This is a genomic window from Catenulispora sp. GAS73, from assembly GCF_041262085.1.
Classification (GTDB): domain Bacteria; phylum Actinomycetota; class Actinomycetes; order Streptomycetales; family Catenulisporaceae; genus Catenulispora.
In genome coordinates this window covers 112,614-170,284 of the sequence record NZ_JBGCCM010000002.1, presented here as the reverse complement: position 1 = coordinate 170,284, position 57,671 = coordinate 112,614, and the positions used below count along the sequence as shown (strand labels likewise).

Here is a 57,671-nt window from a genome sequence, read left to right as displayed (position 1 = left end):
GGTTGAGCTGTGGTTGACCCAACAGCCATGCGGCAGCGCGTCGGATGGCCATTCCTTCATCCCGAACCTGTCCGTCGCCGCGCTGGACAAGGATGATGCGAACCAGGTCGGAGGGGCCGGGACGATACGCGCGCAGCGCCAGGGCCTCCTCGGGGTGAAGTCCGCCGTAGTAGTTGAGCGCGAACATCACCTTCAGGTGCCGACCGCGGGCACGCTGGTAGCTGCCGATGTAGGTGACGGTGGTCAGCACTTGCTGGAGCTGGTCTGGGCTGCACGCGAGGTCCTGGTTGAGAGGAGCCCGCCTGGGGAGGGCTTCTCGTTCAGCTTGGGCAGTAATGGCGTGGCCAATCAGATTGGTGAGGACTTCCCGTCGGCGCCTGAACCTCTCAGGCGCGTCGAGTCGTTCCGGTTGACCTTCAAGGTGTCCAAGGCTCGGCGCGCGGTGCGTCCCCGTTCGAGATCCTGCGACGGCTGCGATGCCTTGGCGATCCACAGGCGAGCAGCCTTCTGATCAGCTGGCACTTTCGGCGGATCCTGACGTGTACGGATCCGCCTGGGTCGCTCATCGTCAGGCCAGAGCGGCGGTACGAACGCGTGGGTGTACGGCGACTTCCACAGCACTTCGTCGTCGGGGCGACGCGAGGCAGCTGGCGATGAACCCGAGCCGGCCTGCTTCTGCGGCGGCTACCACTGAGGGACTGTCAAGCACGCCAGGTCAGCCGGTACCATGTCCGCGCCGTGTGTCACGGCCTTCCAGCTATTCAGGGGGACGTCGTGTCGCGCTCACGGGAATCCACATCGGCCTGCGGCACGACCTTCGCTGGCTCCGCGCCGGCCATCGCGGCGGCGTCGGTGGGAATGGCCGAACAGGCACAGGCGCAGGCGGTCGCGACGTTCTGCGGCGGGCGTCCGGCGGCCTCGCCGTTGACGCCGGTCAATGCCGCGCCGGGCGCGGTCATGTCGAAGGACTTCCAGGAGTCGACCGACAGCTGGCTTCGCCTCGGCCGCGACGCGGTAGTCGACGGGCTGCGTCGGCGGGCCGTCGGCGTCGAAGTTCTGCACCGCGAGGACGTCCTGCTCCGGCGCCGGGGTGAGCAGGCCGAGCTTGGCGCGGCCCTGCGGGTCGGCGTTGCGGAGTCCGGCGCGACGCCGTTGCGCGTGTAGGAGAACCACAGCAGTCCGCTTGTTGATTCGGTGAGGCGCGCCATGAGCGCGTTTTTTGTCAGCTTCCTTAGTAGGAGATCGCCAATGCGCGCTCGCTCTCTCGCCATCGCCGCTGTCACGAGCCTAGCCTCGGTAGGCGGGCTGATCCCAGGCATCGCGAATGCGGACACAAACACGCTGCTCGTCGACAACACGGACGCGGCGTGCTCCGACGCGGTGGGAAGCGGGACCTCCGCGGTTCCGTACTGCCACATAGCCGATGCCGTCGCGGTGGCGCGGCCGGGCCAGACCGTGGTCGTGAACGACGGGACTTACGCGGAAGGCGTTGCCTTCCCGAACTCGGGGACACCGGGTATGCCGATCACGCTGCGGGCGGCGCACCAGGGGCGGGCCGTCGTCCGGTACTCGGAACCTTCGATCCGGATCGAGGGCGTGCACGACATCGTCGTCGACGGCATCGACGTGGCTCAGGCGGACTCCGTGGACCAAGGTGTCATCGTCACGGACTCCAGCGGTGTGACGCTGTCGCACATCGACTCCCAGGGCCTCACGATCAGTGGAGCCAGCGCCACCGGCGATGCGGTCGTCGCCAGCCGGGTGTACTCGGCGGCCTTCGCGAAGGGTGCGCACGGGAACGTCCTGACGACATCGATCGTCGGTCACGTCGTGGCTACGGATGCGCCCGGCAACACGGTGGTCAGCGACACCGTCTACGGCGATGACGGCACCGCGGCCATCGACATCTCCGGGGCCTCCCCAGGGACGACGATCGCGAACGACATCGTGGTCGGCCAGTTTGGAAGTTCGGGAACCGCACTCTCGGTCTCCAGCGGATCGACCGCCCAGACCGCCGTCCACCACAACCTCATCAACCCGGCGCCATATCCGACCGCCCCTTACAACTGGGCCGGCAAGGCGTATCCGAGCCCTGCGGCGTTCCAGGCGGGCACCGGGCTGGGCGCGGCGGAGATCTTCGCGAATCCGCAGCTCGATCTGAACACGTACGTGCCGCGGCGGACCTCTCCGGCGATCGACTCTGCTGACTCCGGCGTCCCCGGCGAACAGGCCACCGACGTCAACGGCGCTCCGCGGGTGGACGACCCGGCCGTTGGGAACTCGGGTGCCGGACTGCGGGGCTACGACGACCGCGGGGCTGTCGAGTTCCAGGGTCTTCCGGTGGCCGCCCTGACCCTGGGCGTCACCCGTCACGGGAACACCGCCACCTCGACCACGGTGCAGGCGGACGCGTCCGGTTCCGACTGGGGCTTCACCCCGATCGCCTCCTACACCTTCACGTTCAGCGACGGTACGGTCGTCACCCAACCGGGCCCTGTGCTCACCCGCACCTTCCCGCGTCCCACGGACGGCAGTGCCCCGTACGAGGGTGTGCACGTCACGGTGACGGACCAGGACGGACTCTCCGCGCCCAGCGGGGTATGGGGCTACGAGGTCATGCCGCAGGGCTGCGGCCCCGACCCGACGGTGACGTCGGTGCCAAGCGTCCTGCCGCTCACCGTGACGATCGACGGCAGCGGGACCAAGGCCGGCACCTCCTCAATGTGCTCTTTCAACAAGCCAGAGTGGTACCACTTCGACTTCGGGGACGGCACGCCCGAGGTGGCGCAGCAGGGAAACCCGGTCATCCGCCACACGTTCCCGGGCCCCGGAACCTACACCGTCACCCTCACCGCGGGACAGGGTGTGAACCCATCGGGCGACGGCGACGGTACCTCGGTCTCGACAAAGGTGACCGTCGGCGATGCCGCCGGGGTCACCCGGATCGCCGGTACGGACCGGTTCGCCACCGCCGTCGCCACGTCGCAGGCCCAGTGGGCAGGAGGCTCGGCACAGGCCGTCGTCCTCGCGCGCGGCGACGCCTTCCCGGACGCGCTGGCCGGCGTCCCGCTGGCCGCGCACGTTCACGGGCCGCTGCTGCTCACCGACCCGTCCGTGCTGACGTCCGCGACCGAGAACGAGATCAATCGGGTCCTCGGCGCCAGCTCGGGCAAGACCGTGTACATCCTCGGCGGGACCAGCGCGGTCAGCCCCGCCGTCGCGAACGCTCTGACGCACCGCGGGTTCCACGTCGTTCGTTATGGCGGCACCGACCGGTACGCCACCGCGGTCCAGATCGCGGACCGCGGGCTCGACCATCCCGCCAAGGTGGTGGTCGCCACCGGCCGCGACTTCGCCGACGCGCTGTCGGCAGGCCCACTGGCCACCCTTGAGGGCGCAGCCGTCCTGCTCTCCGACGACGCACACCTCGACCCCACGACGCACGCATATCTCCGGACGGCGACGCAGCTCACGTCGGTCGGTCACCAGGCGGACGGGGCCCTGGTCTCAGCCTGGGGGCAGAACCACGACATCCCCGCACACGAAGCGCTAGAGGGCGCAGATCGCTATGCGACATCCGCACAGGTGGCCCAGCGGGTCATCGACCTCGCGGGGCGCACCATCCGATTCGGGATCGCGACCGGCGCCGACTACCCGGACGCACTGTCCGGCGGCGCCTTCATGGCCACGCTCGGCCAGCCTCTGATTCTGACCGACCCGGCTGGCCTCCCACCGGGCCTGGTCTCGCTCCTGACCGGGGATGCGCACTTGCTGCAGGGCGTGACATTGTTCGGCGGCACGAAGGCAATCCCGGCAGCCGTCGAGAAGAGCATCTCGGACCTGGCTTCGAAGCGGGCTTACTGACCAAGATTCGGATAAAGGCGCCCGGCGGCTTCGACTGCCGGGCGCTGTTGCATCTTCGTAGCCCTCGTTCCGAGACTCAGCCGCCGTGATTTAGCTGGCTGACGTGTCCGATATCGGTTACATGCTCTGGGCTGAAGCTGCCCCGCGAGGCAGTCGCGGGGCGGCCCTTGCGGCGGCGCCGGGCTTTCGGGTAGCCGACGCCCCTGCGGCGTCAGACTGAGATCTCGTCCGTCTTCATTGGCTTGGTCGGAGGACGTGTCCGTCGACGGCGCTGACTACCGAGGCGAGCGGCGAGCTGCCCACTGCGGACGTCCCGCCGAAGATCTCGACAGCGGTCAGCTGCGCCCGCCACCCGTTGAGCACGGCCTGGGTCGGGGTCGACAGCGATGCTGGGTTGGTGAGCAGCAGTGCTCCGCCGGCGTTGGCGATGAAGGCGTCGCCGGTGAGCGCGTCCGGGAATGTGGTTCCGGACGCGACGCCGACTGTGGCCGGGGCGTGTCCGAGGACCTGCGCGATTCGGGTGGCCACGTCGGCGCTGGTGAGGTAGCGGTCGGCACCGGCCAACGTCATGTTGACGGTCTTGCCGGTGGTGTTCAGTGTCGCGACGGCCTTCTGCGCCTGCCCGCCGACCGGGTCGATCCCCGAGTGCTGGGATATGAACGCGGCGGTGGCCGCGTCGAGGGTGGCGTCGTCCGATAGCACAATCGGGGCGTTCTCGGCTGCGCCCAGCGGGCCGGCTGATAGTGCGTCCGGGAAATTGTGGCCGGTAGCGACGATGACATGGCTCGTGGGCCCGAACGCGCCGGCGATCTGGAGCGCGGTGTTGTATCGGCTGTCGCCGCCGTAGCGGATGACGGTGTAGCCGGCGCTGCGCAGTTCGCTTTCGATCGTCGGCGACACGGCGTTCTTGCCGCCGAGAATGTAGATCTTCTTGTGGGTCAGCGGACCACCGAGCACCCGGTCGATCTCGCCGCGCGTCGCGGTGTCGAGCGCTGCCGGGTTCGTTAGCAGCAACGGTCCGTGGACGTGCGCGGCGAAGGGAACGCCCGCCAGCGCGTCCGGAGCCGCGTCGCCGCGCGCCAGTACCACGGCGTTCGCCTGGCCCGCCTGCCACTGCGCGCTTGAAACCAGCTTGCTGGTGTCGTAGCGGGTGTCGCCGCCGATGCGGTGGACGGTGGGCTGGCGGGGGGTCGGCGTGGGGGTGGGAGTCGGGGTCGGGGTTGGGGTTGGGGTAGGAGGGGGCGTGGGTGTCGGTTGGAGTGCGATCCACGAGAACTCGCCGGCCCTGACTCCGGCCGGGATGCTGATAGCGGTGTCCGGTCCCGTCCCGGTCATGTTGTGGACGTAGTACCCGCCGTTCTGCGGATACAGAAGTTCGGCGCTGTCCGGCGACCACGCGGGGACCTCAGGGACCGACTGGTAGGTGGTGATGGTCTGCAGCCCTGTGCCGTCGATGTTGTAGACGTCGATCGCCTGCATGCCGTTCTTCGGCTCGATCACCGCGATCCGCCTCCCGTCCGGGGAGAGCGTGAACGGCAGGAACCCGGTCAGCTTCGTGGGCAGGGTGGTGCTGGTCTTGGTCTTCGGGTCGAAGATGACGGCGTCGTTACTGCTGCCCTCGCTATAAGCAAGCCGGCCGTCGGCCAGGACCTCGGGCTGGACTTGCTCGAAGTTCGGTGTCAGGCCGGGAACCGGCTCCGGTTGCTGGCCGGTACCGTCCACCCCGATCTGCCACAGTTGGATCTGCTCGTTGTTGGCGTCCTGCAGGAGGCCCAGATACAGGGTGCTGTTATCGGCAGACCACACCACCGAGCTGATGCCGTGCCACTGGTCGGGTGATTTCGCGACCACGATGTGGCTGTCGCTGCCGTCGGCGTTCGCCACGTACACGGCCAGGTCGTTGGTGGCGGAGTTCGTGCCGATGAACGCGACCTGCTTGCCGTCGTGCGAGAACATGGGCGAACGCGGGTCGACCGGGACCACTCCGGACAGCTTGATCGGGGCGTAGCCGGTGCCCGTGTCGTCCATGGTCGCCAGCGAATACGGCAGGCCGTTCGCCGACGTCGTCTGGAACGCCAACTGGCCGTGCATCGGCCCGGACACGGGTGCGGTCACGGCGGTCGCTGACGTTACCGTACCGAGGCCAGCCGCCCCGACGAGTGCGGACAAGGCGATCGTCGTTACACGACTGGATCGATTCATCAGTGATCCCCCAGGGATGATTTGGCAGCAGCGGCTGGCATCTTCCCACCGGGTGGGTTTCTCAGGGATCATCAAATCTGCGCATTCGATCTTGTTCAGCTGCGAGCTGGTCTGCTGCGTTCCCCTCCGGGGGCACGTGTGATGATCGGAAGATTTGAATGAACGCGCCCGATGGGTGCCCCGTCGGGCGCTGCTTCGCGGTGGTGCGCTGTCGGTGCAATGACGGTGTGTGACGGTAGGGATCTCTTCGGACGACATCCTTGAACCGTCCTTAGCGGAGTCTTAGCATTCGGGCCGGTGTACTTGCGGTCATGAGTAGCTCTGGCCACCGTGAAGCGCTCCGGGATTCACAACTTAAACGGCTGTCCACCTTGACCTGGCGCTCTGCGCAGGTGGCGATGGCCACCACGTTCGTGCTCACCACCGTCATCTCGCGGACGGCGCATTCGGTGGATTCCTCGACCTCGGACGCTGGCTCGTCCGGGATGCCGCAGGGTGCGTCATCCTCTGGTACCTCGCCAGGTGTGCCGGTCAGCTCGTCTGGTGTGGTCGCTGGGAAGCCTGCGCCGTCGGGGTCGGCTTCGGCTTCGGGTCCTGGCGTCGGTACGACGAAGCCGGGGGCTCCGTCCTCTTCCGTCAGGTCCTCTTCCCGCTCGACGGTGACGGCTCCCGGTGTGCTGCGTTCCAGCGCGGCCCCGACATCGCGCTCCGCGTCGGTTCCGGCCCCGCAGCCGACCAGCGCGCCGGTGCAGCCGCCGGCTACTCAGCCGCAGACGACCAGTGCGCCGCCGGTCACCTCGTCGCACACTTCCAAGCACACATGACCGTCTCGACCGTCTCGACCGTCTGGGTCGGCGCCCGGCCGATCGGCAAGGCCGCTTTTCCGATCTGGGGCGGTACGGCCGAGCTCCTGCTCACCGAGGCCGCCGCGATCGACGGTGGTGAGCGGTTGCTGGCCGCGGAATTGGCGGCGGTCGGTGCGGCGTGCTCCCGGTTTCGGGGCGACTCGGAACTGTCGGCGGTCAACGCCGGCGGCGGCGCGCCGGTCGTGGTGAGTTCGCTGTTCCTGGAGTTCCTGGACGTGGCGCTGGCAGCGGCCGTGAACACTGGCGGCGCCGTCGACCCGACGTGTGGCTCGGCGCTGGTGGCGTTGGGCTACGACTGTGACTATTCGCTGGTGCGTGAGCGCGATGCACGGCGCGTTCCCGGCTCCGGCCGCCACCGCGCGCCGGATCCGTCAGCGGCTGCTTCCGTCACCGCGTCCTTGTTGTCCGCCGTCGAGCTTGACCCGGCTCCGGCCGCGTTTCGTCCGGTCGCGGGGTGGCGCGCCGTCGAAGTGGACGCCGAGCGCGGTAGCGTCCGGGTCCCGGACGGGGTCGTCCTCGACTTCGGTGCGACAGCGAAGGCGCATGCGGCGGACCGGGCCGCGAGGCTGATCGCCGCCGAACTCGGCTGTGGTGCGTTGGTCAACCTCTCCGGTGACATCTCGATCGCGGGTCCGGCGCCGGAGGGAGGTTGGTCGGTGCGCGTTGCGGACGGCGAGGCGATCGGGCCCGAGGATCCGGGTCAGACCATCGCGGTGTACGACGGCGGCCTCGCCACTTCCGGGACCACGGTACGTACCTGGCAGCACGGTTCCCGCACTGTGCACCACATCATCGACCCCGAGACCGGCGACGCGGCGTCGATCCACTGGCAGACCGTGTCGGCGCTCGCTGCCACCTGCGTCGCGGCCAACACCCTCACGACTGCCGCGATCGTGCGCGGCGCCGATCTGGTGCCGTGGCTGTCCGAGACCGGCTGCCCCGTGCGGATGGTCGGCATTGACGGCACGATCACGCTGCTCGGAGGCTGGCCAGAAGAGGAGACGGCACGGTGAACTTGTCGCTGAACGGCCCTGGCCTTTGGTACGTGACCCGTGCCACTGGCATCGTCACGCTGCTGATGCTGACCCTGTCCGTCTTCCTCGGCGTGGTCACCCGGTCGCGGCGCTCGACCCGCCGGCTGCCGCGCTTCGTGGTCGTCGGACTGCACCGCAACGTATCTCTCATGGTTCTGATATTCCTGGCCTTACACGTGGCGACCACCGTGATCGACAGCTACACCTCGATCTCACTGCTCGACGCGTTCGTGCCGTTCCTGTCCCAGTACCGCACCGAGTGGCTCGGCTTGGGGACGATCGCCTCCGACGTACTCGTGGTCCTGGTACTGACATCGCTGATGCGCGAACGGATCGGCTACCGCACCTGGAAGGTCTTGCACTGGCTCTCCTACGCGTGCTGGCCGGTCGCGGTGCTGCACGCGTGGGGGACCGGCACGGACCCGGGAGTCGCGTGGGGACGCTGGATCGGATACGGCTGCGTGGCGGCGATCGGCACGACCGTGCTCTGGCGGCTCGTCATCGCCGCGCGTCCGGACCCCGCCGACACGTTGGCGCCGTAGAGCCGTAGAGCCGTAGAGCCGTAGAGCCGTAGAGCCGTAGAGCCGTAGAGCCGTAGAGCCGTAGAGCCGTAGAGAGGACGACCCGATGACCAGCCTTGAAGTGCGGCGGACGCTCCCGGCATCCGGCCTCCCGCGCCTGTTGGACGGCGCTTGGTCGGACTCGTCGGCGGACCTGGAGGCGCACCTGCGCAAACACGGCCCACCTCCGTTGCGCCTGCGCCCGGCCGACCTCATCGAGACCGTGGAGCGTTCCGGCCTGACCGGCCGCGGCGGCGCCGGTTTCCCGGTCGGCCGAAAGCTGCGCTCGGTCGTCGAGGCCGGGCGCGGGCCGGCGGTCGTGGTGGCCAACGGTATGGAGGGCGAACCCGCCAGCAGCAAGGACCGGTTGTTGCTCACCCGGCTGCCGCATCTGGTGCTGGACGGGATTTCGCTGGCCGCGCACGCCGTCGGCGCGGACCGTGCGTTCGTGTGCATCCACCGAGGCGACCCCGAGTATGCCGACTGGCTGCGCGAATGTGTCGCCGCCCGCCGGGCTGCCGGGATCGACCGGGTCGCGATCGAGGTGGCGGAACTTCCGCGTCGCTACGTCGCCAGCGAACAATCCTCACTCGTCCGCTTCCTGGACGGCGGCCCGGCCGTGCCGACCTTCGGGCCGCGACCGCACGAGCGCGGGGTCGGCGGGCGCCCGACCCTGGTGCACAACGTGGAGACCCTGGCGCACCTGGCCCTGATCGTGCGCCGCGGCGACAACTGGTTCCGTGCCGTCGGAGCCCCGCGCGCCCCCGGCAGCATGCTGGTGACCGTCGGCGGGGCGGTGAACCGGCCCGGCGTCTACGAGGTGCCGATGGGCCTGTCCGTCGGCAACGCGATGATGGTGGCCGGGGGACCGGCCGAACCTGTCAAAGCCGTGTTGTGCGGCGGCTATTTCGGGACCTGGATGGCAGCCGAGGTCGCCTGGAACGTGCCGCTGACGCACTCGGACATGCGCCGGGCCGGAGCGTTTCTGGGCGCCGGGATCCTTGTCGCGCTGCCGGAATCAGCGTGCGTACTCGGCGAGACGGCGCGCGTGGTCCGCTACATGTCGGAGGAGACCGCGGGCCAGTGCGGGCCCTGTGTCTTCGGTCTGCCGGCGCTGGCCGAGGTTCTGTCCGAGTTGGCGTTCACCGGTGGCCGGGCGCGCGCGATCCAGCAAGTCCGACGACAGATCGAGCTCGTGGACCGGCGCGGCGCGTGCCGGCATCCCGACGGAGTGGCTGCGCTTGCCCGCAGCGCCCTCGACGCGTTCGCCGACGACGCGCTCGAACACGACCGGTTCGGGCCGTGTATCGGTTTGCGTCGTCGGCCCGTCCTGCCGCTGCCGGCCCGTTCCGAACGCGAGGAGGTCCGTAGGTGAGCCACGTCATGCGCGTCAACCCGATCGGCTGTCGTGCCCACGGCATGTGCGCGGAGTTGCTGCCGGAGATGATCGATCTGGACCCCTGGGGGTACCCGATCCTGTCCGAGCAGCCTGTGCCGCCCGAACTGGTCGCCCATGCCCGCCGCGCAGCCGCGGCCTGCCCGACCCTCGCCTTGCTGGTCGAGGACGGGGACCGGCCGCGGCGGCGGTAGCGCGGCACGTCGGCCGGCTCAGTGGTCGAAACCGCCGTCGTCGTCGCCGACTAGAGCCGGGGTGCCGGCCGGACACGCGACGCGGACTTCCATCCGGTTGGCGGCACCGACGAATACGACCGTCGCGAACCGTGCGGGGCCGCGTTGCACCCCATCGGCCAGGTAGCCCTGTGCGGGGCTCCAGGACACCAGGTAAGCCGCCGAACCCTGACACTGTGCCAGGACCGAACCGCCGTCGACGGACAATCGGCGCTCGACGGTGTGCGCGGCGGTCGAACCGGTCGAACCGGTCGGGGCGAGCCAGGGATGGGAACCCGCCGTCGACGACGGGGCCGTGTTCGAGGCGGCCGGGCCGGTCGAGGGAAGGCCGGAAGGGGTGCCGGAAGAGGTGCCGGACGCGCTGTCGGAAGGGGTCGGCCGGACCGGCGACGTGCCGGCCGGGCCGGGTGGAGCGGAGTCGGCGCTGCTGCCGTCCGGGGTCGCCGTCGCTGAGGCCAGCGCGCGATTCACCTCGCTGACGCTCAGCGTGTCGCCTTGCGGATTGTGGGGAGCGTCGCCGAGATAGGACACCGCGAACAGGGACAAACCGGTGGCGGTCGTCGCCCCCACGATCCAGGCGCCCACCCCGACGCTGACCTTCGCTCGCACACTCGGCATTGTCTGGCGGTCTTCCTTAAGGCAGGGCTAACGCGAAGGTAATGGCAGGTCCAGGAAACCTCCGCGCACTCCCGCGCCCTGTGCGGCGCGGGGTAGGTTTGCGCGGTGGCCCAGCTGCTCCTGGTCGAAGACGACCCCACGATACGCCGCTCTCTCATCCGTGCTCTCGGCGAGCGGGGGCACGCGGTGGGCAGCGTCGGTACTGCTGCGGAGGCGCTGCGCGCCGTGGTGGAGGCCCGCCCTGATCTCGTGATCCTGGACCTGGGTCTGCCGGACATCGATGGCTATGAAGCGTTACGGATGATGCGCGCCGTGTGCCCCGTCCCGGTGGTCGTCGCGACCGCGCAGGACGATGAGCAGCAGATCATCCGTGTGCTGGACGCCGGGGCCGACGACTATGTGGTCAAACCGTTCAGTCCCGGGCATCTCGACGCCAGGATCCGGGCCGTGCTGCGCCGCGTCGTCGCCGAAGCCGCGGCGGGCTCGGCGATGGTGGAGGTCGGCGGGCTGCGGCTGGATCCGCGGGGGCGCCAAGCGTGGCTCGACGGAGCGGTGCTGGACCTGTCTCCGCGTGAGTTCGACCTGCTGCACCACCTCGCCGCGCGTACCGGCGAGGTGGTGACCAAGCGGGATCTGCTGACCCATGTCTGGCGCCAGCCTTATGGCGGTGCGGACAAGACGGTGGACGTTCACCTGTCCTGGTTGCGCCGCAAACTCGGCGAGACGGCGTCGCAGCCTCGTTACCTCTACACCGTGCGTGGAGTGGGTGTGCGTTTGGCGCCGCCGCTATGAGGAGCCGGCTGCTCCTGCTCGCTTTGGCCACCGGGTCGCTGCTGCTGGTGGCCTTCCTCATTCCGCTGGCGCTGTTGCTGCGCTCGGTCGCCGCCGAGCATGCCTCCGACGAGGCCGCCACCCAAGCCCAGGCCGTGGCCTCACTGGTGGCGACCCTCGATGAGCAGAAGCTGCCGCTGGTCGTCGACGGGAGCAGCCGGCCGATGACGGTGTTCCTGCCCGATGGCACCGTGGTCGGCCGCTCCGCGCCCCGCGACCCGGCAGTCCGTCTGGCAGCGACCGGCCGTTCCCTGACCGCCCAGGCGCCGGGTGGTCGCGAAATCCTTGTCGCGGTCGCCGGATTGCCGGGAGGGACCGCGGTGGTCCGGGTTTTCGTCTCCAACGCGGACCTGCAGCGGGGTGTGACGCGCTCCTGGCTCATGCTGGGCGCCGTCGCGGTCGGACTGCTCGCGGTCAGCGCGGCGGTGGCGGCTTTGCTGGCCAAGTCGATCACCCGCCCGCTGTCGGCGCTGGTCGCCGCGGCCGACGCGATGGCATCCGGCGATCTCCAAGTGCGTGCTGCCGCCGACGGTCCCCGCGAGGTCCGGCGCGTGGGCCGCGCTCTGGACCGGCTGGCCTGGCGCATCACCGAACTGCTGCACCGGGAGCGCGAGTCGGTCGCCGACCTGTCCCATCGGCTGCGCACGCCGCTCACCGCGCTGCGCATCGACGCCGAGTCGTTGGCCGACCCGGCGGACGCGCACCGGATCGGCCGCGACCTGGATGATCTGGAGCGCGTCGTCACCGACGTCATCCGCGCCGCCCGCCGTACCGGTGCCGACAATGGATCAGCATACTGCGACGCTGCGTCGGTGGTCCGCGACCGCGCCGCCTTCTGGGCCGCGCTGGCCGAGGATCAGGACCGGCTGATGCGCGTCGACGTCCCGTCCCGGGCCCTGCCGGTGGCCGCGACCGCCGACGACCTGACGGTCTGCCTGGACACCCTGCTGGACAACGTCTTCACCCACACCTCGGACGGCACTCCGTTCACCGTGACGCTGACGCCGTCCTCCTCCGGCGGCGGCGTGCTGACGGTGGCGGACGCCGGCCCCGGCTTCCCCGCCACTCAGGCCCCGGGCCGCGGCATCGGTACCGGCCCGCACTCGACCGGACTCGGTCTGGACATCGCCCGCCGTGTGGCCGCAGCCTCCGGGGGCACGCTCACCCTCGCCGACTCGCTGTCGGGCGGAGCTGCGGTGGTCGTCGAGCTGGGGCCGCCGAATGACGGATCCGCGCAGGGAGACCCTGCGACGGGTCGTCGTGGGCTGCGACGTTCGGTCCGACGGTAGCCGGGAGGCTTTTTGACGTCCTCTCCCCGACCGCAGCCGCCGGCTGCGGTCGGGGAGAGGACTCAGACCACGGGCTCGTGGTCAGCCGTCCGGGTTCGTCAGCGCCGGTGCGCCGACTTCGCGCGGCGTCGGCGCGTCATCAGGACACTGCCGGCGGCGATGGCGACGAGGCTGCCGATCATGCCGTACGTGACGACGCTGCCGGCCCCGGTGAAGGCCAGCAGACCGCTGCTGCTGGGAGCCTGCGCGCCGTCGGCGGCCGCGCTGCTCGATCCGCTGGAAGCTGGTGCGCCCGCCACGCGGCCGCTGGAGTTCGAGCCGGGAGCGGCGGGGGTTGTCGAGCCGTGCGGAGACTGGGACGGCCGGTGCCCGGCTGGCCCCGCGCCCGCCGAAGAAGGCGTCAGGGTCTGGGCGGGGGACGTCCCGGTGGCGGTAGTCGTCGGAGCGCTGACCGGTCCGGTGGACTTCAGTTGAAGGGTCGTGATCGAGTACGGCGGCAGCGTCTGCGCGGCCGCGGTGCCCGCCGACGCGGTCGTCAGCCCGGTGCCGCCCTTGAGATACGAGACGGTAGTGACCGCCCCCGGCGCGGGCGTGAATCCGGCGTACGACAGCGACACCGTCACCGGGTTCGCCGGGTCCTTGTTGATCAGCATGACGTTCAGCCCGCCTTTGCTGGTGCGGACCGCGTGCACGGCCAAAGAGGTGCTGCCCGAGGACGCCTTCACCATGGTGTCGCCGGGTGCGGCCAGCGCCGTCAGCGAGCGGATGCCCCAGTACGTCGGGAACGGTGTCTCCAGTGCCGGCTCGCACGCGCCGTTGTTGCAGCCGCCGCTGGAGAGGACACCGCCGTCCTGGTAATCGGTCTGGCCGTCGACGGTGTCGATCTTTCCGGGGCCGTTGTGCAGATCCCACCAGTCGACGTTGACGGCGCCGTGCTCGAACCAGGTCATGTACGCGTCCGGGGCGAACAGTGCCGCGGCCTGGCTGGTTTGGGCCACTGAGCCGCCGGCGCTGGTCTCGGTGATGGCGAGCTGGATGGAGGAGGCGCGCGATCCGGCGTAGGCGGCGATCAGCGAGCGCACCGTGGCGGTCATGGACGCGACCTGGCTGCCGGGCGTCTTCAACAAGTCGGCCGCGGCGCCACCGCTGCCGGCGCCGCTGCCGACCCCGGCGCCGGCGCCGGGGTACCAGTGGACGATGACGAAGTCGATCGAGTTCGCCGCGATGGACAGGACCGTGTGGTTCCAGTCGGCCTGGTCGCCGGGTCCGGTGAGGCCGTCCGGCCAACCTCCCGGGGTGGTGAGCACCGCGCCGATCTTCACCGTGGGGTCCACGGCCTTCATCGCCTTGGCGTAGGCGACGAGGTTGTCGGCGTAGGCGGTCGGGCTCTTGTCGGCGTGCTGATCCATCTCCCAGGCGCTGCCGTAGTGCCCGTTGCCGGGGATCTCGTTGCCGATTTCCCAGTACTTCGCGCCGTAGCCCTTGTCGACGTTGGCGTACTTGACCCAGGCGGCGGCTTCCTGGGGAGAGCCCGAGCCGTAGTTCGCGATCAGGATCGGCTGGGCTCCCACGGAGTTGGCCATGGCCATGAAATGGTCGAAGTCGGTGTTCGGAGCGACCCAGCTGGCGGCCCCCGGGGTGAGGCTGCTGGTCTGCCAGTGGTAGGCGTCCCCGACTGATCCGCCGGGATAGCGCAACTGCTGGATCCCGGCCGCCTTCAGCAGCGCCGCCGCCGCCGGGTCGGTCATGTGTTGGTCATAGACGGCGGTGTTGAGGCCGACCCCGGTAGCGGGGACGGTACCCAGCGAGGTGCCGGCGTCCACGGACACTGCGACGGCAGGCGCCGCCTGCGCCGAAGTGGTCACCACGCCGACGGCGCCTGCCACGACGAGGGCCGCGGCCGCTCCGGATATCGCGCGGCGGCGCATACGGCCGCGCCGGGCCGGTGGTCGGACGGTGATCGGGTCGGTGGGTGACACGGAGAGCATCCCTTCAGCAGTACGCGGACTGTGCGCTCCCTCAGTGGTCTGGCCGATGCGGAAAGGTTGCCGCTCCGGTCGAGAAATCTTCGACAGACCACCGGCTCGCGACTCCCTTCCACTCGCCGGTCGCTCACCTTCGCCTGATCACATGAGCTGATCCTTTGTCGCAGCGCATACACGTGTTGGAAACACGGGAGCACTACGTTCTCGTCATGGCGGACGTTTTCGACGCGTATACGCTCTCTCATGCCTGGGATGAGATGTTCGAGGCGCCGGGCACACCCCGGCGCGCCTATGAGCGGGTGTTCGCGGCGCTGGAACATCTCGATCCCGATGAGGTGCGTTTCAGAGCCGAGCAAGTGGCGCGGGCGTTCACCGACGGCGGTGTGACGTTCGCCTTCGGGGGCGAGGAACGACCCTTCCCGCTCGACCTGGTGCCGCGGGTGATCGCCGCGGCGGAATGGGACGAGATCGACCGCGGCGTACGGCAGCGGGTGCGGGCGCTGGAGGCGTTCCTGGCCGACGTGTACGGGCGGCAGTCGATCCTGGCCGACGGGATCGTCCCACGCTCCGTCGTGCTCACCGGCAGCGGATTCCACCGCGCCGCGCACGGCATCGATCCGGCCAACGGCGTGCGCGTGCACGTCGCGGGCATCGACCTGGTCCGTGACGTGGACGGCAGGTTCCGGGTGCTGGAGGACAACGCCCGTGTGCCCTCCGGGGTCAGCTATGTCATCGAGAACCGGCGGATCACGGCCCGCACCTTCCCGGGGCTGTTCGCCGAGCACCGGGTGCGCCCCGTGGACGACTACCCGGCCCGGTTGCTGGCCGCGTTGCGCGCGGCCGCGCCGGCCGGGGTCCACGACCCCGTGGTGGTGGTGCTCACGCCCGGCGTGGCCAACTCGGCCTACTTCGAGCACGCGCTGCTGGCCCGCCAGATGGGGGTGGAACTGGTCGAGGGACGAGACCTGAGCTGTTCGGGGAATCGGGTCCGGATGCGCACGACGGCCGGGGAGCAGCCCGTGCACGTGGTCTACCGGCGCATCGACGACGAGTACCTGGACCCCCTGCACTTCCGCCCGGATTCGGTGATCGGGTGCCCGGGCATCCTCAACGCCGCGCGGGCCGGCCGCGTCACGATCGCCAACGGGGTCGGCTGCGGGGCGGCCGACGACAAGCTGACCTACACCTACGTGCCCGATTTCATCCGGTACTACCTCAACGAGGAGCCGGTGCTGGACAACGTGCAGACCTACCGGCTGGACGATCCCGAGCGCCTGGCCTGGGTCCTGGACTCGCTGGCCGAACTGGTGCTCAAGCCGGTGGACGGCGCCGGCGGCAAGGGCATCGTCATCGGTCCGCAGGCTGATGAACGAACCCTGATCCGGCTGCGCGCCACCGTGGCGGCCGACCCGCGCGGCTGGATAGCCCAGCAGCCGGTAGCCCTGTCCACCTCGCCGACCTTCGTGTCCGACCGGTTCGCGCCCCGGCACATCGACCTGCGCCCGTTCGCGGTGAACAGCGGCGACGACGTCTGGGTGCTTCCCGGTGGCCTGACCAGGGTGGCCCTGCCCGAAGGCGCGCTGGTGGTGAACTCCAGCCAGGGCGGCGGCTCCAAGGACACCTGGGTCCTGGCCGACGCGCGCCGCCGGCTGCCGCGTGAGGCGGCCGCCGCCGAACAGGGCCGAGCCGCCCTGCCGCCGTCGGTGGTACGGGAGGGGGTCGCCGACCGGCAGGCCGGACCGGGCCCTGCCGAGTCCGCGCAGCAACAGCAGCAGTGAGACGAGAGGGGACGGCATTGCTCAGCCGTATCGCGGAATCGCTGTTCTGGCTCGGCCGGTACGTCGAACGCGCCGACGACACCGCACGGGTCCTCGACGCCTTCATGCATCGCCTGCTCGACGATCCCGGAACCGATGAGGAGGCGGCCTGCCGCACCTTGTTCGCCGTGCTCGGCGTGGCGGTGCCGGCGACCGAGTCCGGGGTCTGCGACGCCCAGACGGTATTGGACGTACTGGCCTTCGACGCCCGGGAGGCCAGCTCGGTGGTCGGCGCCTGGCAGGCCGCGCACGACAACGCGCGCGGGGTCCGCGAAGTCATCTCCACCGAGTCCTGGGAGTGCCTGAACGCGACGAGGCTCGCTCTGCCGGCGCAGCGTCGCGCCGCCGGACGCCTGGGCCCGTACGCCTATCTGCGTTATGTCCGCGAGCGCGCCGCGCTGTTCTCCGGCCTCGCCGATTCGACCATGAGCCGCGATGACAGCTGGCTGTTCCTGACGTTGGGACGAAGCCTGGAGCGGGTCGACATGACCGCGCGGCTGCTGTCCGTCAAGGTTCTGGCATCGCCGTACGCGCCGGACTGGGTGACGCTGCTGCGGGCGGCGGGCGCCGACGAGCCCTACCGGATCACGGAGAGCTGGGGCGGCGATCCGCAGTCGGCGGCGCGGTTCCTCGTGCTGGATCCCGGTTTCCCGCGCTCGATCGTGCACGCGCTGGCCACCGCGGAGCGCTGCCTGGCCGACGTGGCCGATGCCACGACGGGCCGATCGTCGCAGGGGCGCGTGCCCCGCCGCTCGCGCGGCCAGGCCCTGGCCCCGTCCGCGACGCGGATCGTCGGCCGTATGCGCACCGTTCTGGAGTACCTGGACGCCGACACCCTGGTCGAGCGGCTGCCGACGGTGCTCAAGGAATTGCAGGAGGCCTGCCTGGCGGCCAGCCGGCAGATCGCCGATCAGTACTTCCAGTACGGCACACCGGTCGTCTGGCTTCAGGGAAAGGACTCCTGAGATGGTCTGGAGGCTGGCGATCAGCCACGAGACGGTGGTCGAGTACGACGGAGCTGCGCGGGCGTCGTACAACGAGCTGCGCATGACGCCGCTGACCACCGGGCGGCAGATGACGCTGACCTCGCAGGTCGAGTTGCATCCGCGCGCCGCGATGTGGCAGTACACCGACTACTGGGGCACCCGGGTCACGTGCTTCGACCTGCAACAGCCGCACGAGAACCTGACCATCCGCGCTTCAAGCACCGTCGAGACGAGCACCGCGGACGTCCCCGGACCGGACGCCGCCCGGACCGCGATGTCCTGGGCCGGCCTGGCCGAACGTACCGCCACCGGCGACTTCGCCGAATACCTCGGCCGCACCGGCCGCACGGCCATCACGCCGGAACTGGCCGCCGCGGTGCGCGAGCGTGTCGCCGGCGCCGACCCCCATGAGGCCGCCGACGAGATCGGCGCCCTGGTCAACGATTCCATGGTCTACATGCCGGGCGCGACAGGGGTGCAGACCGGCGCTCAGGAGTCGTGGGAACAGAAGTCAGGCGTCTGTCAGGATTTCTCCCACCTGGCCATCGCCATGATGCGGGCGGTCGGACTGCCCGCGCGCTACGTCTCCGGATACCTGTTTCCCGACCCGGACGCCGAGCCCGGCGTCAGCGCCGAGGGCCAGAGCCACGCCTGGACCGAGTACTGGGCCGGGTCCTGGATCGGGATCGACGCCACCAACCGCGACGTGCCCGGCGCGCGCCACATCGTGGTCGGGCACGGCCGGGACTACGGGGATGTCCTTCCGCACAAAGGGATCTATCACGGCGCGCCGGGGCGGGATCTGAAGGTGATGGTGCGCTTCAACCGGCTGGCATAGCGCGGTACGGACAGCTGTCAGCGTGCGGTACGGACAGCTGTCCGTCATCGCGAACTGGGCCGCGCCCGTCGCCGGCGGTGCCTGCCGAGCCACACTGCGGCGGGCGCTAGAGGAAGCAGCAACAGTGCCCACCACAGCGACGGTGAGCGCGAGGAACGCGATTCGGCGACACCGACTTGCGCCAGGGCGGTGGACGCCGGGGTCGTCGGAGTGTTGGGCGAATCGGTGCTCACGCCGCCGGTCGGGACGGCTGAGGGGGTGCTCGGCTGGGTGGTCGGCCCGGTGGTCGTTGGCGCTCGGGTGGGAGACTGAACGCTCGATGGCGTCCGGGCGGGCGAAGCGGCACTTGAAGGTGACCGGACCGGCGAGCCGGCGCTCGGCGGCGTCCCGGCGGGAGGCGGGGCCACCGGGGCCGCCGTCGTCCCGACGGGCGTCGGCGGGACGGGGGAGCCGCCGAGGGCTATGTCGGAGTTGCCGCTGCTTTGGTATCCCTCGGTGGCCAGGATCATGTAGTTGAAGGTGCCGAGGCTCATTCCGTGGCCGGCCCAGGCGTCGAAGAAGTTGCCGGTGGTGATGGTGCCGCCGGTTCGCCGGGATTGCCGGACGGCCCAGTATTGGTTGAACGTCGCGGTGCCCTGGATCGACGGTGCGTTGGTCCGTGTCGTTTCGTAGATGTCGTAGGTGCCGCCGTCGCTGGTGACGGAGCCCTTGTACGTCCCGGTGGGCCGGTAGCTGCCGTAGTTGTCGACGATGTAGTACTCGACCAGCGGGTTGGTGGTCCAGCCGTAGACGGACAGGTAGGCGTTGCCGGACGGGTTGAAACTGCCCGAGTAGGTCACGCTTTTGCGGCCGCCGGTGTTCCAGCCGGTGCCCGCGACGAAGTTCCCGGCATCGCTCCACGTGGTGCGGTACGCGCCGCCCGCTGCGAGGGTCATGGTCACCGACCCGGCGCCGGCGGTCCAGAACGAGTAGAAGTAGCCGTTGCTGGTGCCTTCCTGGCTGGTGGTGATGGTCGTGTCCGCATGAGCGATGCTGAACAAGGACGTGATCATCACAGCTGCGGCGCATGCACGCGCGAGAAGCGGCCCGATGCGGCGTCTGCGGCGGCCCGGATGGGCGGGAGCGTCGTTCATGGCTTCTCCTGTCGCCGTTGCGCGGGTCACGGGTGCTGCAGGGTCAGCAGGCCGGGCCGCCAGGGCAGCTGGTCGTAGGGACCGGCGGCGCCGGGGGACTTGCCCTGGTAGAGGAACTGCAGGTGGCAGGGGTCGACGGTCATGGTCTGGTCCGGGTTGTCGCGGACCAGATCACCGTGGCTGATGTCGTTGGTCCACGTGGCTCCGCTGTTGGCTTTGCCCGCGAAGGGGTTGCTCTCCGCGGCGGCCTGCGGGGTCCATGAACCGCTCAGGCTGGAGGCGGTGAATGATCGGAAGTAGCGTCCTTGCGCCCCCTCCGCCTCGACGAGCATGAGGTACAGGTTTTGGCCTTGGACCTTGTAGACCTGGACCGCTTCGAAGAGGTTGGGCGTGGAGTCGGTCATGACGGTCGTGTGCGAGGAGCCGAAGCTGCCCGGGAAGTTCCCGATCGGCATGCTGGCCCGGTAGATGTTTCCGTTGTCGCCGGCGAAGAACAGGTACATGTTCGTGCCGTCGCCGATCAGGGTCTGGTCGATCGGGCCGGTGCCGGAGCCGGGGCCGGGGATGCTGCCGGTGAACAGCGGCTGTGGTGAGGACCAGCCGTTGGGGTCGGTGGGGTTGCTCGACGTCCGGTAGATGAAGGGCCATTGGCCCCACTGGTAGGCCAGCACCCAGATGTTCTTCGGCGCGAAGTAGAACAGCGTGGGTGCCACCGCGGACTGGCTCATCCAGGTCTGGCCGGCCGAGGCCATGTCGGACCAGTTCGTGAAGGGGCTGAATGCCATCGAGCCGTAGGACGATCCCGAGACGTCCGAGGCGTAGACGAGGTGTTTGCCGTTGTAGACGACGTTGGTGAAGTCCTTGAGCGAGCCCCAACCGTTCTGCGGCGTGGCCAACGCGCCTGTCGACGACCAGTGGTACGTCGACGGAAGCGAGCAGGTGCTACTTCCCCTCGCCGTGGTTGTGGTCGTGGTCGGGATTGTGGTCGGCGTGGAGCGTGGCGTCGAGCTGCCGCCGCCGGCCGTAGAAGACGCCGCCGACGACGAGGAGGGGCGCGTGCCGCTCGGACTGTGGCTTGTGGCCGCGCTGCTGCCTGCCGCGACCGCGATGGGCTTGCCGGGCGAGGCCGACGGTCCCGGCGCGGAAGAGCCGCTGGTCCCGATCGGCGCCGCGTCACTGGCGGCACGGGAGGACCCCGGGGGCGCAGTGACCAGGACGGCCATGCTGACGGTCACAACCGCGGCTACGACGACGGCAGCCAACACACCCCGGCGCGCGAACAATCGGCGGAGGCCCGGAATCAGCACTTTTCGTCTCCCCGCGACGGCCGAGCAGGGCGACCGGCGACTACCGCAGGCGTTGCCGCAGCCGGTGTGCCAAGCAGCCGTGGCGTGGATCGCCGAGGGAAGGACATGTCTGCGCTCTCTTTCAGCCGTCGCGTCGGCCCGGACCGCCTTGGCCGGACCACATCAAGTGGTCCGGGAAGCCGAAAAGGTTGCCGCCTGAGAGAGTCGGTTGTTGTGAGGAAGACGCGCCGCCGCCCACCCGCCTTACCGGTGGCGCGCCGCGCTGGTGGCCGCCGTGCTGGTGGCCGGTGACGCCGCCGCGTCGCCGACCATCCCTCTTACTGCTCGGCGACTCCCAGAAACCGCAGAACCGCCAGCACCCGGCGGTGGTCGGCGTCGGCCTTGGGCAGATCGAGCTTCGCGAAGATGTTGTTGATGTGCTTGGAGACGGCGCCGTCACTCACCACCAGTTCGGCGGCGATGCCCGCGTTCGACCGGCCGCCGGCCATCAGCTCCAGCACCACGCGTTCGCGCGGTGTGAGGCGGTCCAGCGGATCGCTGTGCCGCCGCACCAACAGCTGCGCGACGACCTGCGGGTCCAGAGCGGTGCCGCCGGCGGCCACCCGGCGCGCCGCCTCCGCGAACTCCTCGACGTCGGCGACCCGCTGTTTGAGCAGGTAGCCGACGCCGGCGGTGTTGGCGGACAGGAGATCGGCCGCGTAGCGCTCCTCAACGTACTGCGACAGCAGAAGCACCGCGGTCTCCGGATGCTGACTGCGGATCAGCAGGGCGGCGCGCACCCCTTCGTCGCTGAAGCCAGGCGGCATCCGTACGTCGGTGACGGCGATGTCCGGCCGGTGCTCGTCGACCGCCGCCAGCAGCCCGGCCGCGTCGCCGACCTCGGCGCAGACCTCGAAGCCGGCCGCTTCGAGCACCTTGACCACCCCGATCCGCAGCAGAACGGAATCCTCGGCGATCACGGCGCGCACGGCAGCTCCACGGTGATGACGGTCGGGCCCCCGACGGGGCTGTGGCAGGACAGCACGCCGTCGACGGAGGCGACCCGCTTGGCCAGTCCGGCCAGGCCAGTTCCCCGGGACACGGCACCGGCTTCGGCACCGAGTTCAGCACCGAGCGCGGTACTGAGTTCGGCGCCGCCCACACCATCATCCGTGACGACCACCAACAGTGTCCCGCCGATCTGCTCGACGGTCACCTCCGCCCTGGTCGCCCGGGCGTGTTTGACCACGTTCGTCAGCGCTTCGGAGACCACGAAGTAGGCGACCGCCTCGACAGTCGGCAGCGGGCGACGCGGCAGGTCCACCGCCACCCGCACCGGGATCGGCAGGCGAGCGGCGATGCCGGACAGCGCGGCATCCAGACCCCGGTCCTCCAGAACCGCCGGATGCAGGCCCCGGACCAGGTTGCCCAGCTCGGTGATCGCTTCCTTCGCCTCGCGGTGCGCGTCGTCGATCACCGCGCGGGCCTCGTCCGACAGGTCGCCGAGCGTGGCCTTGGCCAGCCCGAGGTTGACCGCGAGCGCCACCAGGCGCTGCTGCGCGCCGTCGTGCAGATCGCGCTCGATCCGGCGGCGCTCGGCGTCCGCGGCGTCGATCACGCTCGCCCGGCTGTCCGCCAGGTCGGTGACCCGACGGGCCAGTTGCTCCTCACGGCTCGGCCCCAGCAGCGTCCGGGCGGCAGCGGTGTCGACCGCGGCCAGCGCCTTCGCGAACCAGCCGGTGCCGTAGAGCAGGGCCACGCCCGCGACGGTGACGTAAGCGGCTTTAGTGGTGTAGCCGGGATTGTCGACCCGCCAGTGCGTCGGCGTCACCCAGATCCAGATGTAGACGGTCGCCGCCGCGGCACCGACCACCCAGCAGCACAGCGTCAACGCCCCGCCGAGCACGATCAGCGGACCGGCCAGAAAGTGATAGCGCAGCTGTCGACGGCCCGCGGCCGACCGCAGCCACGGCACGAGGCCACGGAGCCCCGGCCGTTCCGCCAGCCCCTCGGGCACCGCGACGTCGACACCGAACAGGCGGCGGAAACGCTGCCGCTGCGTCCAGCTCAGCAACGGAGCGGCGGCTACCGCGACGACCACGGCCACCACCCAGGCCGACACCCACGACCACAGCGAGGACGCCGCGAGCAGGGCCCACAGCAACCCCACCGCCAGCGCACCGGTGAGAAGGACGGCCACGCCCCCGGCGAGAAGCGCCGTGGCCCGACCCGCTCCCTGAAAAGGCCGCCGTACGTACCGCGCCAACCACGTCCTGATGCTCATAACGAGACGATAAAACCACAGGCCATGCGGGCTCCATCACGCTACCTGGCGTGTTCGGGGTGGAGTTTTCTATACCCCCGATTCGGATACGCGCGTGACTGACAGTGCAGCGGCCGCGCAGCAGGCTTGAGTCCGTGACCAGGAAGTAGGCAGGGGGTGGACTCAAGGATGACGCAGATGATGCTTTTCACGCCGGACGCGCCGACCGGGCAGCCGCACAGGAGTGACGAACCGCTGGGGTCCGAGCCGCGGGGCACCGACACGGACCAGCCGCCGCACTCGGCGGCCACGTCGCGCGGTATACGCCGGATCGGGCGTGTGCTCGTCGGCTGCGGCCTCGGACTGCTTCCGTGGATGTACGTCCTGGCCGCCGGACTGCCCGCGGTCATGACCGCCCCGCGCTGGCCAGCCGCCTGGATCGGCCTGGACATCCTGGAGGCGGCGGGCCTGATCGCCACCGGCCTGCTCGCAGCGCGCGGCGACCGCCGGCACGCCCTCGCCGCGGCGGCCACCGCGGCACTGCTGGTCGTGGACGCCTGGTTCGACACGATGACCGCCACGTCCAACAGCGATCTCGGGGCGGCGATCGCCATGGCGCTGTGCCCCGAGCTGCCGCTCGCGGGTGTGTGCGGCTGGTTGGCGATTCGTGCTTCGCGGCAGAACGTCTAACTAGAGGGCCAACGTGCGTCTTCACTGTCTCAGCGCCAAGCCTGAGCTCGGTGGCGATCAGCGGCCGCCCGCGCGAGCACGAACCCGGCAAGCACATCGGTCTCGAAGTCGTCCAGCTCTTGCGCTGTCGGCGGCCTGCGGGCCTCGCGCAGCTCCTCCTCGGTTCAGCCATCGCGTGGAACCCATGGCTTAACCGATAGCGCTTCAGGAATCCCGAGGTCTCTTCATCGCGGTGTCGGCCACCCTTCGGGGTGACGAATCGCGAGGCTGCACCATACGAACGCCAGAGACGGCAACTGCCCCACGATCGAGAACCCAGTGGTAATTGGGCTGTCGGATCGTTTCGTCCCAGACGGAAGTGCGCCGGGCCGTTCAGGGGGTTCGCGTGTCGTCATGCCCTACAGCGCCCTGGATGCGTTGCCGTCCACGCTTGGCGAGCGAGATGCGTGTCGTGCAGCTGTGCTACGAAGTCACCGCCGGCCAGGCACTTTCGATGTAGTCCTTGAGCGGATCCGCAGACCGAGGCCAAGACTCTGACCAAGCCCCGGCATGGATCAGAGAGCGTTTCCCTTAACGATCGGCGTAGACGGCCGTCCCTATTTCAGCCGAGCCTTTATCGCAGTATCTTGATTCAAGTTCGCTCTTCGGGGGGTGCTTGTGGTCGGTGCGGAACTTGTCGTCGGGTACGTGTTCGCGTGGCTCGCTGGAAAGGGCAAGCGAGCGGCACTACGAGCCGATCAAAAGGTGGACCAGGCGGTAGACGCGACCGTTGACCAGGTCAGTGAGAGGCTGCACACGCTGGTCGCGGGCAAGCTATCTGGGGATTCGTCGCTGGTGAAGCTGACGCAGGAAGCTAGTCTGGGAGCGGCAGAGCCCTTGGTGCGCACGCAAACACGGGTGGCGCTCGCGCTTGAGGACGCCGCAGATCAGGACCCAGAATTCGCGGCAGCGCTCATGGAAGTGGTGCGCCAGCTGCAGAACGCGTACGGCGAAGTCTCAAGTGGGGACGGAGGCGTGTCTGTCGGGGGGAACTTGCAGGTGCAGGCTGGTGGCGGATCGTTTGCTGCTGCGGTGGTGCAGGGGGATGTGAGCTTCGGAAATGCTCAGGTGCCACAGGCGTACGGGCCACGCCTGGTCGCACCCGGCGTACAAGGAACGGCGGCGGGCGGCAAGACCGGCTGGTCGGCTGTGACGGCGGATCGAGGTGGAATCTCGATCGGCTCAGCGGGTCCGGTGCAAGTCACCTATCAGCAGCGGGTTGCCTTGGGACAGCCGGTACGGCTTGACCCGCGCATAGGCCAGGTCACCGGACGCGAGCGACTGCTTGAGGATTTGCATACGCGCCTGTCGGGAACCCAGGGCGTGGGCATTGTGGCCTTGTGCGGGCTTGGTGGGGTGGGCAAAACCACAACAGCCCTGGAACACGCCTACCGGTATCTGCCCCATTACGAGATCGTGTGGTTCTTTCACGCGGAGCAGGCCACCGACCTGCTCGCGCAGTTCCACGAGCTGGCGGAGCTGCTTGAGGCGGCGGGGAGCGGGAACCCAGTGGGCGCGGTGCATGCAGCGCTCGCTGCGCACCCTGGTAGGTGGCTGCTGGTGTTCGACAACGTCAAGGACTATGCCGCTGCGCGCAGCTGGCTGCCGGCGAAGGGCTCCGGGCATGTTCTGGTGACTACGCAGGACGGGCACTGGCCGCGCGAGCAGGTGCTTGAGGTGTTCCCACTCGACGCGCTGGCGGCGGTGGATTTTCTGCTTGATCGGACCATGTCCAACGACCTGGCCTCGGCGCAGGCGATAGCGCGCGAGCTGGGATTGCTGCCGCTGGCGCTGGCTCAGGCGGCAGCGTTCGTCGAGACCACTGGGCGCAGCCTAGAACAGTATCTCGGTTTGCTGCGCACCAGCCACAATGCCCTGCTTGCTCGTGGGGCTCCGACGGCGCATGCGACCCCAGTTGTGGCGACATGGTCGCTAGCACTTGCGGAGCTTGAAGCGTCCAGCCCAGGGTCACTCATACTGCTGCGTTTGGCTGTGTTCCTCGCTCCGGAGGACATCCCGTTTCGTTTGCTGCTGCCAGAAGATCTCATGTTGAGCGATGAGCCCCTGGACGCCGACGTGGTGATGCAGGTGCGATCGCTCTGTGCCGAGGCACTCGCGCTCGATGATGCGGTGGCCGGGCTGCGGCGCCATAGTCTGATTGGGCCTCCCAGCGAGGTCTTCAGCGTTCACCGTCTTGTGCAGATCGTAACGCGTGACCAGATCGTGCCGGATGAGCGCGAAGCATGGCTTACCGTAGTGCGGGCATTGGTCGAAGCCGCGGTTCCGGAAGATCCGACGGTGCGTGCAGCGTGGCCGACGTGCCGGTTGCTGTTGCCTCATGCTGCACTGGTTGCCGACCTTCTCGGGATGCCAATGCGGCGCTTGGTCACATCTCTGAGTGAGAGCGGCGACTACGCCACCGCACGCGCGTGGTGGCAAACACTCGCGCAAGCTCACGAGGACGTCCTTGGTCCTGAAAACTCTGAGACTTTGACCGTACGAGCCAACTTCGCCCGGTCGACTGGGGAAGCCGGGGAAGCGGTAAAGGCGCGTGATCTCTTCCTGGAACTGCTTGCTATTCGCGAGCGGGTCTCCGGCCCAGAGCACCACCAGACCCTGACCGTACGCGCTGACCTAGGATATTGGACCGGGGAGGCGGGAGATCCGGCGAAGGCACGTGACCTGTACCAGGAGTTGCTGCCAGTCCGCGCACACGTCTCTGGCCCGGAGCACCCCGAGACTCTGACCATATCCTTCAACGTCGCCCGATGGACTGGGCAGGCCGGGGATGCAGTCAAGGCACGTGATCTCTTCCTAGAGCTGCTTCCTGTTCGCGAGCGAGTCTCCGGCCCGGAACACCCCGAGACCTTGACCGTAGCCGCCAACCTGGCCTTTTGGACCGGTAGAGCAGGGGAACCTGCGAAGGCGCGTGATCGTTTCCTGGAGCTGTTGCCTGTACGCGAGCAGGTTTCCGGTCCGGAGCATCCCGAAAGCCTGACCATAGCCGCCAACGTTGCCCGATGGACTGGAGAGGCGGGGGATGCGGTGAAGGCACGAGATCTCTTTCTCGAGCTTCTGCCCATTAGCGAATCGGTCCTGGGAACGGAGCACCCCGGAGTCTTGGCCTCACGCGCTGACCTCGGATATTGGACCGGGGAGGCGGGAGATCCGGCGAAGGCACGTGACCTGTACCAGGAGTTGCTGCCAGTGCGCGAGCGAGTCTCCGGCCCAGAGCACCCCGAGACCCTTGCTGTACGTGCCAACCTCGCCCGATTGACTGCGGAGGCGGGAGATCCAGCGAAGGCACGCGATCTGTACCAGGAACTGCTGCGCATTCGCGCGCAGGCCTCCGGCTCAGCCTCGATCCACCTGAGCGACGCGCACCCCGTGGCAGAGCTCTAATGGGACAACCGGTCCATGCCTCGACGAGGACTATCTTGCAGGTCAAGGCGCCGGCTGGCCGCCCGATGGCGAGGTCACGATGCCCGAGTTCGGCCGCAGAACGTTGTCACTCCCGTGGACAGAGGCACTCGGCGATTATTACAGACGGTGACCATTCGGACTCCATGTTGACATCATCAGCTGAGGGTTAATACGTTTGCGGCCTGTCATGATCGGCAGAACGCTGATATGAACCGGGGGGTTCCGTGGCGTCGACGAATGATCTGCAACTCGACCTGGACGGTATCGACAACTTCGCCACCGCGCTCGACGGGGTCGTCGGGCAGTTGAACGGGACCGGCATGCGACTGGGCGACGAGGGCTGGCTTGCCGGCGACAAGGATCTGTGCGCCGCTCTGGACGACTTCACCGGCCGCTGGCTGAAGGCTGCACCGCTGATTGACTCCTACGCCAAGCAGTTGTCAGGCATGGCGCGCGACTGCGTGGCCCGCTTCCGCCAGGCCGACACCGCGATGGCCCGATCGGCCCCCACGACCCACTCCGGCGGTGCTGGCGGCCATATCCGCGCGGTCATGGACTGAGGGGCGTGCCGTGGCGCGACCGACGGACTGGCGGGTCCTTGGCCTCGACTCCGATCCGATCCCGCAGGATCCTGACAACCTCTACATCTGGGCCAAGAGCTACCACGACTACGCCGATCAGGTGGCTCGCGCGCTGTCTGGCACCAACGGCCTGCTCAACGATCCGGCCCTCACCGGTTGGCTGGGCGCCTCCGGCCAGGCCTTCAAGGACGCCTGTCTCCCGTTTCCTGGCATGCTCAATACTGCTGAGGACGCGTACCGTGGCGTCGGCGATGCCTGGGACGATTTCAGCAAGCAGATCCGTACCCTGCAGCCGCAGTTCGACAGTTGCTTAAACCAAGCGACCACTCTGCTGCAGAAGATGAAGGCAGATGGCGGCCTGTCCGACGAGGACGCGCTTGCCTGTGCCACATCCGACAACGACGCGGTCATGTACGACCGCATGCACGCCAAGCACATGGAGAACAGCAGCACGCTGGGGCCAGCCGGTTTCGAGAATGCGCTGGACGCTCTGTCGGCGTACCGTGCGGGGTTCGATCCGCTGCGTAGGCAGGTGGTGGACTTGTGCGGGCAGTACACGGGGGCCAAGGTCAAGTGCGAGAACGCCCTTAACGATGCCGCCGACCTCGCCTCCAAGATAGTCAAGTCGGCTGGCGCTACCGGCACCAATTCGATGAACTTCGACGACCGCTTCAGCTCCCGCGGCGGCAACCTTGCCGACTTGGTCCTCAGCCCCGACGCTGCTCTCGGTCTCGAAGACTCGATGTTCCCGACGCAGGGCACAGATCCATCCGAGATCTCCTGGTGGTGGACGTCGCTGAGCCAGCCGGAACGGGACAAGCTCATCCTGGAACACGCCGACCTGGTCGGGGCTCTCGACGGGATCCCGTGCCTGGACCGAGACAAGGCCAACCGGGCTGTGCTGGACGCGACGCGAAGCTCTGTCAACGCCCGTATCGCCTACCTTCTTGCGCACATCCCGCCGACCGATGGCCGTGATTACCCCAATCCCGAGTTCGACTCATGGAACAAGGAGTTGGACGATCTGCGGGCCAAGCAGGCCGGACTGAACTCCGTCTACGATCGGCTGAACAACCATCCCGATCAGCCTCCTGCGTTCTTGCTCGGCCTGGACACCGCCGCACTCGGTCACGCGATCGTAGCGATCAACAACCCCGACACCGCGAACAACGTAGTCACCTATGTTCCAGGCACCGGCTCGAAGCTCGGCAACATCGCCGGCGACATCAGCCGCTCGGACGCGATGGTCGGTGCCGCCGGCAGCGGACCGGGTTTCGTGACATCATCCATCACGTGGGTCGGGTACGACGCCCCGCAGAACATAGCCAAGGATTCGCCGTTCATTCACTACGCCACGGACGCCGAACTCAAGCTGTATGACTTTGAGACCGGTTTACGAATGACCCACCAGGGGCCTGCGTCGTTGAATTCGATCATAGGACACAGTTACGGCAGCACCACCGTTGGATTCGCCATGCGCGACATGGGCCTGCCTGTCGACCGCGTCATCTTCGTCGGTAGCCCCGGGGTCGGCGTCGAGCATGCAGCCGATCTGCACATCGACCCTGCCCACGTCTACATCGGCGCGGCAGACAACGACCCGGTCGCCAACCTGCCGCTGGCCGAAAACCTGACCCAGCTCCCGAGCAACGCGCTGAACGCTCTCGGCTGGGCGACAGGATTGTCCGACTACAACGTCCACGGGCCGTTCGGTCAGCTTCCTTACAACCCTGAATTCGGCGCTCATACCTTCAAGGTGGCACCCGGTGCGCTGTGGCCTCCCGGCGCGGCCCATTCCCAATACTGGGTGCCTAGGTCAGACTCACTGAGAAACATCGGCGCGATCATCACTGGGAACCAGCCATCGTGAACGGGCGAACGAAAGTCATCCTGATCGGGGTGGTGGTAGCTGCCATGGTCGGCATTGCCGCGGTCCTCACCGGCATCGGTGACACTTCCAATGCGCACCCCTCCGCACACTCCATGACGCTGGAAGCCGCCAAACAGGAGGCCCGCCAGAACGCAGCTGCTATCGTCGCGACCTTGCCGGTCGCACCCCAGCTCGACCCGCCGGACGGTACCGACTCAGGCGGCGCATGCAGCCAAGGACTACAAGATCAAGTCACCGGCCAGTACGACAGTAGCCTGAACTTCCGTCTGCGTGGCGTTCCGGCTGATCGCAATCAGGACGTTTTCGCTGCAGTGCGTGCCTTCGCCGGGCAACACGGCTTCAAACCCTTCGGCAGCAGCTCAGGATTCGAATCCTTCAAGGACAATAACGGCTTCACGATCAGCGTCGAAACGAGTTTCGACCCCAGCCACACTCTTACTCTGGGCTCCAGCACTCCCTGTGTGTGGCCAAACGGCACTCAGCCTCGGGGCTGAAAAGATTGTTGTGAACGGCTCAGCCGTGATTAGCAATGGGGTGTATCCGCTCACGGCCGGTAATGACTCAACCACGGGCCCGCGAAGGAGGTTTGCTGTCCGATGACCAGGACACTCAGCCCTATTCGCTGGCGGGCGAACGTGCGCTTGCGCTCGGCAGGGGCGGTCGCGGCGCTCGGTATCGCGGTGGCGGCGTGGTTTCTATACGTTTCGTTAGGGGAGAAGGTGGCCGGAAGTTCAACCCCTTCGGTCCCGGCTCGCTTGGCGGTGGTCGCATCCTTCCTGCTGATTGGGGCATTAGAGCTTCTGATCGTCTGGAGGCCTTGTCTAGTCCTGACTGAAAGTCAGTTGCTGGTACGGAATATTGGCCGAGCGCACGCGATTCCTTTGGTATCCGTACTCACTGAGGAATGACCGTAGCGACGATATCGAACGCATCATGGGACGCGTTCGTGCAAGTCGTGACCAGACTCCCGTCTGAGAGGGCGTTGCTTGTTGGCGGGGACGCCTCGGTTCCTACAGGCCAGCCGTCCGCTCACTGCCGTCGTGCACTGCCTGTTTGACGGACGGCGCGGGCTGTCGTCCCCCACCAGCGTCGGGCGTATCGGCTCAGGGTGGCCGCGTTCTCGAGTCCGATGGTGGATCCGATTTGTGCCAGGGGGAGATCGGACTGGGTCAGCATTGCTTCGGCCCGTTCGCGTCGGGCGTCGTCGAGTACTGCGGCGAAGGTTTTGCCTTCGTCTGCGAGGTGGCGTTGGAGACTGCGGGGTGACATCGCCAGGAAGCCTGCTACGGCGGAGACGGTGGTGGGGCCGGTGCCTAGGGAGTGTCGTAGGACGGCCTTGACCTGGCTGGCAAGCGGACTGTCGGCCTTCGTGGCTTGGGATTCCAGGAAGAACAGTGCCAGCTGGCGTGTCATCTGGTCGCCGTTTCCGATGCTGCGTTGGGGGAGGTCGGCGGGCACGCGCAAGATCGCTGCCGGCCGCTGGAACGTGGCCCGGGCGCCGAACAGCTCTTCGTAGCGTTCCCGGGTGGCCATGGGCGGATGCGGGATCTCGGCGGTGCGCAGGCCGTAGTCGCCGCGGAAGAGGTAGGCGAGCGCGCGGTGCAGGAACAGCAGTCCCATGTCGATGCACTGCGGCGACAACCGGACGCGGTCGGGGTATCCGTAGCGCACGCCGACCGTGCCCCGCGAGCCGTGCGGGTCCGGCACGAGTGTCAGGCTGAAGCCGCGTGCGTGGAGGAAGAGGTATTTGGCGGTGTAGTCGAGTGCGTCGGCGGCGGTTGGCGCGTTCTGGAGCGCGACGGCCAGTGGGCCGAGCATGCCGAGGTCCTGTTCGAGGGCGACGCGCAGCCCGAAGTCGGGGCACCGCAGTTCTCGCGCCGCCGACTCCAGCAACATCGCGATTGCCGAGCCTGATACGGGGAGCTCGTCGTCGTCCAGTGCGGCGACGGGCACGCCCGCGCGACGTGCCATGGCGTCCGGGTCGCCGTCCAGGTGCTCGATGACGGTCCGGACCCCGCGCAGAGCAGCCGACCGTACCCATTCCACCAGGCCATTTTCGGAGGTGTGGCGTAATCGGTCAACTTGATGGCGTGATCAGACAACTATGGTCGCCGACGGCTTCGTACGGTGGGAGGGCTAGCATCCGAGATCGGAGAACGACCGTGGACTTCGCACCGTCGCCCCAGGCCCGCGCCTATATCGACCGGGTCGGCGGCTTCATCGACACGGAGATCATCCCTCGCGAACGTGAATACCTGGACGCGCTGCGCAGCCAGGAAAACCGCTGGGAGGCTCCCGAACTCATCGGCCGGCTGAAGGCGAAGGCCCGCGCCGAGGGCCTGTGGAACCTGTTTTTGCCGGAGGTGGGGGCCACGCACAGCCTCCCGGCCCCCGACCGGGGCGCCGGCCTGAGCGTGACGGAGTACGCGCCGCTCGCCGAGCTCATGGGCCGCTCGCTGATCGCGCCGGAAGTCTTCAACTGCAACGCCCCGGACACCGGCAACGCCGAGGTGCTCCTGCACTACGGCAGCGACGAGCAGCGCGCGCGGTGGCTGGCCCCGCTGCTGGCTGGCGAGATCCGCTCGGCGTTCTGCATGACCGAACCCGACGTCGCGTCCTCCGACGCCACCACCATGACCGCGACCGCCACCCTCGCTGAGGACGGCGCCACCGTCGTGATCAGCGGGCGAAAGTGGTGGAGCACCGGCATCGGACACCCGGACTGCCGGTTCGTGATCTTCATGGGCCTCACCGATCCGGCAGCGCACCGCCACGCCCGGCATTCGATGGTCCTGGTCCCGCTCGACACGCCCGGCGTGCGGATCGAGCGGATGCTGCCGGTGCTCGGCTACTACGACGAGCCCCACGGCCACGGCGAGGTGTTCTTCACCGACGTCCGGCTCCCCAGCTCGGCGATCATCGCAGGTCCCGGCCGCGGCTTCGAGATCGCCCAGGGCCGCCTGGGACCCGGCCGCATCCATCACTGCATGCGCCTGATCGGCCTCGCCGAGCGCGCTCTGGAGCTGGCCTGCCGCCGCTCGCTGGAGCGCGTCGCCTTCGGCAAGCCGATCGCGAACCTCGGCGGCAACCGCGAACGGATCGCGCGGGCCCGGATCGCGATCAACCAGTGCCGGCTCCAGGTCCTGCACGCGGCGTGGCTGCTGGACACCGCCGGGGCGTTCGGCGCGATGAGCGAACTGTCACAGGTCAAGGCCGCGGTGCCGGCGATGGCGCAACGGGTGATCGACATGGCGATCCAGCTGCACGGCGGCGCCGGTCTGTCCGACGACAGCCCGCTCGCCGGGTCGCTGGCCGCCGCGCGTGCGCTGCGTCTGGCGGACGGACCCGACGAGGTGCATCTCGCCGTGGTGGCCAGGTTCGAGCTCGCCAAGTACAAGGGCGAAAGCCAGACGGCATGAGCACTCTCGTCGTCGCAGCATCCGCAACCTGGCGGAGGAGAACCAAGCCGGGCGCCCAGAACCGTGAATCCGAAGACTGCCAGGAGAACCTTCAATGCCCATTCGCAAGAACATCCTCATCACCGGCGCGAGTTCCGGACTCGGCGAGCGGATGGCCCGTGACTTCGCCGCCAGGGGGCGTGACCTGGCTCTGTGCGCCCGCCGCACCGACCGCCTGGACCAGTTGCGCAAGGAACTGCTGGCCGCCCACCCCGGCATCACGGTCTCCGTCCGGGCCCTGGACGTCAACGACCACGGACGGGTCTTCGAAGTCTTCCAGTCCTTCCGCGACGACCTCGGCCGACTGGACCGCGTCATCGTCAACGCCGGCCTCGGCAAGGGCCAGCCGATCGGCACCGGCCACTTCGAGGCGAACCTGCAGACCGCGCAGACCAACTTCGTCGCGGCGCTGGCACAGTGCGAGGCAGCGGTGGAGGTCTTCCGGCGCCAGCAGGCCGGGCATCTGGTGGTCGTCTCGTCGATGAGCGCCATGCGCGGCATGGCCCGCAACGTGACGACCTACGCCGCCAGCAAGGCCGGGGTCGCGGCGCTCGCCGAGGGGATCCGTGCCGACCTGCTCGGCACCCCGATCAAGGTGACGACGCTCTATCCCGGCTACATCGCCTCCGAGCTGAGCGACAGGGCGGAGAAGGCGCCGCTCACGGTCTCCACGGCGAAGGGCGTGCGGGCGATGGTCAGGGCGATCGAGGCCGAGCGCGCGGAGGCGCAAGTCCCGTCGTGGCCCTGGGTTCCGATCGGCTTCGCCCTGCGCCACCTGCCGCTGCGCGTCGTGGCGAAGATGGGCTGAGCCGGTGGCCGAAGACAGGCACGGCGCCGGCGCCGTCCGTGCCGAGGACGCCTTCGACGTCGCGCGTGTCGACGCCTGGCTTAAGGGCCGCCTGGGGCGCTTGGGCCGCCTGGCTGGCCTGGACGGGGATCCTGTCGTCACCCAGTTCTCCGGAGGCGCCTCCAACCTGACCTATCTGCTGCGCTACCCGGGCGTCGAGCTGATCTTGCGCCGTCCGCCGGCGGGCCGCAAGGCCTCCTCGGCGCACGATTTGGCTCGGGAGTACCGCGTGCAGAAGCAGCTCAAGCCGGTGTTCGGCTACGTTCCGACGATGCGTGCGCTGTGTCAGGACTCGGAGGTCATCGGCGGCGACTTCTACGTGATGGACCGCGTCCCGGGCTTGATTTTGCGCGGCCGCCTGCCCGAGGGCATGACGCTGGACCCGGCGCGGGCCCGGAGGCTTTCCGAGACCTACGTGGACACCCTGATCGAACTGCACCGCGTCGATCCCGCCGCGGCCGGGCTCGACGGCCTGGGCAAGGGCGCCGGGTACGTACGCCGCCAAGTCGAGGGCTGGACCCGACGTTACGCCGACGCCCGCACCGACAACGTTCCGGCCTTCCAGGACATCACCGCCTGGCTCGCGGCCAACCAGCCGGACGACGTGGCGACCTGCGTGATCCACAATGACTGGCGGCTGGACAACATCGTCCTGTCCGAAGCCGACCTGAGCGTGCGCGGCGTTCTGGACTGGGAACTCGCGACGCTCGGCGATCCGCTGATGGACCTGGGCAGCGCGCTCGCGTACTGGGTGCAGGCCGACGACGACGACATGGTCCGCGCCAACAGGCATCAGCCCAGCGACCTGCCGGGCATGCTCACGAGGGCCGAGATCGTCGCGCGATACTGCGACCGGACGGGGTTGGCAGCCGACGGCTGGGCCTTCTACGAGGTCTTCGGCATGTTCCGCCTGGCCGGCATCGCCCAGCAGATCTACTACCGCTACCACCACGGCCAGACTCGGAACCCGGCGTTCAAGGACCTGTGGCTCGCGGTGGCCTACCTCGAACACCGCTGTCGGGCAGCGATCAGCAGGGTCTGACCTGCGCGACCGACAGATGCGATGATCGAGTCCACCGACAGAACGGAGTCAGACGCATGCGCGCAGCGCAGATCACCCGCCTCGACGGCCCAGGCTCGATCGAGGTCGTCGAGCTCGACGATCCCAGGCCCAAGGACACCGAAGTCCTCATCGACGTGCACGCCGCCGGAGTCACCTTCCCGGACGTGCTGTTGACTCGCGGTGAGTACCAGCTCAAGCCCGAGCCGCCGTTCATCCTGGGTTGCGAGGTCGCGGGCGTCGTCCGCAGCGCCCCGGACGGTTCCGGTTTCAAGCCGGGCGACCGGGTCGCGGCGTTTCCGGGGTTCGGTGGCTTCGCGGAGTGCGTAGCGGTCGATCCGGCGCTGGTCTTCCCGCTGCCGGAAAACATGTCGTTCACGGCCGGGGCCGGGCTTCCGATGAACTACCTGACCGTGCACTTCGCACTGACCCGCCGAGGAGGGCTGCGGTCCGGCGAATCAATGCTCGTCCACGGAGCTGCCGGCGGCGTCGGAACCGCCGCGGTGCAGCTCGCCGTCGCACTTGGTGCACAGGTGATCGCCGTGGTGTCGACCGAGGCCAAAGCGGAGACGGCACGTCGGGCCGGCGCGCAGCACACCGTGCCGGCCGACGGGTTCCGCGCGGCCGTCGCCGAACTGACCGGCGGCCGCGGCGTCGACGTCGTCGTGGACCCGGTCGGCGGCGACCGCTTCACCGATTCGCTGCGCAGCCTCGCTCCCGAGGGCCGGCTGCTCGTCATCGGCTTCACCGGCGGCGAGATCCCCACCGTCAAGGTCAACCGGCTGCTGCTGAACAACATCAGCGTTGTCGGCGTCGGCTGGGGCGCCTTCTGGGTACCGCGTCCCGGTTACCTGCGTGAGCAGTGGGACGAGCTTCTCCCGCTGCTGACGGCCGGCTCTCTCGATCCGGTGGTCGGGTCGTCCTTCCCGCTGGAGAACGCCTCGCAGGCCGTGCTCGAACTGGCCGAGCGCGCCGCCGCAGGGAAGGTGGTGATCCAGGTGCGGTGACGGAAGTTGCCGTAGTGCAGAAAACCGACGAGAACCCCGGTCCGCTCGGTGGCGTGATGCGGTGCGCGATCCTGGAGGACGTTGATCTACGTGTCCCAGGCTGCGCGTGGGCAGATGACAGCTTCGTGGTGTGGCGGCAGTTGGCGCAGCGACGTTCGGACTGCTGAGCCGCGGGTCAGCCTTTCACGCCGATGGCACACAGACTCCAGGCGAGACCGTCGGTCCACAGCGTCCATGTCTCTCCGTCGGGTTTGACATCAGTTCCCTGGCACCCCGTGGATCCGCCTCCTCGAAGGGCGGCCAGCCAGACTGCCCCGACCCGGTTGGCGATCACAGATCCGTTGACCAACTCGCCGCATTGATCGCTGAGCTGAGTCGGCGGCCCCGGCGGCCAGTCGGAAAGGCACGTCCCGATGGGATACATCTGGAGGACCTGCCGCGCTGCCGCCGGCAGGCAGGAACTGATGTCGGCGACGGTGACGCCGTGGAGACCCGGTTTCACGGCGATGCCGTTGCCGGCCTCAAGACAATGGATGCTCGGGCTCGGTTCGGGCGATGCCGGTGTCGACTCCGTGGGTTGGTTCAGTGGTGAGGATTGAGGATCGAGGGAGGCGGTGTCCGGTGACCAGGTGGTGGCTGGTTCTGTAGGCGGCGTCCATGGAGTGGTGGGCGCTGTTGGTGTGGCTGCCGGCGTGGCTGCTGGCGGCGGCATGTCGTGCGTCGGCGGGGCTGCGGTAGTGGTCGTTCCTGATCTGAGCAGGAACAGGCTGGTGGCCAAGACGGCGGTGATGGCCACCGCCGCGGCGGCGGAGGCGCGCCACAGCCTCGCCGGACGTGGTCGGTGTGCGCCGGTGGAACGGGCGTGGCCAGGTGCCGACTCAGCAGGGTGTGGCTCGGTGATTCGGGGCCGGTGAACGGGGAGCATCGCCCCGGCCGGACCGAGGATGGGTGGTACGTCGCTGTCGACGGGGATCGCCCCGTTGTAGGCGATGATGCGCATCAGCTGGTCGTAGGCTTCCGCGGTCTGTGTCCTGTCGGCCGGGTCCTTTTCCAGGAGACCGGACAGCAGTTGTTCGAACACGGGGCCGTGCTGGAGTTCGTCGGCGGGTTCGAACAGCACCGCCGCCGAGCTCGCCATGAAGCTGTCGCGTCGGAACGGCGAGCGTCCCTCGACCGCGAAATACAAGGTCGCGCCCAGGGAGAACAGGTCGGAGGCGGCGGTCGCGGGACACCCCTTCATCCGCTCGGGCGCCATGTATTCCGGAGTGCCGATCGCGATCCCGTTCGGTGTCAGGGTTCCCACGGCGACGTCGTAGCAGTCCCCGCCGGCGGCGATGCCGAAGTCGGTGAGCAATACCCGGCCGTCGTCGGCCAGCAGGATGTTGGAGGGTTTGACGTCCCGATGGACGATGTCCTTCACATGGCAGGCGGTCAGCGCGATGAGCACGTTCTTGCCGATGTGCGCGACCTGGACCGGTGGGAGCGGTCCGTACTGGGCCACCGCCTGTGCCAGCGTCTTGCCGATGACGAGTTCCATGACGATCCACGGGCGGCCGTCCTCCGCGAAGACGTCCAAGATCTCGACGATGTTCGAGCTCTTGGCCACCGACAGCCCGTGCAGCGCCTCCAGCCACGCCCTGCTCAGATGCGATTTCCTGTCGGTCTGCCCACTCACCGTGTCGAGGCGCACCTCTTTGAGGGCGACGTCGATGCCCGACGCCTCGTCGTGGGCGAGCCACACCCGTCCCATGCCGCCGGTGCCGAGAAGACGGCGTAAAAGGTATCGTCCGCCGACCACGGGGCGGCTTTGATGGGATTGGGTCGATTCAGACATCTTTTCCCCCTAGTGCTGTCGACGCTCGCAGGGTGCAGCCCACCGCGACGCTGATCCCGCAGCCGATCGACGGCAGCCTGGTCCCGGGCGCGGTGAGGCGCTTCATCTGGACCACGAATCGGGAGCAGCGAGCATCCGCTCGAAAGGTGCTGGTCAGTAGGCAACGATCTACGCGGCGACTACTCCGGCCCGATTGCTGCTCGGCTGAGCTAAGCCTTGAACAGGGCTCTGAGATGGCCCGCATGCCGTCACGGCCCGCGCACAGCTGTTCGCAGTTGCTTCGTCGGGCGTGCGTCGCTGCCAGTGAATCCGAAAATCGGCGCGCACTCCTGGTTCCCCTCGTAGAGCCGGAAGGCGGACGCAGCACGGGTGGCAGCCTGGCGTACTGCGGGATCGGGGTACATCTTCGGGATGGCGGCGAATAGCCAATGCGGCGCTATCCAGCCACTTCGTGAGGCTCTTCCCCTCGCATCCCCCAATCGGCCGCCGGCATCACGGCGACGCCGGCCAGGGAATCATAATCCTGATTCAACCTGCCTTGCAGGCGAACCGGTACCCTGCAGGATCTCCCTGCCGATCGGGGAAGAACCTTCATTGGCGCTGGCATCTGCGCGATCTCGGGACGGGGCGGTGGTGCGGAACGCCGCACTCTCTCTCGGACCTGCCGGAAAGATGTGCTGGACCAGAGGTGGCGGGGGTTGAGGGAGCTGACCGCGATGAAGTGGCGGTCCGGCTGATTGCCCGCTGATCGGCGTTCCGGCAGATGCCGACGCGGCCTGCGAATTCATCCACAACCAGAACAGCATCGACGCGCACGGCGGATGGTTCGGCCAGAACCCGGTCGCCTCGGCTTTGGAGGCAACGTCTGCGCTGTTGCGCCAGGCGATACCGGTTCCTTCGGAGTGCAGGCCCACGGAGAGTACTTTGATCCACATCTGCGACCCCCGCATGGTCTGAGCAGCGGGTCTAGCCTGAACAACATGGCTCACATCATCACCGGCGACTACGGAGACGTGCACTGATCACGACTACGCTCGATGGTGCGCCGCCGGCACAGGGAAACGCACAAAGTCAGCCAGGTGACTGCGAAGCAAGAGGTCGCCCAGGCGCTCGACGCGATGGTGCAGTCCGTTGGTGCCAATCGCCCGGACTGCAACTCGAAGATCGTCCTCGAACACTGCGATAACGGAATGGGCGGGTACAGCGGCTGGCAGGAGTAATTCGATAGGCACCTTCGACCACTTGACCCGGGACAACGCCGTCGCGATGGCTAATACGCTGAGCCCGTTCTTACTCCTCAAGCGCCGGCGACTCGATTGACATCACCGCATCGACCGGGTGCAACGTCGTTCCAGATCCGGCAGACACCACCACCGAGGGCAAGATTTGGAGGTGGTCGGGCATCCGCCAGAGGTTCGGATGATCCGGGTGCCTGCGTTTCAGCGCCTCAGAGTTGCCTTGGGCCCGCCCTTCGCGCGCTACCTTCCCGCCACCCCGTCGGCTGCGTAACCTCAGCTCTCTGACTCATTGAGGGGGGACTCATGGGCGTAGGGCTGAAGTTTGGCGTGGGGCCGTTGCGCTTGTACATTCCGCTGTCCGGAGGCCGTAGACGGCGCCGCAGGGGAAGAGGCAGAGGCAGAGCGGTACGCCCCACGGCTCCGTACTGGTACCACGGCACCTGCGGCATCCACCACCGAACCCAAGACGCCGCCAACCGCTGCAAAAACCGTATACCTGCTCCCGCAGCTGGTTACGCAACTGCTGTAGCCGCGCCGAAGCCCAAGACCACGCCCAGGCAACGAGTCATCATCGGCTTCGTTGCAGTGGTCGTCGTCATCGTCGGCATGATCTACAACGCCGATCGGCCGCACTCGAAGGCCATTGCCCGAGCTACATACTCCGGCACGGATCCGTGGCCGCTGACGGTCGATTCCGGGACGTTGACCTGCCCGTCGGGCATCGTTCTGTTCACCGCTGGAGGAATCGTGTACGCCCAGTACCCGGTCCCCGGCGATGGTCACGTCGACATCGACCGGATCACGGCCGACATGCCTGGGGTGCAGGGGCAGAAGATGTCCGTGTACTCGTTGTTCGCCGACGGCTCGGTGCTGTGCTGACACCTGACACCTGACACCTGACACCTGACGCCGCCTCGTCGCCGTCGTACTTCGTTGTTCGGGGCTGTGCTGCGCCACATGGCCGGGGTCGCTGCGCCTCTGGTTGAGGATCTGCGTCAGGCGTCGAACAGTAAGTAGAGCGCCGTGGCAGAAGCAGGCGGTGATCAGGGCGCGTAGAGGATCTTTGCCTTGAATTGCGGATGCAGGGCGGCGAAGCTCTGGAGTTTTGCCGCGAGCACCTTGTCCGAGACGACGATGCGGACCGGGACCTTGTTCGACGTGATGATGTGTTCCAGGATCTTCAGGCTGGCCTTGGCCTGCGGGGACCACTCGCCCTTGGCCGGCAGGCCGGTCAGGCCGTAGAGGTCGGTGGTGCGGTTGATCTGGCTGCTGACGGCGTGCAGGTCGCGGTTGGCGAGGCCGGCCAGTAGGGACATGTTGAGGTTCAGGATGCCGGAGGGCGATGAGGCGACGATTGTCGGCACACCGTCGGTGTAGACGCCGAGGCGCTGTTGGGCGCGTAGCTGGTGCCCGTAGTCGGCGACGAAGGTGTGGCGGCCGGTCCACAGCTGCGCCCAGGTGGAGTCGGTGCCGGGCTGGAACCGCGGCCAGTTGATGTAGGCCGGGGCGAAGGCCACGGCGCCGGCGGCGAGGGCGGCGGTGATGGCGGCGATCGCGTTCTCGGCCTGGCGGATCGGCCACGGTTTGCGGGTGCGCCGGGTCCGGGGCCTCGGCGTCTTCGTGACCTTCGCAATCTTTGCAGCCTTCGCGGCTTCTGCAGCCTCTGCGGTTCGTGTGGCCTTCGGGCGGGCCTTGGGCCACAGGTTCGCCAGGCCGCCGAGGCCGACGAGGCACATCAGGACCAGGCCGTTGAGCGACTTCTCGACGTAGTAGCGGGTCGAGCTGTGGCCGACGAGGTCGATTTCGAGGGCGATCTGGACGGCGCCGGTCGCTGCCAGCGCGGCGAGCGCGGCCTTGGCATGGGGTAGCCGGCGGGTCGCCGGGTTCGCCAGCGCGATGGCCGCGGCCACGCTGACGGTCAGGACTACGTGCCAGGGCAAGGCGATGATGAAGCCATCGGTGTGGAATCGCGTGCCGATGTTGAGCCCGGAGACAGCCATGAGCGGCGCGGTTACGAGCACCGCGACGCCCAGTGTTCCCAGCACGAAGGCGAGTTTGCCCTCGATGTGGTTTTTGAAGAACCTTCTGCGGTAGACGACGAGTGCGGCCACCAGAACGAGCGTGATGTGCGGCAGCAGCAGCGGGTGGCCGAAAACCACGGCGAGGAATGCGCTGCCGGCCAGCAGCGCCTGCTCCCAGACGTTCCGCGGCGGCCGCAGGATTACCGCCATGCCGGCGACCAGGAACACGCAGGCGAAGACGACGCTGTCGAAGCCCTGCCACACGTAGCTGAGGAAGTACCCGGTGGAGAGGAACGCCCCCACGCCCGCGGTGACGAACACCGAAGGCAGCCGCAGCCGATCCGCCACCATCGGGCCCACCATCCGCTTGGCAGCCCACGCGGTCGCCAGCACCAGCAACCCGAACGAGATCAGCGTGTACCAGTAGTAGCGCACGAACTCGTGGAGCGGCGGGCCCGGCTTGGCGTCTCCGTGCACGAAGCAGTCGACGATCGCGTACACCATCTGCATACCGGACGGATAGGTCCGCGCACCCGGCAACGCCTGCGCGCTGACCCGGTTGAAGTGCGCGAACGCGTAGGAATGCCCGGAACGTACTACGTCGAACATCGCGAACTGCCGCAGGCGGTCGGCGAGCAGTGCCGAGTAGTCGAACTGCTTCCAGAAATCGCTGTGCAGGGTCGGCCATGCGGCGATCACCACGGCCGCGACCCCACCGAGTATCGCGATGCCGTCCGCGGCGGCGAAGTGCATCGGCAGCCGGAAGCGACGGCGGGTCGCGAACGAGACGAGAACGAGGACGCTGAGAGCGAACCCGCCCACCGCCACCGGGTCCAACCCCCACGGCCAGTAGCTGATGACGAGGCCGCCGACGATGGCGGTCCCGGCAAGCAGTACGACCGCGGCCATGATCCGGTCGAGGACCGTGGAACCGTATCGGTTGAGCGCCGCGGTGCCCAGGACGATGACGAGAAGCGTCGCGAGGTCGAGGTGGGCGGCGTGGGCTGCGTACGCGAAGAGCCAGACTGCGGCGACGGCTGTGGCGGCCCGCAGCGGTCGGGATGCGGCGATGTCGGCTGCGCGGACGGTTCGGCGTTGGCGATGGCTGCGCCGTCGCGGGAGCGGAGCGTCGGCGATGGTCTCGGCTTCTGAGTCCGTTGTCGGGCCCTCGGCCTCAGCGATTTCGTCGACGGCTTCAGCAGCTGTCTCGGTGGCGATCTGCGCCGTGGAATCGACTTCCAATTCGATCGGGGCCTCCGACAAACCGGCCGCGGCGGGGTCCGCCGCGGCCGTGATCCGTTCGTGCACGTGTCAGGAGCCGCTGGGCGTGCCGCTGCCGGACGTGCCGGAGGCCGGGCTCGACGGGGTCGAGGTGCCGCCGGTCGGGGTGGGCGACTGGCTGCCGGTCGGCGTAGGCGTCGGTGTCGGCGTGGGAGTCGGCGTCGGCGTCGTGGGCGGTGTGGTCGGCGGCGTGGGCGACCACGGGGTAGTCGGGCCCGACGGGGTCTGCGGCGTGCTAGGCAGGGTCGACGGCCACGTCGGGGTGGGGCTCGGCGAGCTCCACGACGAGCTCGGTGCCGGGGTCGAGGGCAGGGTGCCGCTCGGCGACGTCGACGGCTGGCTGGAGCTCCAGGGCGTGGTCGGCAGGCTGCTCGACGGCGTCGTCGGCAGGCTGCTGCTCGGGGAGGTCGGCGGTGTGGTGCCGGTCGGCGTGCCCGACGGGCTGCCGGTCGGGCGCCAGCTGCTCGGACCGCCGGTGGGGCCGCTGGTCGCGATGCACGTCGGAGCGCTCGTCGGGATGCCGGTGGGGATGCCGGTGGGGATGCCGGTCGGCAGGCCGGTGGGAACTCCGGTCGGGACTCCCGTGGGAATGCCGGTCGGAACGCCTGTGGGGAGGCCGGTCGGGACGCCAGTCGGGACGCCGGTTGGAATGCCGGTCGGAACGCCTGTGGGGAGGCCAGTGGGCACTCCGGTCGGGAGGCCGGTGGGAAGGCCTGTCGGAATCCCGCTCGGACCGGTGGGAGGGCAAGGATTGGTGGGGCATGTCGGGGAGCTAGTGGGCAGTCCTGTCGGCATGCCGGTGGGGATTCCTGTGGGCACACCTGTGGGGATCCCGGTCGGGATTCCAGTGGGTATGCCGGTCGGAATCCCAGTCGGAATCCCGGTTGGGATCCCTGTTGGTACGCCTGTCGGGATCCCGGTCGGGACTCCCGTGGGCACTCCGGTTGGAATCCCTGTCGGAATCCCGGTTGGGATCCCAGTGGGAACCCCCGAGGGCACGCCGGTCGGAACCCCGCTGGGCACCCCGCCGCCAGTCCCCACGCCGCAGGCCGCCGGCTCCTTCCCGCCATGTGTGAAGGCCAAAGCCGCCGTCACAGTAAGCCCGACCAAAGTCACCGCGCTCGCGAGCGTAGCCCCGTTGCGGGCAGCGGTAGACAAACCCTTCACCACGTGTTCCCACCCCTGTGAATTACTGAAGTCCCCAACCCTGCAGAACCCGCCAGGCAGCGAGCAGCGCACAGTCAATGCACTGAGATCAACTTGGCGGGGCGGCTTAGTGTATCGACGTCCGCCGTCCCGAGGCGTCCTGCGTTTGACGTGCTCTGTGGTACGCATTCGGACCCGCTTGCCGGGAGATGCTGCTCGCCTGCCGGAGCAGTGCGAGGGCGACGAAGTCGGGGCTCTTCATCGTCAGTTCGCCGATGAGTTCTGCCAGCAGTTGGTCCTCGGGGTGGCGGCCGGCGACGGTGCGCAGGTTGCCGACGACGGCGCGGGCTTTGCGGTTCCAGTCCTGGTAGAGCTCGCGGGAGTGGGGGTCGAGGAACAGCATGCGGCTCATGTTGGGGCGGTGGGCCGGGGTGTGGGGGGCGAGGGGGTCGAGGTGGTCGCGCTCGTGGTCGCTGAGCTGGAGGGCGCGGGCGACGGCGTCCAGCACCTCCGGCGAGGCGCCGCGGGACAGTCCCTGTTCGAGCCGGGTGCAGTACGAGGCGCTGACGCCCGCCAGCTGCGCCAGCTCCTCGCGGCGTAGGCCGGCCACCCTGCGGGGGCCGAAGGCGGGTAGGCCGATGTCCTCCGGCCGGAGCTGGGCCCGGCGCGCCTGCAAGAAATCGCCCAGGGGGCCGGGTCCGTCCATATGCGCAGTCTGCACTGCGGCTAAGGCCGCAGCCACACCCTGACGGGGGTAGGACCCGCCGGGGCTGGTTGGCCCGGACCGCACCGCCCAAGCTCGGAAGCACCCGGCCATGCGCCCGATCCACAAGGAACACCATGGAACAGCTCGCCCTGGGCGACGTCACCGTCGCTCGCGTCAAGGAGTACTACGGCCCAGTGGGGATGGCTCCGTCGGAGTTCTTCCCGGACAGCCCCGACGAGACTTGGAGGCGGCACCGTCCTGTCCTTGAGCCGGACTTCTGGGACCCGGCGACGAACGAGTGCAACACGGCGCTCCAGTCCTGGCTGCTGCACAGCGAAGGACGCACGATCCTGGTAGACACCGGCGTCGGCAACCACAAGGACCGGCCCTACGCGGCCGGCTGGAGCCGCCTGGACACCGACTACCTCGACAACCTGGCGGCGGCCGGTGTGCGGCCCGAAGACGTCGACATCGTGGTGAACACCCACCTGCACATCGACCACGTCGGCTGGAACACCTATCTCGACGGCCGAACGTGGGTACCGACCTTCCCGAACGCCACCTACCTCATGCCGCGGCGTGACTTCGACTTCTGGAACCCGGCCAACGGTCATGAGACAGTCTTCGGCCGCGCCGCCGACAGCAACGCTCTCGTCTTTCCCGCGCATCTGGGCGGTCACGGCGCGGCGGAGGTCGGCAAGGACGGCAAGGACGGCTCAAACTTCGCGATCGAGCGCTGGGCGGGATTCTCCCGCATCGCCTGAAGCCTGAAGCCTGATGACTGAAGCGTTGAGATCGAAAGGAAATGGCCCCATGCCTCAGGGCTTAAACCCCGCCGTCGAGCACCCAGTAGTCGAGACGCCCGCCGGCGCCGTGCGTGGTCTGCGCGACCGATTCGGCGACCTCTACCGAGCCATCCCCTACGCGATGGCACCGCAAGGCGCTCGCCGTTTCGCCGCACCCGTGCCGTACCCCGGCTGGTCCGGCGTCCGGGACGCCACCGAACCCTCGCCGACGGCACCACAGCCCGCGCGTCCCTTCGGTCGTCTCGACATGACGCCCTACTTCGGACCCGGCTGGGTGCCGGGCGAGGAGTACCTGACCGTCGACGTCCGCACCCCCGCGGCGGACGGCGAGAAGCGGCCGGTCATGGTCTTCGTGCACGGCGGCGGATTCGTCAGCGGCTCCACGCGCGCCGCGCTGTACGACGGTAAGGCCTTCGCCCGCGACGGAGTCGTCCTGGTGACGGTGAACTACCGGCTCGGCATCCCGGGCTTCCTCGACCTTCCCGGAGCCCCGGCCAACCGCGGACTGCTCGACGTGCTGGCCGCGCTGCGTTGGGTGCGCGACAGCATCTCGGCGTTCGGCGGCGACTCCGGCAACGTCACCGTCTTCGGGCAGTCGGCGGGCGCGACGATCACCGGCGCGCTGCTCGCGACGCCGGAGGCGGCGGGCCTGTTCCGCCGCGCGATCGTGCAGAGCGGCAGCGGCACCGGTGCCTTCACCCCCGAGCAGGCGGAGCGCGTGACTGCGGCGGCGGCGAAGGCGCTCGGCGTCGGGGCGACGGCGGAGCAGTTCGCCGAGATCCCGGACGAGCATTTTCTCAGCATCCTGCCGGAGCTGGCCGGACTCGATCTGCGCACGGCCACGGCCGGCGATCCGCTGCTCGGGTTGAGTCCGTTCAGCCTGGTCCTGCCGGTCCAGCCGGCTGACGCGCTGACCGATGGACCGGCTGCCGAGGTCTCCGTGCTCATCGGCAGCAACACCGAGGAGGGGAACCTGTATCTCGTGCCCCAGGGCAAGGTGGAGCTGTCTCCTGAAGGCGAGCAGCGCTCGGCACGTCTCGGTGAGGCGCTATTCGGCAACGGCACCAAGCGTTTGGCGGCTGCGCACTCTCGGATCTCGGGAGGCCGGACGTACGTGTACTCATTCGCTCAGCGCTCGACAGCCTTCGACGACCGTCTCGGGGCAACGCACACAACAGAGCTGCCGTACGTCTTCGACCTCGCCGACGAGCCCTGGCTTCACGGCGACGGCGGTCTGCTCGGCCCGGACGCGGCACCGGCGGATCTTGCCGCGGCGATGCATGGCGCCTGGATCGCCTTCGCTCGCGACGGCGACCCCGGCTGGCAGGCGTACCAGGGAGAACGGCCGGTGGTTCGGGTATTCGGGGGCTGATGTACCGGGCGTCCGCGGCTCCGGGGTGTCCGGCGGTCGGCGGTTCCTTGCCACGCAGCGTGAGCGTCGTTAACTTCCAGTGAGTACGACCCCTGATTCACTCACGAGCCCCGAGGAGGGACCGCCGTGGAACTGCCCGCCGTCGCGTCGCGCGAGGAATGGCGCGAAGCCCGGATCGCACTGCTCCAGGAGGAGAAGGCGGCCACCGCCATGCTGGACCGGATCGCCGAGCGCCGCCGCGCCCTGCCGATGGTCGAGATCGTCAAGCCCTACACGTTCGTCGGCCGCGACGGCGAGGCCACCTTGGCCGACTTGTTCGACGGCCGGCGACAGCTGATCGTCTACCACTTCATGTGGATGGGCGATGCCGGGTGTTCGAGCTGCTCGATGGTCGCCGACAACATGGGCCACCCGGCTCATCTGGGAGCCACCGACACGAACCTGGTCATGGTGACGCGCGCGCCGTGGCCGGACATCGACCGGTTCCAGAAGCGCATGGGATGGAGTACGCCGTGGTACTCCTCCGACGGCACCGACTTCAACTTCGACTTCCACGTCACGAACGACCCGGAGGTCGCTCCGATCGAGTACAACTTCCGGAACGAGGCCGAGCTGAGGGAACGGGGGCTGGACTACAACCTCAGCGGCGACAACCCCGGCGTCAGCGTCTTCCTGCGGGACGGCGACCGGATCTTCCACACCTACTCCGCCTACGCCCGGGGCTGCGAGACGCTGGTCGGCACCTACACCTACCTCGACCTGACGCCGCTGGGGCGGCAGTTGTACATCAACGAGTTCCCGCACCACGACAGCTACGAGAGCGGTGCGGGTCACTGCCACTGACTGCTGTCGAACTGCTGTCGACAAGCCGGAAGGAGGGTCGGTTCAACGGCCGGCCAGCAGCGGCTGCGCCGGGTCCCACGGCGGCCCACCGGCCGCGTCGGCACGTCGTCGGGCGATCGCCGACAGCGCCTCCAGTACAACGCGGTTGCCCAGCGCCGCGGTGATGTCGGCGTGGTCGTACGGCGGCGACACCTCGACCACCTCCAGGCCCACGACCGGGAGTTCGTAGCAGATGCGGCGGACCGAATCGAGCAGGTCGCGGCCGGACAGGCCGCCGGGTTCCGGGGTGCCGGTTCCCGGGGCGTGGCCGGGGTCGGCGACGTCGATGTCGATCGACAGGTAGACACCGTCGCAGTCGTCGGTGGCGATGGCGAAAGCCTCGGTCAGGCATGCCGGCAGGCCGCGGGTGACGATCTCCGTCATCTCGTACGAGCGCATGCGCTGCTCGGCCATCCACGACAGCGTCTCCGGCTCCGGCCAGTAGCCGCGCAGGCCCACCTGGAGGAACCGGTCGCCGCGGATGGCGCCGGACTCGATCAGGCGGCGCATCGGCTGGCCGTGGCCGTGCAGGTGGCCGAACTCGATGTCGCCGGTGTCCGCGTGCGCGTCGAAGTGGATCATCGAGACGCGGCCGAAGCCGTGGTGGCGGGCCACGCCGGTGGCGTCGGGCAGGGCGACGGTGTGGTCGCCGCCGAGGACCACCGGGATCGCGCCGGAGGCGGCGATGGTGTGGACCGCGGTCTCGATGGCCGTCAGGGAGGTCTCGATGTCGCCGGAGTACATCTCGACGTCGCCCGCGTCGAGGACGCGCAGGTCCCGCAGGCCGTCCACGCGCAGCGCGAGGCTCGGGCGGGAGCCGTCGTGCGGGAGGTAGCAGGCCTGGCGGATGGCCTGGGGGCCGAAGCGCGTGCCGGGGCGGTGCGTCGTGCCGCCGTCGAAGGGCGCGCCGACGATGACCACGTCCGCGCCGGCCAGCGACGCGGGGTCGTCCAGGTCGCAGCGGTCGACTCCCAGGAAGGTGATGTCCGGGCCGAACATCGCGCCGTATCTGGCCATGGTGTTCCTTGCTGTGCGGAGGGGTGAGGTCGCGGAAAGTTACCGTATCCAAAACCTGTACGGCCATACAGTATGTGGCTACAGTTCCGGGCACCAGCCCGGCTGTGCCGGGCGTCACACCGTCACCGTCACACCGACACGCCGTCGAGTCGTCCAGGAGAACCTCAGATGACCACAGCGCCCCACCCCGAAACCGTCGCGCCGACCGCTCCGCACGCCGGTGCGCTCGACAAGGGCCTGCGGGCCGACGCCCTCGGCCTGCTGTCCAGCATCGTGATCGCGGTGTCCTCCACCGCCCCGGCCTACAGCACCGCCGCCACCCTCGGCCTGATCGTGGCGATCAGCGGCACGCACACGCCGGGGATGTTCGTCGTCGCCTTCGTGCCGATGCTGTTCATCGCGGTCGCCTTCCGCGAGCTGAACAAGATCGACCCGGACTGCGGCACCACCTTCGCCTGGGTGCGGCGCGCGTTCGGGCCCGGCGCCGGATGGATGGGCGGCTGGGGCATCATCGCCGCCGACATCATCGTGATGGCCAGCCTGGCGCAGGTCGTCGGGCGCTACGCGCTGCTGCTGTTCGGCGCCGACGGCCTGGCCGCGCAGACCCTGCCGGTGGTCGTCGTCGGCGTCGTCTTCATCGCGGCGCTGACCTACGTCTGCTATCGCGGGATCGAGATCTCGGCGCGGCTGCAGTTCGTGCTCCTGGTCGTCGAGATCCTGGGCCTGGCCGCGCTGTGCGTCGTGGCGTTCGTCAAGGTCGGCACGGGCCACGCGATGACCGGGCACGCGCACCCCGCCGCGGCCTGGCTCAACCCCTTCACCGGCTCCTTCACCTCGGTCTCGAACGCCTTCCTGCTGGCCGTGTTCGTGTACTGGGGCTGGGACGCGGCGGTCAGCGTCAACGAGGAGACCAAGGACGCCGAACGCACTCCGGGACGCTCGGCCGTCATCTCGACGCTCATGCTCGTCGCCGTCTTCTTCGTGGTCGCCGTCGCCACGCTCGCCTACGCGGGCCCGGATTTCCTCGCCAAGAACAGCGGCGACGTGCTGGGCGCCCTGGCCGACTCGGTGTTCGGCAGCACCCTCGGCAAGCTCATGATCCTGTGCGTGCTGTCCTCCACCGCGGCCTCGACGCAGACCACGATCATGCCGACGGCGCGCGCCGTCCTGTCGATGGCCGCGCACGGCGCCCTGCCGGCACGGCTGGCGCGCGTCCACCCCCGGTACCTGACTCCCGGCGTGGCGACCGTCACGATGGGGGTCGTCTCGGCGGCGTTCTTCGTGCTGCTGGCCCTGTCGTCGAGCAACGTCCTGGCCGACTCGGCGTCGGCGACCGGGCTGCTGATCGCCTTCTACTACGGACTGACGGGTCTGGCCTGCGTCTGGGTCTTCCGCAAGGACCTGCGCCGGAGCCGGCGTGACCTGCTGGCCAAGGGTGTGCTTCCGCTGCTCGGCGGCCTGGCTCTGCTCGGGGCCTTCGTCCTGTCGATCAGGTCCTACTTGCCGGCTTCCAGCAGCGCGACGCACTTCGCCGGGATCGGCGGGATCTTCCTGATCGGCGCCGGAGCGTTGCTCATCGGGGTGGTGCTGATGCTGGTCGCGCGCTCGCGTTACCCGGGGTATTTCCGTCGAGGTCTATAGACTTCAGACCATGAGCACGCCGCCTACATCCACTCCTGCCCCTGCTCATCGGAGCGGTCGGCGGGCGGGACGGCGCAAGACCGAGGTGTTGCAGGCGGCAGTGCGGGTGCTGGCCGAGCGCGGCGCCGAGGGGACCCGGTTCCAGGACGTCTCGGCGGCGAGCGGCGTGCCGGTCAGTACGTTGCAATACTACTTCGGCTCCCGTGAGGACCTGCTGATCGCGGCGTTCAAGCACGCCTCGGAGACCGAGACCGCGCGCCTGCACGAGGAATTGGCGCAGGTCCCGGACCCGTGGGACCGTCTGGTGCGCATCATCGAGACGGTGCTGGAGGGCTGTCGGCCGGAGGCGCCGGAGAGCGGGCGCGTGTGGATCGAGTCGTGGCGCTACGGGATGCGCGACGAGGAGATGCGGCAGGACGTGCTGCGCGATTACAACGCCTGGCGCACGCTCATCGCCGACGCGATCCGGGTCGGGATGGAGAGCGGGGCGTTCGCGGCCGGGGATCCGGAGCCGGACGCGATCGTGATCCTCTCGCTGCTGGACGGGATCGGGTTGCCGACAGCGCTTGGGGACCCCGCGGTGTCGATGGCCAGGGCCCGCGAGCTGATGCTCACCACGATGGCGCGGCTTCTGCAACCCGCCCCGGACCGCCGACTTCAGTGACGGTTCGCGACGCTTCGCGATCTACAGTGTCGCTATGAGCATCGACGGTTTCCGCAGGTTCGCGACGGATGCGGCCGGGACCTCGCCGCTCTACTCGGCGTTGGCCGACCAGGTCGCCAGCGACGCGCGGCTGCGGGAAGTGTTCGGGGCGGCCGGTGACCGGCACGTGGCGTTGTTCTTCGCCGTCGTGCAGCGGGTGCTCGCCGACTATCCGGACAATCCGCTGGCCGCGTACTACGCGTCCTTCGGCGGCGACCGCGCGCCGGATACGGAGCTGGCGGGTGTGTTCGAGAGGTTCGTCCTGAGCCACCGCGACCGGATCGAGGCGCTGCTGGTCGCCGGGGAAACGCAGAGCAACGAGCCGCTGCGGGCCGCGCAGTTGCGGCCCGCGTTCGGCTGGGCCCAGGCCGGGCTGGGGCGGTCGCTGGGGCTGATCGAGGTCGGGACCAGCGCGGGGCTGCTGCTGTATCCGGATCGGTACGGGTACGAATACGAATTCGCTGACGGCTCGGTGCTGGAGTGTCCGCCTCCGGCGAGCTCCGACCATCGTGAGGACGTCCTGGGGCCGGTGTTGAGCTGCCCGATCCGGGGTGCCGCGACGGCGAAGACGCTTGGACCGTTCGTTACCAAGGAGCTGCGAATCTCCTCGCGGGTCGGCCTTGACCTGAACCCGCTGAACCCGGCCGACGCTGAGACCCGGGCCTGGCTGCGTGCGCAGGTCTGGCCCGAGGAAGCCGACCGCCGAGCGCGTTTGGACGCGGCGTTGGCCATGGCGGTCAGGTATCCGGCGCGGCTGCGTAAGGGGGATGCGCTCGACATCTTGGTGGCGGCGCTCGGGAAGGTGGCCGCTCCGGCGGTGCCGTGCGTCTTCGTGTCCAACACGTTGGGGCATTTCGACTCTGAGGGTCGTGCTGCGTTTGTCGAGCTTGTCAGGGCTCTGGGTTCGCGTCAGGACCTGGTGCTGATTCTCAAGGAAGCTGATTCGGTCGGGTTGGGGCTGTTCGTCGAGCGGCCGGCGGAGGATCCGTCTGCACCGCGGGTGGAGTCGGTGGGCGCGGTGCTTTATCAGGCCGGACGCGAGCGGTGCTTCTCGCTCGGAACGGCCGGGCCGCACGGTGCTTGGTTGGAGTGGGCGCCTGCCATGCTCTGACCCGCGCCCGTGGCGACTACCCGGCGAGCCAATTCGCTGAAAGGACCTAGTCGGAAGCGCCGACGAACGCCGCGACGGAGTCCGCGAACGCCTGCTTCGGTGAGCGGGCTGTCATGCGGACCTGTCGAGAGCAAGGCTTCCGGCTCCAGCGCTCCGTCGAGCTGGTGTCGAACACTGGTCTCCCAGGCCCGTTGTCTTCCGGGCCGGCTTGAGGAACAAGGCGAGTCCGATGCCGACCGCCAGAGCAGGGGCGATCCACAGGTAGCCGGTGGCCGTCGCGTGGGCGAAGGCGTTCAGCGCGGTGCCGCGCAAGGCGTCGGGCAGCTGGCTGACGCTGTCGGGGCGGGCGGCGTTGAAACCGCCGGAGGTCGGCAGGCTCCGGGTGCGGTGGGCGAAGCCGGTGTTGAGCAGCGTGCCGAAGATGGCGACGCCGAAGGCCGCGCCGATGGAGCGCGCGAAGGTGACGACGGCGCTCGCCGCGCCCAGGTCGGCGGCCGGCACGCTGTTCTGCACGGTGGTCAGCACGACCATGGGGATCATGCCTATGCCGACTCCGGTGATGAGGAAGTAGACGCTCAGGACGGGAGTGCTGGTGGCCGCCCCGATGGTGCTCAACAGGAGCAGGCCGGCCAGGTTCGCCGTCAGGCCCGCCAGCAGGATCGCCCGCAGCCGTTCGACGTGCGCGGCCCAGCGTCCGGCCAGCGACTGGCTCACGACCAGGCCGGCGACCAGCGGCAGCATCGAGACGCCGGAGAGGGTGGCCGACACCCCGTGCACGATCTGCAGGTAGGTCGGCAGGTAGACCAGCACCGAGAACATCGTGGCGTTGGCGAAGAACGCGATCAGCGAGGAGAAGACGACGGTCCGGGAGGCGAGCATGGCCGGCGGCAGCACCGGGGCGGTGACGCGGCGCTCGACCGGGACCAGGATCGCGGCCAGGCCGACGGTCGCGACGATCAGCCCGGTGATGGCCGGCGAGCCCCAGCCCCAGCGCTCGCCGAAGGACGTGATGAGCACCAGGCCGGTGGCGATCCCGGCCAGGATGAGCGAGCCCAGGTAGTCGATGCGGGCCTTGGCACCGCGGGTGGCGGCCGGGAGGGCGCGCGCCGCGATGGCCAGGGCCACGAGGCCGACCGGCAGGTTGATCAGGAAGGCCCAGCGCCAGGAGAGGTGGTCGGTGAAGACGCCGCCGAGCAGCGGCCCGACGATGCTGGCCACGCCGTAGACCGAGCCGAACATGCCCTGGTAGCGGCCCCGCTCGCTCGGCGCGACGATGTCGCCGACCAGGGCGAAGGTCAGCACGATCATGCCGCCGCCGCCCACCCCCTGCAGCACGCGGGCGCCGATCAGCTCGATCAGGTTCTGCGCCAGGCCGCAGGCCGCGGACGCGGTGAGGAAGGTGGCCGTCGCGGCCAAGTAGAGGCGCTTGCGGCCGAACATGTCGCCGAGCTTGCCCCACAACGGGGTGACGGCGGTTGACGCGAGCAGGTAGGCCGCGCTGACCCAGGCGATGTCGGAGAAGCCGTTGAGATCCCTGGCTATTCGGGGCAGGGCCGTCGAGACGATCGTCTGGTCCAGGGATGCGAGCAGGACTGCGAGGACCAGGGCGGACATCGCGAGGGCGACGCCTCCGGATCGCGCTGACTGTACTGACTGCACTGGTCGCGGTGTGGCGAGGGATCGGGTGTTCGGCATCAGGCACGCCTCTCTGTGAGCGGGTTACTGTCACATCACTGTAGCACTTATAATCCGAGAGGCCACTCTAAAGTGGCTATAGGTGTGGCAGGCTCCACAGCGGGCCCTAGAATCGATGACGTGAGAGCCGACGCAGCACGCAATCTGGAAGCCGTCCTGACCACCGGAGCCCGCATGCTCGCCGAAGACCCGGGAGCGAGCATGGCGAGCATCGCGGCGGAGGCGGGGGTGGACCGTCGCACGCTCTACCGGCGCTTCGCCTCACGCGAGGAGCTTCTGGAGGCGGTCTACGAGGCCCGGCTGGAGGCCATCGGTCAGGCCATCGAGGACGCCCGCTTGCGCGAGGCACCGGTGGCGGTCGCGCTGCACCGCTACGTCGAGAACATCATCGAGGTCAACCGGACCTGGCCGGTCGACCTCGCGCTGATGCTCGGCACCGAGGACGTGCGCCGGCGGCGCGACGCCTACGTCGCGGAGGTCGACACCTTCTTGCAGCGCGCCACGGACGAGGGCCTGCTGCGCGCCGGGTTTCCGGACGGCTGGGTCGGCGATCTGTTGCCCGCGCTGATGAAACTGGTGGTCCAGCGACTGCCGGAGCTTAGCCGCGGTCAGGCGGCGGATGTCGTGGTCGACACGCTGCTTCGCGGCGTCGGGGCATAGAAAAAGTCGGGGCCCGCTCCGTCCAGGAGCGGGCCCCGACTGGTGCCGCGCGCCTCGGTTCAGACCGGCTGAACCGCACCCCGGCGCGCCTTCCAGGCCAGCAGGCCGGCCTGGACGATGAAGAAGATGCCGCCGCCGGTGGCGTAGACCGACAGGACTGACAGGGTCGGCTTGTGGCCGGCGGCCTGTGCGGCGTAGAAGATGCCGACGATGAAGGACAGACTGCCGGAGATCAGTGTCGGGATCTGCTTGCCCAGCTCCGGCCCGCGCCGCCGCAGTCCTACCGCGAACTGTGCCGCGCCGGAGACCACGGCCCAGGCGCCGAAGGCGGCGAGCACCGCGCGGCGGCGGTCGCTCAGCGCGAGATCCGTTGCGCTGTCGGGCGGTGCCGGTGCTGCGGGATGCCTCGCAGTCGTGGTCTTCATGGCCTACTCCTTTTCTTTCCTCGACCTAGTGCCGCGAGGCCGGCACACAGCGGAAGCTGCTCGCCGAGTTCGGGTCGCCGTGGCCGGAGTAGTGGGACACCATCGGGTAGCGGCAGACGTCGCGGGCGACGGTCTGACCGGTGGCCGTGGGCAGGGTGGCGTGCAGGACGTTCGGGGCCTTGCCGTGCTCGACCCAGTTGGTCAGGGCCGCCAGGTCGTCGACGCCGCCGCCCTGCAGGCCGCAGTGCGCCACGCCGGGCGCCAGGAACACGCGGTAGAAGTCGTCGACCTTCTTGGTGCCGCCCATCAGGGCATCCACGCGCTGGCGGTAGTCGACGGTGCCCACGGTCGGGATCAGCTGGTCGGAGTCACCCTGCCAGGTGATCAGCTTGCCGCCGGCGTTGCGGAACGCCGACAGGTTCGGGTTGGAGGTGCCGATGACCGAGTCGTACTCGGCGCGCGCCTTCTGGAAGATCTGGTCGAACTGCGCGTACGTCAGGTTCGCCGAGCTGAAGCCGGGCTGCTTCTGCACGAAGTTGGCGACCCACTGCGCCGGGACGATGAACGGCGAGCCGGTGGTGACGCCGGAGGCGTCGGTGGTGCTGGCCGCCAGGTAGTCGAACGAGGCGCCGACCGGCAGGCCGTACCAGAGCCGCTTGCCGTCGGTGTCGCGCGGGCCGTCCCAGATCTTGCGCACCACGTCGGCGTCGGCGGCGGTGATGGTGACCTGCTTGCCGTCGCACTCGACCTTGGTGCCGACCAGGCGCCGCGGGTCGAAGTCGCACTTGTTCGGCTCGCTGATCAGGCCGTCCGTGATGCCGTCGAGCTTGTCGCAGGCCTTCATAGCGGCGGCGTTGATGCCGGCTCAGACCGTGACGGTCTTGTATTCCGTGTAGGTGCCGAGGCCGACCGCGCCGTACTCCCGGCCGATGCCGCTGGCCTTGAAACCGCCGAACGGGCCGTCGAAGCCGATGGAGGCGCCGTTGATCGTGACGGTCCCGGTGCGGACGCGGCGCGCCACGGCCAGGGCGTGCTGCTCGTCGGTGGACCAGACGCCGCCGGACAGGCCGTACTCGGAGTCGTTGGCGATGCGGACGGCGTCGTCCTCGTCGTCGTAGGGGATGACGACCAGGACCGGGCCGAAGATCTCCTCCTGCGCGATCCGCATGGAGTTGTCGACGTCGGCGAACACCGTCGGCGTGACGTAGTTGCCGCCCTCCAGGCCCTCGGGGATCTGCGGGCCGCCGGTGACCAGGCGCGCGCCTTCCTCGATGCCGAGCCGGATGTACTCGCGGACGCGTTCCTGCTGGTCGGGCCTGATCATGGGGCCGATGAAGGTCTCGGGGTCGTTCGGGTCCCCGACCTTCAGTGATTCCACGAGCTCCTTGAGCGCGGTGACCACCTGCTCGTACTGGCTGCGCGGGGCCAGGATGCGGGTCTGCGCGATGCACGACTCGCCGTTGTTGAGCAGGGAGCCGAACTTCACACCCGCGACGGCCCGCGCGATGTCGGCGTCGGGCAGGATGATCGCGGCCGACTTCCCGCCGAGCTCCAGGCTGACCCGCTTGAGCTGCTCGCCGGCGATCGAGGCGATGCGGCGGCCGGCGCGCGTCGAGCCGGTGAAGGCGATCTTGTCGACGTCCTGGTGCGAGACGAGGTACTCGCTGGTCTCGCGGTCAGCCGGCAGAACGCTGATGACGCCATCGGGCAGGCCGGTCTTCTCCAGCAGTTCCGCCAGGAACGCCATGCTCAGCGAGTTCTCCGGAGACACCTTCAGGATCACGGAGTTGCCGGCCAGCAGGGCGGGGATGATCTTCGAGGTGGCCGAGGAGAACGGTGAGTTCCACGGGATCACCGCGGCCACGACGCCGACCGCCTCGCGGCGTACCACGCTGCGCACGGTCGAAGCCGGGTCGGAGGGAGCGAGCGTCTCCTCCCAGCCGAACTCCCTGGCCGCCGTGAGGTAGGCGTTCGCCTGGCGGCTCAGCCCCGGCTGTCCGGCGCGGGTGAACCAGCCGGCCGAGCCGTTCTCCGCCGAGATCAGGCGCGCGATGGCGTCGGCGTTCTGCTCGCGCAACGCGTTGAACCGGCGCAGAACCTCGATCCGCTCGGCCGGCGGGGTCAGGCGCCACGTGCCGGACTCGAACGACGCCCGCGCCGCGGCGACCGCGCGGTCGATGTCCGCGGGCTGGGCCTGCGCCGCGCGGCCGATCACCGACCGGTCGTGCGGTGAGGTGATGTCGAGCAGTTCCGGGTTGCTCGGTTCGACCCAGGAACCCCCGATGAAGAGCTTGTCGTGGACGGTGACCATGGCCTTGCCTCTCTCCAGCGCTGAATCAACTGTCACATCACTGTAGCACTTGATGGCGAGAAGGGCGCAGTCGAGGGGCGAATGATGCGAACGGCCCGGCCCCACGAGGGGCCGGGCCGGGTCAAGCGGCTGTTTCAGGAGCTCAGAGGGTCATGAGCTCAGAGGGTCAGGAGGTCGCCACGTCGTCGTACTTCGTGAACGTGGGGTCGCCCGGGTAGTTGTCGTCCTTGCTGGTCAGCGTCAGCGTGTAGCTGTGGCCGGCGGTGATCGTGGAGGTCACCTGCTTCCAGCCGGAGCTGGAGACGCAGGTCTTGGCCAGGATCGTCTTGGTGGTGCCGGAGGTGTTGTCCTTCAGCGTGGCCGTGGCCCAGTCGTACGTGACGGTGTCGGGGCAGGTCACGTTGTACCAGAAGGCCAGCTTGCTGTTGCCGGTGCCCGCCTTGAAGGTCTGGGCGATGCTGGAGGTGTTGCTCGGGTTGGTCGACCCGACCATCGCCGCGTAGCTGCCCGAGTGCGGGCCGGACGTGGTCACCGAGGTGACGCCGCTCGCGGTCCAGCCGGACAGGCTGCCGGTCTCGAAGCCGCCGTTGACCACGACGTTGCCGCCACCGCCGCCGGAGGTGCT

At 68.7% G+C, this 57,671-nt stretch carries 46 protein-coding genes and 3 pseudogenes (2 of these 49 cut by a window edge); 30 read left to right on the top strand and 19 right to left on the bottom strand.

The features are described 5' to 3' along the window. Positions 1-250: the 5' portion of a hypothetical protein gene (locus tag ABH935_RS03255; RefSeq protein ID WP_370376259.1), read on the bottom strand. It extends 41 nt beyond the left edge of the window; only the first 250 of its 291 coding nucleotides appear in the window; the start codon lies at positions 248-250; its stop codon lies off the left edge, out of view. Positions 251-774: 524 nt separating this feature from the next. Here ABH935_RS03255 and ABH935_RS03250 point away from each other — a divergent pair. Together ABH935_RS03250 and ABH935_RS03245 are read left to right on the top strand one after the other, a co-directional pair. Next, positions 775-1,164, top strand: coding sequence for a hypothetical protein (locus ABH935_RS03250; RefSeq protein ID WP_370376258.1), 390 nt, complete (start codon positions 775-777; stop codon positions 1,162-1,164). Positions 1,165-1,248: 84 nt separating this feature from the next. Then, a complete protein-coding gene (locus ABH935_RS03245; RefSeq protein WP_370376257.1) occupies positions 1,249-3,864 on the top strand; it encodes a cell wall-binding repeat-containing protein in 2,616 nt (871 codons plus the stop codon). Positions 3,865-4,098: 234 nt separating this feature from the next. Here ABH935_RS03245 and ABH935_RS03240 read toward each other — a convergent pair whose 3' ends face one another. Further along, positions 4,099-5,979, bottom strand: coding sequence for a cell wall-binding repeat-containing protein (locus tag ABH935_RS03240; protein ID WP_370376256.1), 1,881 nt, complete (start codon positions 5,977-5,979; stop codon positions 4,099-4,101). A gap of 907 nt (positions 5,980-6,886) precedes the next feature. On the opposite strand from ABH935_RS03240, the gene ABH935_RS03235 reads away from it, so the two are divergent. The 4 genes from ABH935_RS03235 (at position 6,887) to ABH935_RS03220 (ending at position 10,116) form a co-directional block, all read left to right on the top strand. Further along, positions 6,887-7,945 carry an FAD:protein FMN transferase gene (locus ABH935_RS03235; RefSeq protein ID WP_370376255.1) on the top strand — a complete coding sequence of 353 codons (1,059 nt, stop codon included), beginning with the start codon at positions 6,887-6,889 and terminating at the stop codon, positions 7,943-7,945. A gap of 32 nt (positions 7,946-7,977) precedes the next feature. Next, positions 7,978-8,508 (top strand): ferric reductase-like transmembrane domain-containing protein, encoded by a 531-nt coding sequence (locus tag ABH935_RS03230; protein WP_370376254.1) that lies wholly within the window; start codon positions 7,978-7,980, stop codon positions 8,506-8,508. A gap of 85 nt (positions 8,509-8,593) precedes the next feature. Continuing rightward, complete coding sequence (locus tag ABH935_RS03225; protein ID WP_370376253.1) at positions 8,594-9,901, top strand: NADH-ubiquinone oxidoreductase-F iron-sulfur binding region domain-containing protein; 1,308 nt, start codon at positions 8,594-8,596, stop codon at positions 9,899-9,901. Beyond that, positions 9,898-10,116 (top strand): ferredoxin, encoded by a 219-nt coding sequence (locus tag ABH935_RS03220; protein WP_370376252.1) that lies wholly within the window; start codon positions 9,898-9,900, stop codon positions 10,114-10,116. The genes ABH935_RS03225 and ABH935_RS03220 overlap by 4 nt, the downstream gene beginning before the upstream one ends. Before the next feature lie 18 nt (positions 10,117-10,134). Here the strand turns inward: ABH935_RS03220 and ABH935_RS03215 are convergent, their stop codons facing one another. Then, positions 10,135-10,764 carry a hypothetical protein gene (locus tag ABH935_RS03215; RefSeq protein ID WP_370376251.1) on the bottom strand — a complete coding sequence of 210 codons (630 nt, stop codon included), beginning with the start codon at positions 10,762-10,764 and terminating at the stop codon, positions 10,135-10,137. A 114-nt stretch (positions 10,765-10,878) separates the two neighbouring features. On the opposite strand from ABH935_RS03215, the gene ABH935_RS03210 reads away from it, so the two are divergent. Both ABH935_RS03210 and ABH935_RS03205 read left to right on the top strand, forming a co-directional pair. Further along, positions 10,879-11,565 (top strand): response regulator transcription factor, encoded by a 687-nt coding sequence (locus ABH935_RS03210; protein WP_370376250.1) that lies wholly within the window; start codon positions 10,879-10,881, stop codon positions 11,563-11,565. Next, the gene (locus ABH935_RS03205; protein ID WP_370376249.1) at positions 11,562-12,893 is read left to right on the top strand and encodes a sensor histidine kinase; all 1,332 of its coding nucleotides are present in this window, start codon (positions 11,562-11,564) and stop codon (positions 12,891-12,893) included. Before ABH935_RS03210 ends, ABH935_RS03205 begins: the two co-directional genes overlap by 4 nt. A gap of 98 nt (positions 12,894-12,991) precedes the next feature. Here the strand turns inward: ABH935_RS03205 and ABH935_RS03200 are convergent, their stop codons facing one another. Further along, positions 12,992-14,872 carry a cellulose-binding protein gene (locus tag ABH935_RS03200; RefSeq protein ID WP_370376248.1) on the bottom strand — a complete coding sequence of 627 codons (1,881 nt, stop codon included), beginning with the start codon at positions 14,870-14,872 and terminating at the stop codon, positions 12,992-12,994. A gap of 215 nt (positions 14,873-15,087) precedes the next feature. Here ABH935_RS03200 and ABH935_RS03195 point away from each other — a divergent pair, with 215 nt between their 5' ends. From ABH935_RS03195 to ABH935_RS03185, 3 genes are read left to right on the top strand one after another with little or no spacing between them, the layout of a single operon-like run. After that, entirely contained in the window at positions 15,088-16,656 is a 1,569-nt protein-coding gene (locus ABH935_RS03195) for a circularly permuted type 2 ATP-grasp protein (protein ID WP_370376247.1), read from the top strand. Between the two features lie 17 nt (positions 16,657-16,673). Then, on the top strand, positions 16,674-17,660 hold the full coding sequence (locus ABH935_RS03190) for an alpha-E domain-containing protein (RefSeq protein WP_370376246.1): 987 nt from the start codon (positions 16,674-16,676) through the stop codon (positions 17,658-17,660). 1 nt (position 17,661) lies between these two features. Beyond that, positions 17,662-18,519, top strand: coding sequence for a transglutaminase domain-containing protein (locus tag ABH935_RS03185; RefSeq protein WP_370376245.1), 858 nt, complete (start codon positions 17,662-17,664; stop codon positions 18,517-18,519). A 44-nt stretch (positions 18,520-18,563) separates the two neighbouring features. Here ABH935_RS03185 and ABH935_RS03180 read toward each other — a convergent pair whose 3' ends face one another. Continuing rightward, on the bottom strand, positions 18,564-19,652 hold the full coding sequence (locus ABH935_RS03180) for a glycoside hydrolase family 11 protein (protein WP_370376244.1): 1,089 nt from the start codon (positions 19,650-19,652) through the stop codon (positions 18,564-18,566). Positions 19,653-19,678: 26 nt separating this feature from the next. Next, positions 19,679-20,593 (bottom strand): annotated as a pseudogene (locus tag ABH935_RS03175) (non-reducing end alpha-L-arabinofuranosidase family hydrolase); the annotation flags it as partial. Between ABH935_RS03175 and ABH935_RS03170 the strand changes: the two are divergent. Continuing rightward, entirely contained in the window at positions 20,541-21,158 is a 618-nt protein-coding gene (locus tag ABH935_RS03170; protein ID WP_370376570.1) for a hypothetical protein, read from the top strand. The pseudogene ABH935_RS03175 and the gene ABH935_RS03170 sit on opposite strands and share 53 nt — an antisense overlap. A 118-nt stretch (positions 21,159-21,276) precedes the next feature. On the opposite strand, the gene ABH935_RS03165 is transcribed toward ABH935_RS03170, so the two are convergent. After that, the gene (locus ABH935_RS03165) at positions 21,277-21,927 is read right to left on the bottom strand and encodes a response regulator (RefSeq protein WP_370376243.1); all 651 of its coding nucleotides are present in this window, start codon (positions 21,925-21,927) and stop codon (positions 21,277-21,279) included. After that, complete coding sequence (locus ABH935_RS03160; RefSeq protein ID WP_370376242.1) at positions 21,915-23,222, bottom strand: histidine kinase; 1,308 nt, start codon at positions 23,220-23,222, stop codon at positions 21,915-21,917. Before ABH935_RS03160 ends, ABH935_RS03165 begins: the two co-directional genes overlap by 13 nt. Positions 23,223-23,399: 177 nt before the next feature. Between ABH935_RS03160 and ABH935_RS03155 the strand changes: the two genes are divergently transcribed. From ABH935_RS03155 to ABH935_RS03135, 5 genes are all read left to right on the top strand, one after another. Further along, positions 23,400-23,891, top strand: coding sequence for a hypothetical protein (locus ABH935_RS03155; protein ID WP_370376241.1), 492 nt, complete (start codon positions 23,400-23,402; stop codon positions 23,889-23,891). Between the two features lie 687 nt (positions 23,892-24,578). Further along, a complete protein-coding gene (locus ABH935_RS03150; protein WP_370376240.1) occupies positions 24,579-27,332 on the top strand; it encodes a tetratricopeptide repeat protein in 2,754 nt (917 codons plus the stop codon). Between the two features lie 245 nt (positions 27,333-27,577). Continuing rightward, the gene (locus tag ABH935_RS03145) at positions 27,578-27,913 is read left to right on the top strand and encodes a hypothetical protein (protein WP_370376239.1); all 336 of its coding nucleotides are present in this window, start codon (positions 27,578-27,580) and stop codon (positions 27,911-27,913) included. A gap of 10 nt (positions 27,914-27,923) precedes the next feature. Continuing rightward, the gene (locus tag ABH935_RS03140; RefSeq protein WP_370376238.1) at positions 27,924-29,804 is read left to right on the top strand and encodes an alpha/beta hydrolase; all 1,881 of its coding nucleotides are present in this window, start codon (positions 27,924-27,926) and stop codon (positions 29,802-29,804) included. After that, positions 29,801-30,319: a hypothetical protein gene (locus ABH935_RS03135; protein WP_370376237.1), complete on the top strand. Its 519-nt coding sequence runs from the start codon at positions 29,801-29,803 to the stop codon at positions 30,317-30,319. The genes ABH935_RS03140 and ABH935_RS03135 overlap by 4 nt, the downstream gene beginning before the upstream one ends. A 535-nt stretch (positions 30,320-30,854) precedes the next feature. On the opposite strand, the gene ABH935_RS03130 is transcribed toward ABH935_RS03135, so the two are convergent. Further along, on the bottom strand, positions 30,855-31,871 hold the full coding sequence (locus ABH935_RS03130) for an AraC family transcriptional regulator (RefSeq protein WP_370376236.1): 1,017 nt from the start codon (positions 31,869-31,871) through the stop codon (positions 30,855-30,857). A gap of 116 nt (positions 31,872-31,987) precedes the next feature. On the opposite strand from ABH935_RS03130, the gene ABH935_RS03125 reads away from it, so the two are divergent. The 4 genes from ABH935_RS03125 (at position 31,988) to ABH935_RS03110 (ending at position 36,197) form a co-directional block, all read left to right on the top strand. Continuing rightward, positions 31,988-33,244, top strand: a complete 1,257-nt coding sequence (locus tag ABH935_RS03125; protein ID WP_370376235.1) for an acyl-CoA dehydrogenase family protein — start codon at positions 31,988-31,990, stop codon at positions 33,242-33,244. Between the two features lie 94 nt (positions 33,245-33,338). Further along, on the top strand, positions 33,339-34,091 hold the full coding sequence (locus ABH935_RS03120) for an SDR family oxidoreductase (protein ID WP_370376234.1): 753 nt from the start codon (positions 33,339-33,341) through the stop codon (positions 34,089-34,091). Positions 34,092-34,095: 4 nt separating this feature from the next. Next, entirely contained in the window at positions 34,096-35,172 is a 1,077-nt protein-coding gene (locus ABH935_RS03115; RefSeq protein ID WP_370376233.1) for a phosphotransferase family protein, read from the top strand. Between the two features lie 56 nt (positions 35,173-35,228). Next, positions 35,229-36,197 carry an NADPH:quinone oxidoreductase family protein gene (locus ABH935_RS03110; protein WP_370376232.1) on the top strand — a complete coding sequence of 323 codons (969 nt, stop codon included), beginning with the start codon at positions 35,229-35,231 and terminating at the stop codon, positions 36,195-36,197. Positions 36,198-36,372: 175 nt separating this feature from the next. Here ABH935_RS03110 and ABH935_RS03105 read toward each other — a convergent pair whose 3' ends face one another. Then, positions 36,373-38,031 carry a serine/threonine-protein kinase gene (locus tag ABH935_RS03105; RefSeq protein ID WP_370376231.1) on the bottom strand — a complete coding sequence of 553 codons (1,659 nt, stop codon included), beginning with the start codon at positions 38,029-38,031 and terminating at the stop codon, positions 36,373-36,375. A gap of 1,079 nt (positions 38,032-39,110) precedes the next feature. Here ABH935_RS03105 and ABH935_RS03100 point away from each other — a divergent pair. Together ABH935_RS03100 and ABH935_RS03095 are read left to right on the top strand one after the other, a co-directional pair. Further along, positions 39,111-39,251 (top strand): hypothetical protein, encoded by a 141-nt coding sequence (locus tag ABH935_RS03100; protein ID WP_370376230.1) that lies wholly within the window; start codon positions 39,111-39,113, stop codon positions 39,249-39,251. Positions 39,252-39,854: 603 nt separating this feature from the next. Next, entirely contained in the window at positions 39,855-40,148 is a 294-nt protein-coding gene (locus tag ABH935_RS03095) for a DUF2511 domain-containing protein (RefSeq protein WP_370376229.1), read from the top strand. A gap of 164 nt (positions 40,149-40,312) precedes the next feature. On the opposite strand, the gene ABH935_RS03090 is transcribed toward ABH935_RS03095, so the two are convergent. The 3 genes and pseudogenes from ABH935_RS03090 to ABH935_RS03080 all read right to left on the bottom strand — a co-directional run. Next, on the bottom strand, positions 40,313-42,598 hold the full coding sequence (locus ABH935_RS03090) for a hypothetical protein (RefSeq protein WP_370376228.1): 2,286 nt from the start codon (positions 42,596-42,598) through the stop codon (positions 40,313-40,315). A 208-nt stretch (positions 42,599-42,806) separates the two neighbouring features. Then, positions 42,807-43,070 carry a hypothetical protein gene (locus ABH935_RS03085; RefSeq protein ID WP_370376227.1) on the bottom strand — a complete coding sequence of 88 codons (264 nt, stop codon included), beginning with the start codon at positions 43,068-43,070 and terminating at the stop codon, positions 42,807-42,809. Between the two features lie 882 nt (positions 43,071-43,952). Then, positions 43,953-44,423: pseudogene (locus ABH935_RS03080) on the bottom strand (helix-turn-helix transcriptional regulator); the annotation flags it as partial. A gap of 134 nt (positions 44,424-44,557) precedes the next feature. Here ABH935_RS03080 and ABH935_RS03075 point away from each other — a divergent pair. From ABH935_RS03075 to ABH935_RS03065, 3 genes are all read left to right on the top strand, one after another. Next, a complete protein-coding gene (locus ABH935_RS03075; RefSeq protein ID WP_370376226.1) occupies positions 44,558-45,187 on the top strand; it encodes an MBL fold metallo-hydrolase in 630 nt (209 codons plus the stop codon). Positions 45,188-45,236: 49 nt separating this feature from the next. Further along, positions 45,237-46,601, top strand: a complete 1,365-nt coding sequence (locus tag ABH935_RS03070) for a carboxylesterase/lipase family protein (protein WP_370376225.1) — start codon at positions 45,237-45,239, stop codon at positions 46,599-46,601. A 126-nt stretch (positions 46,602-46,727) separates the two neighbouring features. Next, positions 46,728-47,444 carry a DUF899 domain-containing protein gene (locus tag ABH935_RS03065; RefSeq protein ID WP_370376224.1) on the top strand — a complete coding sequence of 239 codons (717 nt, stop codon included), beginning with the start codon at positions 46,728-46,730 and terminating at the stop codon, positions 47,442-47,444. A gap of 42 nt (positions 47,445-47,486) precedes the next feature. Here ABH935_RS03065 and speB read toward each other — a convergent pair whose 3' ends face one another. Beyond that, positions 47,487-48,500 carry an agmatinase gene (gene speB / locus ABH935_RS03060; protein ID WP_370376223.1) on the bottom strand — a complete coding sequence of 338 codons (1,014 nt, stop codon included), beginning with the start codon at positions 48,498-48,500 and terminating at the stop codon, positions 47,487-47,489. 168 nt (positions 48,501-48,668) lie between these two features. Here speB and ABH935_RS03055 point away from each other — a divergent pair, with 168 nt between their 5' ends. From ABH935_RS03055 to ABH935_RS03045, 3 genes are read left to right on the top strand one after another with little or no spacing between them, the layout of a single operon-like run. Further along, positions 48,669-50,141: an APC family permease gene (locus tag ABH935_RS03055; protein WP_370376222.1), complete on the top strand. Its 1,473-nt coding sequence runs from the start codon at positions 48,669-48,671 to the stop codon at positions 50,139-50,141. Between the two features lie 10 nt (positions 50,142-50,151). Further along, on the top strand, positions 50,152-50,805 hold the full coding sequence (locus tag ABH935_RS03050) for a TetR/AcrR family transcriptional regulator (RefSeq protein ID WP_370376221.1): 654 nt from the start codon (positions 50,152-50,154) through the stop codon (positions 50,803-50,805). Between the two features lie 34 nt (positions 50,806-50,839). Then, positions 50,840-51,955: a DUF2332 domain-containing protein gene (locus tag ABH935_RS03045; protein WP_370376220.1), complete on the top strand. Its 1,116-nt coding sequence runs from the start codon at positions 50,840-50,842 to the stop codon at positions 51,953-51,955. A gap of 111 nt (positions 51,956-52,066) precedes the next feature. On the opposite strand, the gene ABH935_RS03040 is transcribed toward ABH935_RS03045, so the two are convergent. Further along, complete coding sequence (locus ABH935_RS03040) at positions 52,067-53,569, bottom strand: MDR family MFS transporter (RefSeq protein ID WP_370376219.1); 1,503 nt, start codon at positions 53,567-53,569, stop codon at positions 52,067-52,069. Positions 53,570-53,770: 201 nt separating this feature from the next. On the opposite strand from ABH935_RS03040, the gene ABH935_RS03035 reads away from it, so the two are divergent. Beyond that, positions 53,771-54,310 carry a TetR/AcrR family transcriptional regulator gene (locus ABH935_RS03035; protein ID WP_370376218.1) on the top strand — a complete coding sequence of 180 codons (540 nt, stop codon included), beginning with the start codon at positions 53,771-53,773 and terminating at the stop codon, positions 54,308-54,310. Positions 54,311-54,369: 59 nt separating this feature from the next. Here ABH935_RS03035 and ABH935_RS03030 read toward each other — a convergent pair. The 4 genes and pseudogenes from ABH935_RS03030 to ABH935_RS03015 all read right to left on the bottom strand — a co-directional run. Further along, positions 54,370-54,648: pseudogene (locus ABH935_RS03030) on the bottom strand (DUF308 domain-containing protein); the annotation flags it as partial. 112 nt (positions 54,649-54,760) lie between these two features. After that, positions 54,761-55,594, bottom strand: a complete 834-nt coding sequence (locus ABH935_RS03025; protein ID WP_370376557.1) for a tannase/feruloyl esterase family alpha/beta hydrolase — start codon at positions 55,592-55,594, stop codon at positions 54,761-54,763. A 6-nt stretch (positions 55,595-55,600) separates the two neighbouring features. After that, positions 55,601-57,046, bottom strand: coding sequence for an aldehyde dehydrogenase (locus ABH935_RS03020; protein WP_370376217.1), 1,446 nt, complete (start codon positions 57,044-57,046; stop codon positions 55,601-55,603). Between the two features lie 166 nt (positions 57,047-57,212). Further along, on the bottom strand, positions 57,213-57,671 hold the 3' end of the coding sequence (locus ABH935_RS03015) for a putative Ig domain-containing protein (protein WP_370376216.1). It continues 1,443 nt past the right edge of the window; 459 of the gene's 1,902 nt are visible here — the last part of the coding sequence; its start codon lies off the right edge, out of view; it ends in the stop codon at positions 57,213-57,215.

Coding starts and splice junctions, on each gene's coding strand:
- ABH935_RS03020 (WP_370376217.1), bottom strand. CDS start 57,046: ATGGTCACCGTCCACGACAAGCTCTTCATCGGGGGTTCCTGGGTCGAA.
- ABH935_RS03050 (WP_370376221.1), top strand. CDS start 50,152: ATGAGCACGCCGCCTACATCCACTCCTGCCCCTGCTCATCGGAGCGGT.
- ABH935_RS03070 (WP_370376225.1), top strand. CDS start 45,237: ATGCCTCAGGGCTTAAACCCCGCCGTCGAGCACCCAGTAGTCGAGACG.
- speB (WP_370376223.1), bottom strand. CDS start 48,500: ATGGCCAGATACGGCGCGATGTTCGGCCCGGACATCACCTTCCTGGGA.
- ABH935_RS03120 (WP_370376234.1), top strand. CDS start 33,339: ATGCCCATTCGCAAGAACATCCTCATCACCGGCGCGAGTTCCGGACTC.
- ABH935_RS03160 (WP_370376242.1), bottom strand. CDS start 23,222: ATGAGCATCAGGACGTGGTTGGCGCGGTACGTACGGCGGCCTTTTCAG.
- ABH935_RS03105 (WP_370376231.1), bottom strand. CDS start 38,031: ATGTCTGAATCGACCCAATCCCATCAAAGCCGCCCCGTGGTCGGCGGA.
- ABH935_RS03045 (WP_370376220.1), top strand. CDS start 50,840: ATGAGCATCGACGGTTTCCGCAGGTTCGCGACGGATGCGGCCGGGACC.
- ABH935_RS03075 (WP_370376226.1), top strand. CDS start 44,558: ATGGAACAGCTCGCCCTGGGCGACGTCACCGTCGCTCGCGTCAAGGAG.
- ABH935_RS03155 (WP_370376241.1), top strand. CDS start 23,400: ATGATGCTTTTCACGCCGGACGCGCCGACCGGGCAGCCGCACAGGAGT.
- ABH935_RS03055 (WP_370376222.1), top strand. CDS start 48,669: ATGACCACAGCGCCCCACCCCGAAACCGTCGCGCCGACCGCTCCGCAC.
- ABH935_RS03185 (WP_370376245.1), top strand. CDS start 17,662: ATGGTCTGGAGGCTGGCGATCAGCCACGAGACGGTGGTCGAGTACGAC.
- ABH935_RS03245 (WP_370376257.1), top strand. CDS start 1,249: ATGCGCGCTCGCTCTCTCGCCATCGCCGCTGTCACGAGCCTAGCCTCG.
- ABH935_RS03205 (WP_370376249.1), top strand. CDS start 11,562: ATGAGGAGCCGGCTGCTCCTGCTCGCTTTGGCCACCGGGTCGCTGCTG.
- ABH935_RS03235 (WP_370376255.1), top strand. CDS start 6,887: ATGACCGTCTCGACCGTCTCGACCGTCTGGGTCGGCGCCCGGCCGATC.
- ABH935_RS03195 (WP_370376247.1), top strand. CDS start 15,088: ATGGCGGACGTTTTCGACGCGTATACGCTCTCTCATGCCTGGGATGAG.
- ABH935_RS03180 (WP_370376244.1), bottom strand. CDS start 19,652: ATGAACGACGCTCCCGCCCATCCGGGCCGCCGCAGACGCCGCATCGGG.
- ABH935_RS03110 (WP_370376232.1), top strand. CDS start 35,229: ATGCGCGCAGCGCAGATCACCCGCCTCGACGGCCCAGGCTCGATCGAG.
- ABH935_RS03040 (WP_370376219.1), bottom strand. CDS start 53,569: ATGTCCGCCCTGGTCCTCGCAGTCCTGCTCGCATCCCTGGACCAGACG.
- ABH935_RS03225 (WP_370376253.1), top strand. CDS start 8,594: ATGACCAGCCTTGAAGTGCGGCGGACGCTCCCGGCATCCGGCCTCCCG.